Source organism: Actinoplanes sp. NPDC026623, from assembly GCF_040638275.1.
Lineage (GTDB): Bacteria > Actinomycetota > Actinomycetes > Mycobacteriales > Micromonosporaceae > Actinoplanes.
On the sequence record NZ_JBEZXZ010000057.1, the window covers coordinates 1 to 44,047 of the forward strand.

At 69.3% G+C, this 44,047-nt stretch carries 43 protein-coding genes; 17 read left to right on the forward strand and 26 right to left on the reverse strand.

The window, feature by feature from the left end; translation table 11 throughout:
- A partial coding sequence (locus AB0F10_RS18780) for a hypothetical protein (RefSeq protein ID WP_360626067.1) occupies nt 1-465 on the reverse strand: 465 nt, incomplete at its 3' end.
- A 77-nt stretch (nt 466-542) separates the two neighbouring features.
- On the reverse strand, nt 543-3,077 hold the full coding sequence (locus AB0F10_RS18785; RefSeq protein WP_360626070.1) for a PKD domain-containing protein: 2,535 nt from the start codon (nt 3,075-3,077) through the stop codon (nt 543-545).
- Nucleotides 3,078-3,776: 699 nt separating this feature from the next.
- Here AB0F10_RS18785 and AB0F10_RS18790 point away from each other — a divergent pair.
- Nucleotides 3,777-4,217: a hypothetical protein gene (locus tag AB0F10_RS18790; protein WP_360626073.1), complete on the forward strand. Its 441-nt coding sequence runs from the start codon at nt 3,777-3,779 to the stop codon at nt 4,215-4,217.
- 178 nt (nt 4,218-4,395) lie between these two features.
- Here the strand turns inward: AB0F10_RS18790 and AB0F10_RS18795 are convergent, their stop codons facing one another.
- The gene (locus AB0F10_RS18795) at nt 4,396-5,331 is read right to left on the reverse strand and encodes a LysR substrate-binding domain-containing protein (RefSeq protein WP_360626076.1); all 936 of its coding nucleotides are present in this window, start codon (nt 5,329-5,331) and stop codon (nt 4,396-4,398) included.
- Nucleotides 5,332-5,358: 27 nt separating this feature from the next.
- Here AB0F10_RS18795 and AB0F10_RS18800 point away from each other — a divergent pair, with 27 nt between their 5' ends.
- The 3 genes from AB0F10_RS18800 to AB0F10_RS18810 all read left to right on the forward strand — a co-directional run bounded on the left by AB0F10_RS18800 (nt 5,359) and on the right by AB0F10_RS18810 (nt 8,524).
- Nucleotides 5,359-6,234, forward strand: coding sequence for an NAD(P)-dependent oxidoreductase (locus AB0F10_RS18800; RefSeq protein WP_360626079.1), 876 nt, complete (start codon nt 5,359-5,361; stop codon nt 6,232-6,234).
- Nucleotides 6,231-6,659, forward strand: a complete 429-nt coding sequence (locus AB0F10_RS18805) for a RidA family protein (RefSeq protein WP_360626082.1) — start codon at nt 6,231-6,233, stop codon at nt 6,657-6,659. The genes AB0F10_RS18800 and AB0F10_RS18805 overlap by 4 nt, the downstream gene beginning before the upstream one ends.
- A 509-nt stretch (nt 6,660-7,168) precedes the next feature.
- Nucleotides 7,169-8,524, forward strand: a complete 1,356-nt coding sequence (locus tag AB0F10_RS18810) for a ricin-type beta-trefoil lectin domain protein (RefSeq protein WP_360626184.1) — start codon at nt 7,169-7,171, stop codon at nt 8,522-8,524.
- A gap of 172 nt (nt 8,525-8,696) precedes the next feature.
- Here AB0F10_RS18810 and AB0F10_RS18815 read toward each other — a convergent pair whose 3' ends face one another.
- The 6 genes from AB0F10_RS18815 to AB0F10_RS18840 all read right to left on the reverse strand — a co-directional run bounded on the left by AB0F10_RS18815 (nt 8,697) and on the right by AB0F10_RS18840 (nt 13,589).
- Nucleotides 8,697-9,044, reverse strand: coding sequence for a TraR/DksA C4-type zinc finger protein (locus tag AB0F10_RS18815; protein ID WP_360626085.1), 348 nt, complete (start codon nt 9,042-9,044; stop codon nt 8,697-8,699).
- Between the two features lie 57 nt (nt 9,045-9,101).
- Nucleotides 9,102-9,431: a TraR/DksA C4-type zinc finger protein gene (locus AB0F10_RS18820; protein WP_360626088.1), complete on the reverse strand. Its 330-nt coding sequence runs from the start codon at nt 9,429-9,431 to the stop codon at nt 9,102-9,104.
- A gap of 205 nt (nt 9,432-9,636) precedes the next feature.
- Nucleotides 9,637-10,389: a CBS domain-containing protein gene (locus tag AB0F10_RS18825; protein ID WP_360626091.1), complete on the reverse strand. Its 753-nt coding sequence runs from the start codon at nt 10,387-10,389 to the stop codon at nt 9,637-9,639.
- A 207-nt stretch (nt 10,390-10,596) separates the two neighbouring features.
- On the reverse strand, nt 10,597-11,373 hold the full coding sequence (locus AB0F10_RS18830) for a CBS domain-containing protein (RefSeq protein WP_360626094.1): 777 nt from the start codon (nt 11,371-11,373) through the stop codon (nt 10,597-10,599).
- Nucleotides 11,370-11,591: a hypothetical protein gene (locus AB0F10_RS18835; RefSeq protein WP_360626097.1), complete on the reverse strand. Its 222-nt coding sequence runs from the start codon at nt 11,589-11,591 to the stop codon at nt 11,370-11,372. Before AB0F10_RS18835 ends, AB0F10_RS18830 begins: the two co-directional genes overlap by 4 nt.
- Before the next feature lie 285 nt (nt 11,592-11,876).
- A complete protein-coding gene (locus AB0F10_RS18840; protein WP_360626100.1) occupies nt 11,877-13,589 on the reverse strand; it encodes a 2Fe-2S iron-sulfur cluster-binding protein in 1,713 nt (570 codons plus the stop codon).
- Between the two features lie 492 nt (nt 13,590-14,081).
- Between AB0F10_RS18840 and AB0F10_RS18845 the strand changes: the two genes are divergently transcribed.
- Nucleotides 14,082-14,702 carry a TetR/AcrR family transcriptional regulator gene (locus AB0F10_RS18845; RefSeq protein ID WP_360626103.1) on the forward strand — a complete coding sequence of 207 codons (621 nt, stop codon included), beginning with the start codon at nt 14,082-14,084 and terminating at the stop codon, nt 14,700-14,702.
- Between the two features lie 28 nt (nt 14,703-14,730).
- On the opposite strand, the gene AB0F10_RS18850 is transcribed toward AB0F10_RS18845, so the two are convergent.
- Nucleotides 14,731-15,612, reverse strand: a complete 882-nt coding sequence (locus tag AB0F10_RS18850) for a LysR family transcriptional regulator (RefSeq protein WP_360626187.1) — start codon at nt 15,610-15,612, stop codon at nt 14,731-14,733.
- A 59-nt stretch (nt 15,613-15,671) separates the two neighbouring features.
- Between AB0F10_RS18850 and AB0F10_RS18855 the strand changes: the two genes are divergently transcribed.
- Entirely contained in the window at nt 15,672-16,181 is a 510-nt protein-coding gene (locus AB0F10_RS18855; RefSeq protein ID WP_360626106.1) for a nuclear transport factor 2 family protein, read from the forward strand.
- Between the two features lie 221 nt (nt 16,182-16,402).
- Here AB0F10_RS18855 and AB0F10_RS18860 read toward each other — a convergent pair whose 3' ends face one another.
- The 8 genes from AB0F10_RS18860 to AB0F10_RS18895 all read right to left on the reverse strand — a co-directional run bounded on the left by AB0F10_RS18860 (nt 16,403) and on the right by AB0F10_RS18895 (nt 25,098).
- A complete protein-coding gene (locus AB0F10_RS18860; protein ID WP_360626109.1) occupies nt 16,403-17,371 on the reverse strand; it encodes a transketolase C-terminal domain-containing protein in 969 nt (322 codons plus the stop codon).
- Between the two features lie 11 nt (nt 17,372-17,382).
- Entirely contained in the window at nt 17,383-18,285 is a 903-nt protein-coding gene (locus AB0F10_RS18865; RefSeq protein WP_360626112.1) for a transketolase, read from the reverse strand.
- A gap of 112 nt (nt 18,286-18,397) precedes the next feature.
- Nucleotides 18,398-19,165, reverse strand: coding sequence for an SDR family oxidoreductase (locus AB0F10_RS18870; RefSeq protein WP_360626115.1), 768 nt, complete (start codon nt 19,163-19,165; stop codon nt 18,398-18,400).
- A 30-nt stretch (nt 19,166-19,195) separates the two neighbouring features.
- The gene (locus tag AB0F10_RS18875) at nt 19,196-20,695 is read right to left on the reverse strand and encodes a sugar ABC transporter ATP-binding protein (RefSeq protein WP_360626118.1); all 1,500 of its coding nucleotides are present in this window, start codon (nt 20,693-20,695) and stop codon (nt 19,196-19,198) included.
- Nucleotides 20,696-20,740: 45 nt separating this feature from the next.
- The gene (locus tag AB0F10_RS18880; RefSeq protein WP_360626121.1) at nt 20,741-21,712 is read right to left on the reverse strand and encodes a substrate-binding domain-containing protein; all 972 of its coding nucleotides are present in this window, start codon (nt 21,710-21,712) and stop codon (nt 20,741-20,743) included.
- A 44-nt stretch (nt 21,713-21,756) separates the two neighbouring features.
- Nucleotides 21,757-22,758, reverse strand: a complete 1,002-nt coding sequence (locus tag AB0F10_RS18885; RefSeq protein ID WP_360626124.1) for an ABC transporter permease — start codon at nt 22,756-22,758, stop codon at nt 21,757-21,759.
- 49 nt (nt 22,759-22,807) lie between these two features.
- Nucleotides 22,808-23,602 (reverse strand): SDR family oxidoreductase, encoded by a 795-nt coding sequence (locus AB0F10_RS18890; protein ID WP_360626127.1) that lies wholly within the window; start codon nt 23,600-23,602, stop codon nt 22,808-22,810.
- Complete coding sequence (locus AB0F10_RS18895; RefSeq protein ID WP_360626130.1) at nt 23,599-25,098, reverse strand: FGGY family carbohydrate kinase; 1,500 nt, start codon at nt 25,096-25,098, stop codon at nt 23,599-23,601. Before AB0F10_RS18895 ends, AB0F10_RS18890 begins: the two co-directional genes overlap by 4 nt.
- A 93-nt stretch (nt 25,099-25,191) precedes the next feature.
- Between AB0F10_RS18895 and AB0F10_RS18900 the strand changes: the two genes are divergently transcribed.
- From AB0F10_RS18900 to AB0F10_RS18910, 3 genes are all read left to right on the forward strand, one after another.
- Nucleotides 25,192-26,181 carry a sugar-binding transcriptional regulator gene (locus tag AB0F10_RS18900; protein WP_360626133.1) on the forward strand — a complete coding sequence of 330 codons (990 nt, stop codon included), beginning with the start codon at nt 25,192-25,194 and terminating at the stop codon, nt 26,179-26,181.
- Between the two features lie 163 nt (nt 26,182-26,344).
- Nucleotides 26,345-28,597, forward strand: coding sequence for a molybdopterin oxidoreductase family protein (locus AB0F10_RS18905; RefSeq protein ID WP_360626136.1), 2,253 nt, complete (start codon nt 26,345-26,347; stop codon nt 28,595-28,597).
- A gap of 188 nt (nt 28,598-28,785) precedes the next feature.
- The gene (locus tag AB0F10_RS18910) at nt 28,786-30,168 is read left to right on the forward strand and encodes an LmeA family phospholipid-binding protein (protein ID WP_360626139.1); all 1,383 of its coding nucleotides are present in this window, start codon (nt 28,786-28,788) and stop codon (nt 30,166-30,168) included.
- Nucleotides 30,169-30,344: 176 nt separating this feature from the next.
- On the opposite strand, the gene AB0F10_RS18915 is transcribed toward AB0F10_RS18910, so the two are convergent.
- From AB0F10_RS18915 to AB0F10_RS18925, 3 genes are all read right to left on the reverse strand, one after another.
- Complete coding sequence (locus AB0F10_RS18915; RefSeq protein WP_360626142.1) at nt 30,345-32,576, reverse strand: bifunctional diguanylate cyclase/phosphodiesterase; 2,232 nt, start codon at nt 32,574-32,576, stop codon at nt 30,345-30,347.
- A gap of 327 nt (nt 32,577-32,903) precedes the next feature.
- Nucleotides 32,904-34,079: a zinc-dependent alcohol dehydrogenase gene (locus AB0F10_RS18920; protein ID WP_360626145.1), complete on the reverse strand. Its 1,176-nt coding sequence runs from the start codon at nt 34,077-34,079 to the stop codon at nt 32,904-32,906.
- The gene (locus AB0F10_RS18925) at nt 34,076-34,654 is read right to left on the reverse strand and encodes an SRPBCC family protein (RefSeq protein ID WP_360626148.1); all 579 of its coding nucleotides are present in this window, start codon (nt 34,652-34,654) and stop codon (nt 34,076-34,078) included. Before AB0F10_RS18925 ends, AB0F10_RS18920 begins: the two co-directional genes overlap by 4 nt.
- Before the next feature lie 611 nt (nt 34,655-35,265).
- On the opposite strand from AB0F10_RS18925, the gene AB0F10_RS18930 reads away from it, so the two are divergent.
- The 3 genes from AB0F10_RS18930 (at nt 35,266) to AB0F10_RS18940 (ending at nt 37,620) form a co-directional block, all read left to right on the forward strand.
- Nucleotides 35,266-35,898 (forward strand): hypothetical protein, encoded by a 633-nt coding sequence (locus AB0F10_RS18930; protein ID WP_360626151.1) that lies wholly within the window; start codon nt 35,266-35,268, stop codon nt 35,896-35,898.
- A 140-nt stretch (nt 35,899-36,038) separates the two neighbouring features.
- Entirely contained in the window at nt 36,039-36,449 is a 411-nt protein-coding gene (locus AB0F10_RS18935; RefSeq protein WP_360626154.1) for a GNAT family N-acetyltransferase, read from the forward strand.
- Nucleotides 36,442-37,620, forward strand: a complete 1,179-nt coding sequence (locus AB0F10_RS18940) for a low temperature requirement protein A (protein ID WP_360626157.1) — start codon at nt 36,442-36,444, stop codon at nt 37,618-37,620. The genes AB0F10_RS18935 and AB0F10_RS18940 overlap by 8 nt, the downstream gene beginning before the upstream one ends.
- A 177-nt stretch (nt 37,621-37,797) precedes the next feature.
- On the opposite strand, the gene infA is transcribed toward AB0F10_RS18940, so the two are convergent.
- The 3 genes from infA to AB0F10_RS18955 form a co-directional block, all read right to left on the reverse strand.
- Nucleotides 37,798-38,022 carry a translation initiation factor IF-1 gene (infA, locus tag AB0F10_RS18945; RefSeq protein WP_360626190.1) on the reverse strand — a complete coding sequence of 75 codons (225 nt, stop codon included), beginning with the start codon at nt 38,020-38,022 and terminating at the stop codon, nt 37,798-37,800.
- The gene (locus AB0F10_RS18950) at nt 38,022-38,756 is read right to left on the reverse strand and encodes a GNAT family N-acetyltransferase (protein ID WP_360626160.1); all 735 of its coding nucleotides are present in this window, start codon (nt 38,754-38,756) and stop codon (nt 38,022-38,024) included. The genes infA and AB0F10_RS18950 overlap by 1 nt, the downstream gene beginning before the upstream one ends.
- A gap of 409 nt (nt 38,757-39,165) precedes the next feature.
- Nucleotides 39,166-39,603 (reverse strand): hypothetical protein, encoded by a 438-nt coding sequence (locus AB0F10_RS18955; protein WP_360626163.1) that lies wholly within the window; start codon nt 39,601-39,603, stop codon nt 39,166-39,168.
- A gap of 204 nt (nt 39,604-39,807) precedes the next feature.
- Here AB0F10_RS18955 and AB0F10_RS18960 point away from each other — a divergent pair, with 204 nt between their 5' ends.
- Nucleotides 39,808-40,140, forward strand: coding sequence for a hypothetical protein (locus AB0F10_RS18960; RefSeq protein ID WP_360626166.1), 333 nt, complete (start codon nt 39,808-39,810; stop codon nt 40,138-40,140).
- Between the two features lie 97 nt (nt 40,141-40,237).
- Nucleotides 40,238-40,642, forward strand: a complete 405-nt coding sequence (locus AB0F10_RS18965; protein WP_360626169.1) for a VOC family protein — start codon at nt 40,238-40,240, stop codon at nt 40,640-40,642.
- Between the two features lie 326 nt (nt 40,643-40,968).
- Here the strand turns inward: AB0F10_RS18965 and AB0F10_RS18970 are convergent, their stop codons facing one another.
- Nucleotides 40,969-41,940: a YafY family protein gene (locus AB0F10_RS18970; RefSeq protein WP_360626193.1), complete on the reverse strand. Its 972-nt coding sequence runs from the start codon at nt 41,938-41,940 to the stop codon at nt 40,969-40,971.
- A 97-nt stretch (nt 41,941-42,037) separates the two neighbouring features.
- On the opposite strand from AB0F10_RS18970, the gene AB0F10_RS18975 reads away from it, so the two are divergent.
- The 3 genes from AB0F10_RS18975 to AB0F10_RS18985 all read left to right on the forward strand — a co-directional run bounded on the left by AB0F10_RS18975 (nt 42,038) and on the right by AB0F10_RS18985 (nt 43,556).
- The gene (locus AB0F10_RS18975; protein ID WP_360626172.1) at nt 42,038-42,436 is read left to right on the forward strand and encodes a VOC family protein; all 399 of its coding nucleotides are present in this window, start codon (nt 42,038-42,040) and stop codon (nt 42,434-42,436) included.
- Between the two features lie 336 nt (nt 42,437-42,772).
- On the forward strand, nt 42,773-43,111 hold the full coding sequence (locus tag AB0F10_RS18980) for a DUF6223 family protein (RefSeq protein ID WP_360626175.1): 339 nt from the start codon (nt 42,773-42,775) through the stop codon (nt 43,109-43,111).
- 94 nt (nt 43,112-43,205) lie between these two features.
- Nucleotides 43,206-43,556 (forward strand): DoxX family protein, encoded by a 351-nt coding sequence (locus AB0F10_RS18985; protein WP_360626178.1) that lies wholly within the window; start codon nt 43,206-43,208, stop codon nt 43,554-43,556.
- Between the two features lie 64 nt (nt 43,557-43,620).
- On the opposite strand, the gene AB0F10_RS18990 is transcribed toward AB0F10_RS18985, so the two are convergent.
- Nucleotides 43,621-44,047, reverse strand: a 427-nt coding sequence (locus tag AB0F10_RS18990) for a DUF4129 domain-containing protein (protein ID WP_360626181.1), incomplete at its 5' end; no start/stop codon positions are given.

Consider the following 44,047-nt stretch of genomic DNA (forward strand, 5'->3'; position numbering starts at 1 on the left):
CGAGGCGCCGTACCCGTCGGAGACACGGTAGATCCGTTCCGGCGCGGCCGGCGCCGGCCAGGCCATGATCAGGTATTCCTCCTCCGGCTCGCGCGTCACGCCGTCGACCGCGGTGTCCCGGCCTCTGGCATGCACCCGCAGCCGGTGATCGCCCGCGGCGGCGGTCAACGGCGGGAGGGACGGCCCGTCGGCCATCGGCGGCACCGCCCGCAGCCGGCCTGCCGGTACGGTCAGGCTGACCTCGACCACCTCGTCCCAGCCGTCCGGCTCCACCGTGGCGGGCGCCGCGTCCCGGGCATCGACGGTGAGACCGACCACGCCGGTGTGGATGCCGGTGTAGATCACCGCCGTGCCCGGTGCGCCCAGCAGCACCAGGCCGTTGCCGGGCGCGCCGGACGGGCGGGGTAGGCGGTCGTCGTCGATAAGCCAGAACTGGTGGTGGCTGACCGGCATCGCAGCGCGCATTGTGCTCACCTTGCCCATGCTAGGTCTCGTACGTGACCGGCCCGGCCCCCGCGAACGGGTGCCGGGCCGGATCTCTCTCAGGGACGCTGGATCAGGACCTGTCCCGTCCGCAGCGTGGTCGGTTCGGCCACGTCGACGTCGTATCCGGCGCTGGGCCGGTTGTCGTAGACCGTCCCGGCGCCCGGGTTGGCGCCGGCCGAGAGCGGCCACACCACGGCGCGGAACTTGTCGGTCCCGGGCTGGCAGGCGCCCGCTGTCCCGCCGGTCGTACAGCCGTCATAGCCGTAGAACACGAACCCGTATCGGCCGCTGTGCCCGGCCAGGGTGCCGCTGCCCTTGGCGGCGACCTTGCCGTCCGGGGTCACGACCAGCCAGTCCAGGGTGGACCCGTCCGTGTCGAACCGGTAGTCGGTGCCGGGTATCCAGGATCGGGCGGAGCCCTGCGGTCGTAGCAGGTCGTTCTGCGGGTAGTACCGGCCGGCGAGGTGGAACCACCCCTCGCCCGTGGTGTTCGGCGACGAGGTCAGCGCACCGGCCGGCGAGTCGTACGAGCCGTCGGTGTTGGCCCAGCCCCCGTACGGGTCGTAGACGACCACCATGACGGATGCCTTCTCGGAGACCCCGCCGTCATCGTCGGTGATGCCGGGTTGGATGGTGTACATCCCGGCGTGCGTGTAGACGTGGGTGCCGCCGCAGGCGCTGCCGGCCACCGTGCCGGACGAACTGGTGCCGTCGTCCCACTGGATGTTGCACGTCTGGGTGTCGTTGGTGCCCGGGTCCTCGAAGTTGGTGGTCAGGGTGACCCGGTCACCGACGCGGAACAGCTGCCACGGCTGCGGCGAGACGATCCCGAGGGCGGGCTGGTCGGCCGCCTTCTGCGCCGCCAGCCGCAGGCGTCGCAGCTGCGGCGGGACGTTGGCCAGGTGGACGATGGCCGAGTCGGTGCTCGCCTCGTCGTGGATGCCGTCCGAGCCGCTGATCGTGACGGTGTACGTGCCGTCGTCGTTGCACCGGAGCGTGGTGACGGCAGACGCGTCGTTGCCGAACGAGCAGTGCGCGCCGGGGTCCACGTCCGGCCCGGGCTGGTAGCTCCAATGCACCTGCGGCGGTCCGTCGTCGTCGGTCGCGCTGCCGTTCAGTTCGACGTCGAAGCCCTCGTCGCCGCTGACATCCGGTCCGGCGCTCACGACCGGCGGGTAGTTGGGCGGATTCGGGTTGGGGCCGCCACCGGAGCCGGTGATCCAGACGTAGAACGGGTCGCCGTCGATGACCCGCTCGGTGCGGTAGAACGTGCCGAGGTCACTGCCGCCGCTGCTGTTCTGCACCGCGTCGATCATGCACACGCTGTAGCCCACCGGGCCGGTGGTGCCGATCGGCTCGTTGATCTGACACCAGTCGAAGGTGCGGGCCGGGCCCTTGGGCGTGGCAGTTTCGGCGCCCTGCGTCGACGATGCGAACGGGTACTCGTCGCAGCTCTTGGTCTCCGGCCGCGGGTAGCCGCCCCGGTCGGAGCGCGGGCAGGCCCGGTCGCGGTTGTTGCCGACCTTGCCCGAGTCGGTGAGCCGGTTCAGCGTCGGGCCGTCCGGGTAGGCGCCGGGAAGGCCGGATGCCTGGGCTTCGCCGATGTGCCGGGCCAACTCCGGGAACGATCCGTTCCGGGCGTACTGCTCGACCGGCACGTAGTCGGGGAAGACGCAGCCGACCTGTGCGGACCCCGGAAGCGCGTTGTCGCAGCGCACCCGTGGCGGCGACACGGTCCCCGGACTGACCGGGACCCAGGCCGGGTTGGTGAAGGAGTACGTGAACGTGGTGAACGAGAACGCCTTGTCGCCCGGCACCGACACGACCGTGTCGAAGAACGCCTGGCCGGCCGCGTCGGCGTTGTCCACCAGCGGCTGGGGCGGGAACGTGCTGATCGGGGTGACGCAGGCGTTCGCGCACACCGCGAAGCCCTCGGCCGTAGTGCCTGGCAGCAGCCCGACGCCGGTGCCGCCGAACTTTCGCAGCTCGATCTGCTGGGCCCAGGTAGCGATGCTCGACGAGGTGTACGAGAAGTTGAGCTCCAGGTACTCGATGGTGCCGGCGACTCCGCCATCCTGGTCGTAGATCGTCGCGGTGCGCGAGGCGATGGAGCACGCCTGCGTGCGGTACCAGAACCAGCCGCGGAACGCGTTGTCAATGCAGAACTGCGGCAGCGGGAGCACCTCGACCGCCGCCGCGGCGGCCGCTTTGCCGTTCACCCGGGCCGGACTGCCAGCGGCGATCTTTGGATGGGTACGGCCGGGGCCGATGCAGACGGTGTACTTCTTACCGCTGGTCGGGCGCTTCTTGGCGCAGTCTTCGAGCCCTTTCGGATCGGCCTCCGGTGAGGAGGCGGGCGCCGGGACCTCGAGCTGGGCCGCGCCGTCGCGGCCGGGCGTGGCCGCCGCGTCGCCCTCGGCCTGAGCGGCCGCCTTCAACTGCCGCTCGCCGTGGTCGTCCGGACCGACCGCCGGCACGCCACTGACGCCGGTGACGCCGCCAACTCCGGTCACGCCGGCCTGAGCCGCGGCCGCGGGTGTGACCGCGAGCGCGAGAGTCAGGGCGGCGACGATTCCGAATCGTCGTCTCATATGGAGTTTTCCCCCCGTGTGGCGGCACGGCATGACCGCGCCGCCGGCTGTGCGCCAGCCCCAAACCGGTGAAGATCACCTTTGATCCGTGCGGCAGGCTCGCCCCCGATTTCGGCCCGTGCGCGATGGAATGCGATCGACGCCAGTCCCAACAAAAATCGAGGTCAACCGATATGTTTGTTAACGAATGATGAACTCGTTGAGCAGGATTGGATTGATCGGATCTCGGTCGCTGTCGCGGATCGAAACGATCAACGTGGCGGTTCACTGGATTCCGGTACCCTCGGCGGCCCTTGTCGAGTCCGCGGAGATGCCTGCACTGGAAGCGTCTGGCGGAACTCGTCGCCCGGGAGTAAGCCGCGCTCGGCGACCGTGACGGAGCATCGGCTATCCGCATCCCGGTCGCGGCGGCGCCGTAGGGCCAGTCGGTATCCCCGTTGAGCGACAACCGCTGCAGGTCGGACGAGTCGACGCGGAAGCCTCAAGTTAAGGCAGTTGCGCCGTACTTACCGGCAGCGCAACATCGCATCCGTGTTTCGTCGCCTCATCACACGGCTCTCGAGGCTGGCATGTGGCCCGGCGCGTCATGATGCCTTCCGGACGCCGATGGCTGGCAAGTGCCCGTAGCCGGGCAGGGGCGGCTCTGTTCCGGCGGAACGGCCTGTCAGCGAGCCGGGTGTTCAGCCGCAGTGGGTGATCGTGGCGAACGTCGTGGACGAACGGCCGGCCGGGCCGGGTGGCGAGGAGACGAAGCGCGGGCTGAGGATCTTCCGGCCTGATGCGAAGGTTTACGTGGTCGACGGTTTCGGTGGGATGGGTTGGGAAACGGTGACGGTCGTCGGTCAAGCCCGGAAGTCGGCCCGCTGGGTCACCGCCCACGTGCAGGCCAAGAATCTTCACAATTTCCGGGTGAAGTTGGTGTACACACCCGCGTCCCTGCGGAGGATCACGCAACTGCGTCGTCCGAAGCCGGACGACCCTGACCGGTGTTTCGGAGGGTTCTGGCTGGGCTGGGTCGACGATTGCGGCAACGAGGCCTATCGCCGACCGGCTGGATGGCGGCGCCAACGGCCCGCTGGGCGACGAATGCGTTCCGAGCCGGCACGACACGGTGGTCGGCTGCGAACGCTGAACCCGTAGCGATCGACGATCAGCTGTCCCTCTCCGCATGGCGAACCTTGCGGGCCACGCCGAGTGGTTCCGGCAGTTACCCGTCGTCCGTCCTGAGTGGCGCCATCCGCTCCGCCCTCATGGTGACAGGCGGAACATCAAGCATCAGGAAGCCGCCGGCGGTGGATGGGCGGGTATGTGGTCAGACTTACCTAGCCGAATCGGTGGATCCTGGTCGGTCAGGGCTTTGGCCGACGCCGAGGGCGGCCTCGTCGAGGTGGGTGAGGAACCGAGCCACCGCAGGTGGCCTGGCCCGTCCAGCGATGGTGGCGGCGAAGATGCGGCGGATTGACTCGTCGTCGGTGTGCAGGCGCAGCAGCGCGATATCGGCGGGCGTGCCACGCACGGCCAGGGCCGGGACGAGCGCGACGCCGAGCCCCGCCGCGACGCAGCCGAGCTTGCCGGTCCACTCGGCGGCGACGATGTCGATTCTCGGTTGGAAGCCACTGGGCAGGCTGGCGCGCAGCAGGGTCTCTTCGGCGTTCGCCGAGCCGACGATGAAAGCATCGTCAGCCAGCTCCGCCAGCCGCACCGTGCGTCGCCGGGCCAGCCGATGCTCATGCGACACCGCCACGAGCAGCCGCTCGTCGAGCAGGTGATGCAGGTCGACGCCGGCCGGGTCGATCGGACCAGTCGGTGACGAACTGACCACCACCACATCGGCGTCCCCCGCGGTGAGGCGCTCCAGCAGCCCGGGCGTCAGCCCTTCGACCAGCGACAGAGCCAGATCCGGGTACGCGCAGCGAAACGATGCGAGTGCCCGCGGGACGAGTGCCGCGACGGCGGTAGGGAACGCGCCGACACGCAGCCGGCCGCCGGCGAGGCGGTGCAGGTCGTCGAGATTGTGCTGGGCGGCGGTGAGCCGGTCGAGGACGGCCTGCGCATGCGGCAACAGGATGCGTCCTTCCTCGGTGAGCGCTACGCCCCGCGGCAGTCTGTCGAAGACCCGTGCCCCGACCTCGGCCTCGAGCGCCGCTATCTGCCGTGACACAGCCGACTGAGTGAAGCGCAGGCGGCGGGCGGCGGCGGTGATCGAGCCGTAACGCGCGACGGTCCGGAACACCTCCAGGAGCTGGGTTTCCACACGCCATGCTAACCACGCATCGCATCCATGCCCGACATTCGTTGGTCGCATGCCGATGCCGCTTTTACCGTTGTGGCCGTGACGAGCATCGCGGTTCTGGGAACCGGACACATGGGAACAGCGATCGTGCGCCGGCTACTGGCGACCGGTCACCGGGTGACGGTGTGGAATCGCACGCCGGCCAACGCCGTACCGTTGGCCGCGCTGCGCGCTGGAATCGCCGCAACGCCTGCTGAGGCAGTGGCCGGGGCTGACCTGGTGATCACGATGCTGACCGACGGCGCCGCGGTCGAGACCGCGCTGTTCGGCGCCGGCGACTCCGGCTCCGCGGTGGCAGCTGCGCGGCCGGGCGCGGTCGTGGTGCAGATGTCGACGATCGGGCCGGACGAGGTACGCGGGATCGCCGCACGCCTGCCCGGGACGGTGTCGTTGCTCGACGCTCCCGTCGGCGGCAGCGTCGCCGCGGCCGAGGCGGGCACGCTCACGATCTTCGCCGCGGGCTCATACACCGACCTGGATCTCGCCGAACCTGTGCTCCGGGACCTCGGCACGATCCGCCGCTGCGGTCCTCTCGGTGCCGGGGCGGCGCTGAAGCTCGTGGTCAACACGGCGATGGTCACCGCGCTCGGTGCGTTGCACGACACCCTCGCTGTCGCCGACGCGGTCGACATCGACCGGGCGGTCGCGCTCGATGCCCTCGCGGCCGGGCCGCTGGCCGGCGCGGTCCGGCGGGCGACCGCAACCGGTGCGTCGTTCGCGATCTCACTGGCCGCCAAGGACACGCGACTCGCCCTCCGCGATGCGCAGACCGCCCCGGTCGCGGCTGCCGCACTGCAACTCCTGCACGCAGCCGCCGACCCGGCGGCGGACGTGGCATCCCTCGTCAACCTGGAGACCCGATGAACCTGGCCCTGGACAACCCGCCGGCGGTCGCCGCGCCATTCGGCGACCGGTTCGCCCACGTCGCTCGTCTGGACCTCGACGGCGGCGCGCTGCTCATGCTCGCCGGACAGGTCGCCGTGGACGACGCCGGCGAGGTCGTCGCACCAGGCGACGCCGCCGCCCAGGCGGAACGCATCTTCGAGATCATCCGCGGAATCCTCGCAGCGCACGGAGCCACCTTCGCCGACGTGATGCACATCCGGACCTTCATGACCAGCCTCAAGGACCTGCCCGCCTACGGCGCGGTGCGCCGCAGCGTGTTCCCGGCCGCACCAGCCGCCAACCCGCCGGCCAGCACGACCGTCGAGGTCAACCGGCTGTTCCTGCCCGGAGCGGTACTGGAGGTAGAGGTCACCGCGGCAGTCCGGCATCGGATCGCAGCCTGACTCTGACACTCGGCACCGGCCTGCGCCCGGTCGCGGTCGCAATGCCCGGCGCCGGCAAGAGCGCCTCGCTGACCAACGCGGCAGAGGTCTGCGCGGCGGCGGTGTGGATGCAGTACTCCGCCACCGACCGGCAGCCCTCGATGTGGATCGCACACCTGGTCGCCGGTGACCGGCGCGACTTGACCCGGGCACCTTCGCCGCGGACGTGGCCACCCACGCCCTGCGTGCTCCCCGATGGCGGTAGGAGGCCCGCGTCGACCGGCGCCCCACCGGTGAGCCGGTCCGCACCGAGGTCCGAGCGGTAACGGACCGTGGCGTCCGCCTTACCGGGCGTAGATGCGGCAAACCGGCGCTAACCGCCCAGGCCTTCCCCCGGTTCGGTCTGCGAGCACCGCCCCATCGCATCGACAGTTGGAAATATTTACGTAATAATGTTTACAGAAACGCGTCTCATGTCGCCCGTCGCAGTAGATCGAACCACTCCGTACGAGAGGACGTTCTCCGTGACAATGAATGCAGGTTTCGCGCAACGAGCGCCGTCACGCAACCGCCGGCGCCTCATGGTCTTCCTCACCGCGGCCGTCACTGCGCTCGTCGGCAGCGCTGTTGTCCAGCAGCAGCCCGCACACGCCGCGTGGAACCTCGTGTGGGCCGACGAGTTCAACGGGTCCGGCGCGCCCAGCAGCGCCAACTGGAACTACAACGTCGGCAACGGCCTCAACCCCGGCCTCAATGCCTTCGACGGCTGGGGCAACGGCGAGTGGGAGTGGTACCGCCCCGAGAACTGCACGCAGTCCGGCGGCAACCTCGTGATGCGCGCCAACTGGCTCACGACGCCCATCACGGTCAACGGCCGCAACTTCTACCAGACGTCGTGTCGCATGACGACGGACACGAAGAAGTCCTTCCAGTACGGCCGCATCGAGGCGCGCATGGCGCTCCCGACCGCCACCGGCTCGTGGCCGGCCTTCTGGACGCTCGGTGACTCGTGCGACGAGACGTCCACGAGCGCCTACAACCCGGCGCAGACCTATTACGACCGCCTGCCCACCAACTGGGCCAGTTGCGGCGAGGTCGACATCATGGAACACGCGAACGCGAACGCGACCGTGACGAACAACATCTTCTGGGATCTCCGGACCGGCGTGTTCCCGTGGACAGCGGGTCAGAACGCCAACTACGTCGCCAACCCCGCCGTCAACAACGCCGCTGCCTTCCACGTCTATGCGATCGAGTGGACGGCCGCGCAGATCCGCTGGTACATCGACGGTGTGCAAACGCACGTGATCGACACGACGCCGGCGACCTTGGAGGAGTTCCGCAAGCCGTTCCACGTCATCTTCAACCTGGCGCTGGGTGGCACGTACCCCGGACAGAACCCCGTGCAGAGCCAGTTCCCGCTCACCGCGTCGATCGACTACGTGCGCTACTACCAGGACGGCGGGGGCACGACGCCGCCTCCTTCCACGGGCGGACCCGCGACGCAGATCAACGGGCCGGGCGGCAAGTGCGTGGACGTGGCCGGAAACGACACGGGCGGCAATGGCGCGGCCGTGCAGCTGTGGACGTGCCAGGGGTCATCTCTTTCGAAGGACCAGCAGTGGAGCTGGGACGGCCAGACCCTGCGGACGTTGGGCCGGTGCCTCGACGTCGCCAACGCGGGTACGGCCAACGGCACGAAGGTGCAGCTCTGGGACTGCAACGGCAGCGGCGCACAGAACTGGGTCCAGGAAGGTAACCGGTTGCGCAACCCGAACTCCAACAAATGCCTGGACTCCCCGGACGGCTCGACAGCGGACGGCGCGCGACTGCAGATCTGGGACTGCAACGGATCGGCCGCACAGTCCTTCGTGAAGGCCGCGTGAAGGCCGGCCGAGGGGCACGCTGACGGTCAGGGCGCGGACAGGCTCCGCGCCCCGTGCCGTGGCGTGTTCCTCGAGGCGGGCGGCCGGGTCGAGGGTGATCGGCTGCCAGCGCGGCGTCTCGCCTTTCTCCTGCAGGAGGACCAGCCGTGGACGGAGGTCCATCGGCCCCGGTTCACCAGGTCTCCGGGCGGCGTCGCTCGCAGAGGGCGCAGTTGGTGGCCTGGGGAGCGGCCCGGAGCCGGCCCAGCGGTATCGGCCTGTAGCAGTCTCCGCAGACACCGTAGGTGCCTTCGGACATGCGTTTGAGTGCCTGCGCGGTCTCGGCGATCCGCTGACGGGAAGCCGCGGCGAGCGCATCCAGGGTGCGCGGGCCGTAGCCCGCATGGCGTGGCAGGCGGGCGTACACCATCAGCTGGTTCAGCCGCGCGGTGTGGACGGCGACCTGCTCCTCCAGCATGGTGCGGAGCAACTCCATCGGCTCCGCGGACGGATGGGTCGCATCGTGCACTGCGGTGGTCATGATGCCTCCAAGAAGCACGAGTCTCACGAAGAAAGGTCAGGGGTCGCCTCGGTACGCCTACCCGTCGTGTCGCTGCTGGCAGGGCACACAGCGCTGGGCGTGGGGAAGCAGTTGCAGGCGCTCGGCCGGGATCGAGGTGCCGCACTTTTCGCAGCGCCCATAGGTGCCCTCGGCGATCCGGTTCAGCGCGCCGGTGATCTGCTCCAACGCGCGGCGGGTGACGGCCAGCAATGCCGCCCGCTGGTACGCCTCGCCGGGGTCACCGGTGTCGGCGTCGAGCTGCGTGAACTCTGTCAGCCGTGCCGTGTGCATGGCGAACTCCGCACTCAGCGACGCGCGCATCTGCGCGAAGTGGCCGTGGTCGGGGACGTTGGTTTCAACACTCATGACTCATCCTGTGATCGCAGAATCCGGACAGCGAAGGGGCCGAAGCCGAATGGCTTCGCCTGGCACATCAGGGGTGGCCTCGTCGGCCCGGAGCCGGTCGTGGTGACCACAACCCGGCCGGACCGGCGTACGCGGCTCGTCCCGGAGCGCGGGACGAGCCGATCGTGAATTCAGGTAACGAGCCTGGTCTCTGATGCCGCGGGGCTCAGGCGTCCTGGCGCTGTCTGCGCCTGCTGCCGCCGGTGCGCCGGATGCGGCGGCGTTGCTTGTCGGGATGGAAGGGTTCGGCGCTGAACGGGTGGGTGCGGCCGACGGTGGAGCGCACCAGTTCGGCGTCGTCGAAGTCGTACCGGATGTGGTTGTCCACCTTGGCGACGCCTGGCACCGCCGCCACCACCCGGGTGACGATGTCGGCGGTGGAGTGCCGGCCTACCGTGCCGATCAGGGTCGCCGTGCCGTCGTGGACATGCACCTCGACCTGTTCCGGATGGATCCACAGCCGCTGGCGCAACACCGCCTCGACCTCGCGCCGGATCGCCGCGTCGTCCCGCGCGTACGGGCGCAGCAGGTCGCCGCGGGACACCACGCCGAGCAGTCGCCCCTGCGGACCCGTGACCAGCAACTGACGGACATTGCTGTCCTGCATGGTCCTGGCGGCCCGGGTCAGCGAGGTGTCAGCATCGATGGACACGGCCGGGGTGGTCATCAGGTCTCCGCCTCGCACAGCCGTGGCCCTTCCCTTGGGCCGGCCCCCTCGCGGGTTGTCCCGCTCGCCGTCGGCGACGCCGACGAGCAGGTCGGCCTGGGAGATCACACCGAGTACGTCACCGGTCGGGGTCGTCACCGGTACGGCGCTGATGCCCTCACGCTCGAGCAGGCTCGCGATCTGACCGACCGGGGTATCCGCTCCCACGGTGATCACCTCGCGCGTCATCACGTCATCGACCTGCCACTGCATCTCGACACCTCTCCCGGACTGTCCGCGGCAGGGTCGGCGCCCGTACGGCAGTCCTGACTCGACAAATTATTTGCTACGTCAATTATCTCCGCGTGGCTGCGGGCCGACCACGGTCGGCGTCGGCCACGTATCCCGTAGTTGCTTGCCGGCCGTCGGCAACGGGCCGGTGCGCGGCCCGATGTCCGCGCTCGCCGGCCCGTACGGGGGTTACGCCCCGGTGGTGACCGGCGGCCGATCCGCCGGCTGTGAGTGCACACGCTGAGCCGGCGGGCGGGCCGTCCGCAGACCGCGGAACGGGCGAGGCCCGGGCGCACGGGGTGTGGCCGTGATCGTGTCGTCGACGTCGAACCTCAGCAGGTCGACGACGTCGGTGACGCCCGGGACCGTCGCGGTCAGCCTCGCGACGGCGACGGCGGTCGTCTTGCGGTCGGTGTGCCCGGTGAGGGTGACCATGCCGTCGTCGACGCCCACCTGGATCGTCCCGGGCGCAATCTGCGGCGTGCGGCCGACCACCTGCCGCAACACGTCCTCCCGGATGACGGCGTCCAGCCGGGCGTGGACCTTCAGGAGGTCTGATCTGGTGACGATGCCCCGCAGCCTGCGGTCGCGGTCGACGACCAGCAGCCTGCCGACGCCGCGCCGGTGCATCACCCTGGCGGCGGCCGGCAACGACGCGTCGGCTCCGATGGTCAGCGCCGGAGCGCTCATCACCTCCGCGGCGATGCCCTGCGGCCATTGCACCGACGGCTGTACCCGTTGGCGCCACCGACCGACGGAGGATCCGGCGTCCGGTGCGGCGACGGTGATCTTTCTCCGCAGATCGGTCCAGGAGACCACGCCGAGCACCACGTCGAACCTGTCGACCACGGGCACGGCCGTGATCCGCCTTTCGGTGAGCAGTGCGACGATCTCCGCCACGGACGCGTCAACGGGTGCGGTGATCACCTCGGTGGTCATCACATCCTGTACTCGCCAGGTGGTCATGCCGCTCCTTCCCGGCCGCCGACTGTGGTGCGGGCCGCGGGCCGGCGCAGCCCGGGTGGAGGTGCCTCTCGTTGGCGTGACGTGGCCGGGTCGTCGGCGCGGCGGTAGATCGTTTGAGCGCGGGCGTAGCGACGCAGCAGGTACATACCGGTTAGCACCGCGACGACAGCGATCATCAACAACGCGTCGACGAGACCGCGTGCCACGAGCATCGTCACGGCGAGGACGAGAACGGCCGTGATGGCGGCGGCCGGTACGAGAGGGAACCTGCGAACCTGCATGGTGTCTTCTTCTCCTTCCATGCGGAACCACCGGCCTGTGGTCGCCGGGTAGTTCCGTCGAGGCCCGCGTGCCACGCGTTCATATCCTGAGCGCGAGTGGCTCAGCTGCGGGTTGACCTCCATCGTCGCTGCGGCGGACCGGGTCTCGGCAGGGCTATGGTCCACAGATCGGGCGGGTTTAGATTGCCGATGGTCGGCAATAAGGGCCGACCTTGCTCCACGTCACAGACATTCCGGTCCCGGTTCGGTGATGTCCAGGGTGACCTTGGAAAGTGGGCTGCCTACGCACGCCAGCACGTAGCCGGCGGCCCGCCGAAGCGGGGTCAGGCAGTTGGGCTCGTTCTGCGCGACGTCGCCGTCGCGCAGCCGTACCATGCAGTCGCCGCAGCTACCGACGGTGCAGGAGTACGGCATCGGCAGGCCGGCCGCGAGGCCCGCGTCGAGCAAGGTCTGCCCGGGATCGACCACCACCGTGCCGAGAGGTCGTCCGTCCCGTTCAACGGTCATCCGCTGTGGCACGGTCGCCGCCCTCCCGCCGTTCGCCGCGCTGATGTATCGCTCTCGGTGCACCCGGTCGCCGGGCACGCCGAACTCGGTCAGCACCGCGTGGACCACCTCCATCAGCGGTTCCGGTCCGCAGAGGTAGTAGTTGGTGCGGTCATCCGGGACGAGGTGGTCGAGCCAGCGACGTACGCCCTCCGCGCCGAGCCGCCCGTCCCGCTCCGCCAGCACGTGGGTCACGGACAGCCGGCCGGGGTTCTCGCGCTCCAGCCGGCTCAGCTCGCTTGCGAAGATGATGTCCTCGGCGCGGCGACTGCTGTAGAGCAGGTCGATCCGGCCGCCCTCGGCACGGTCGGCGAGCCGTGTGCGGACCATGCTCATCATCGGGGTGACGCCGCTCCCCGCGGCGACCAGCACGAGCGGGTGCGGTCCGGCGTGGAACGATCCGGACGGTCCGCGTACGGCGATCCGGTCACCGGCTCGCAGGTCGTGATGCACGTGGCCGGAGAATTGTCCGCCGTCGATGTGCTTGACGGTGACCTCCAGGCAAGGTGAGCCGGGAGCCGACGAGGCCGAGTAGGCCCTCCGCACCGGCCGGCCATCGATGTCGGCGATGAGGGTGAAGAACTGGCCCGGCTGGAAGTCGAAGGAGCCCGGCGTCGGGCCGGCGTCCGCCAGCACGAGAGTGACCGTGCTCGGTGTCTCCCGACGCACCTCGACCACGCGTACCGGTCGCTCGGGAAGGCCGCCCGCGGCCGGTTCGTGGCCGCCCGGCTCGATGTCCTCGTAGCCTTCCTTGCCCAGCCAGGACCGGTAGGCCCGATTCATCGCCCGCCGCAGCAGGCGGCTCATCCCGGGAATCACCTTGATGGCCTTGACCAGGCGGCCGGCGGCGGCCGATTCGCCGGCGAGGTGCGCGCCGGCGATCGCCACCACATCGGGAGCGGTGTCCCGGTCGAGGTGGGTGCCGGGCGACCACAGTCGCGCGCGGGCCACGGCGTCGCTGCCGCTCACCTCGGCGTGCTCGACGTCGATCACCAGCGCCAGGTGTGGTGGCATCCCGCGCAGCGCCATTGTCGCCAGCAACGCGGCGTCGTCGGTGATCGCCGCGCGACCGCGGACGTGCAGCACCCCGCTGCGCCCCGGCACGAGGGCGGCGAACGACAGCCGGTCGTCGTGCATCAGGTTGTGCAGCGTGTCGGCGCGTTTGTTGCCCTTACGGTCGGCGATGACCAGGGTCCGGCCGTCCAGGATGCGCGCCACCGCGGGTTGGTCGCCGCGCGGGCTGGTGTCGCTGCCGCCGGCGGAATCCCAGGTGGACAGGGCGAGGAACGGCGCCGCGGCCAGGAACTCGCCGACCCCTGGCCCGTGCAGCGGACCGTCGTCGCCGGCGAGTGCCGCCGGCCGGGGCCGGGCGGAGGCGACGGTTGCCACAGCCGCGCCCGCATGATGGCTTGCGCGCAGTGCACGTAGGCCTGCTCGACGCCAACGGTGACGCGCGTGCCTTTGCGTCCGGCTATCGTGCCGTTGACCCGCAGGACCTCGCCGACCCCCGGCAAGAGAAAGAAGAACGACACCGGACCTTCAGGCTTGCCTGGCTCGGGCAGGAAGAACGAGATCCGGGTGGCGGAGAGGACCCGGACGAATCCTGGCGCGCCGCCGACGAACGTGGTGCGGCTCGTGCCGCCGACGTCGCGGTAGCCGAAGGCCGCAGCCGGGCACCGGTCCAGGAGCACCCGGCACCCCGCATCGAGGGCGCTGACCTCCTTCCGCACGATCATCGGTGCCGGCCGCCCCACGACGGCCTCCACCTCGGCCGCCGTCGACAGTCGGTTCAGAGTGTTGTATTCCCAGTTCACGACACTATTGTGAGCAATAGCTCAACTCTGTGGCTACTCGCTTTTCGCGTCCCGGAAGGATCACCACATGCCGCCGGCCGACCGCCGTCTACAGCCACGTCGCAAGCCCCGCCAGGTGCGCGCCGCGCTGACCCGGCAACGCATCCTGACCGCCGCTGCTCACGTTTTCGTCGAGCACGGCTACGCCGCCGGCACCACCAACCGCATCGCCGAGCGGGCCCGGATCTCGATCGGCTCGCTTTATCAGTACTTCCCCAACAAGGACGCAATCCTGGCCGCGCTGCTGGTGCGGCACATCGACCGCGGCGATTGGGGCGAGGCCGACGAGGTGGACCTGTCTCCTGGCTCGCTGCCCGCGGCGATCCGTGCGCTGGTCCGCGACGCAATCGACAACCACAGCGATGACCCGGCCCTGTTGCGCATGATGATCGAGGAGGCCCGGGTCTCGCCGGATCTCGTCGAGGCGATGGAACGCCACGGCCGGAGGCGGGTCGCCCAGGTACGCGACCTGTTGGCCCGCCACCCCGACGTCTCGGTGACCGACCTGGACACCGCGGCCGAGCTGATCGTGACCACGGTGGAGCTGAACACCCATAAGCTGATGGCCGCGCCGCAGGCCATCCCGGAGGAGGTCTTCGCCGCCGAACTGGTCGACATGGTGACCCGCTACCTGCACGGTGACCGGTGAGCTGCGGCCCGAGCGGGAGGCCGGGTCGTCATGCCGGGGCGGCGGACTTGACTGCGGCGGCTACAAATGCCCGGACCCGCGCCGTTTCCCGGGCGGTCGGCCATACCGGGCCCCAGTGCAGCGGCGGCGCGTCTCGGAACGGGACGTAAACCACGTCGGGACGGACGTAGAAGCGGGCAACGTGCTCACCCACAACAAACGTTCCCAGACCCGCACCGACGAGCGTCAGCACCTCCTGGAACGTTTCGGCGACAGGGCCGTTACCGCCGACAGGCCGGGCGGGGCCCACCGCGGGCAGGGAGCACGGCGCCACGACGAGACGGACGCGGGCGAGATCCTCGACCGACACGGACGCAATCCCCGCGAACGGATGACCGGCCGGGACAGCAAGCATCCGCGGCTCGCTCAGCAGAACGGGGCCGACGGCCAGACCCGGCCCGTAGAGCGGGAAGCAGCCGACAAGCACGTCGATCTCGTCCGCGTTCATGCGCTCGACGGCGCCGCCGGTCTGGACCTCGCGGGCCTCCACCACGCAGTCCGGGTGGCCGCGCCGGAACCGGATCGCCGCTGCCATCACGAGCCGGCCGGCCGCCGCGCCGACGTAGCCGACCCGCAGCGTGCCGGCGAGCCCGCGGCCGTGCGCGACGGCCCGCGCCACCGCCGCGAGGACCTGCTCATACGCCGGTTTGAGGTCCTTGTGCAGCTCACGGCCGGTCGGGGTGAGCGTCACCCGCCGGCTGGTCCGCTCGAACAACGGCACACCGACGCGCCGTTCGAGCGCGCGGACGACCTGGCTCACACGCGTGGTCGTGACGCCGAGTCGCTGACCGGCGCGGCCAAAGTGCAGTTCCTCGGCCAGGGCGAGGAACACCTCGATCTCGTGCCGTTCCAGGGTACCCAGCTCCTCCATCGTCAAGCTGTGCTTCACGATCGTTGCATGGGTCGGCGTTGTTCCGAGCCCTCCGGACCATGATCGTGGAGACCATGTACGTCACAGACGACCGTGCCCTGTCAGCGGGCGCCACCCAAGCCGACCTGCGTGACCGTATCGAAATCATCGACGCCCTGTACCGTTTCGGCCTCGGACAGGACCTCGCTGACCGCGACCTCTTCGCCTCCGCGTTCGTCGAATCCGCCGAACTGGACTTCCGTCCCGCCGCGAGTCGTTGGGGCGCTGACGTGCCGGTGATGACCGGACGCGACGCCATCGTCGACACGATCCTTGCCATGTTCGCCGGCCGGGTGGACACGACGCACGTCGTCACGAATCCGCGGGTGCGCATCGACGGCGACCGCGCCTGTCTGACCGCAATCGTTGAGGCCCAGCATCTGCTCACCGCGGACCACACCGTCCACGTGCTGCTGAAGAACCGGTATGACGTCGCCCTCGTCCGCGACCGGGAGCGCTGGGCCGTCCAGCGGATCATCATCGAGAACGTCTGGTACACCGGCGATCCGGCCGCCATATTCGGCGGGTAACGCCCGGACGGGCGGGCCGCCGACGTTTGCCGGTCCTCGTTGGGACCGTGCCAGGAGTGGTCCGCCCGGGACGGTGGCGGGCTTCGCGTCTGCCGGCGGGGGCAGCGCCACCGAGCGCCGAGATGATGCAGCGACCCTGTCGGGGCCGCTGCATCCTGTCATCAGGCGCCATGAACGTTTCCTGATGATGACTGAGTGCTATGTCAGGCGAGGCAGGGACCTCAGTTCTGGCGGACCAAGACGCGTGCGTTGTCGGCGATGCCCTCGGGCGACATGCCGTACCGGTCGAGGAGGAACGCGGCCGAGCCGGTGGGTGCGAACTCGGGTACGCCGAGTATCTGGACGCGGGTGGGGTGGTGCTTCACGACCGTCTCGGCGACCGCTCCACCGAGTCCGCCGACGACGGTGGCCTCCTCGGCGGTGACGATTCCGGCCGTTTCCCGGGCGGCGGCGATGACGGCGTCGACGTCGAGGGGCTTGACGGTGGGCATGGACAGCACGCGGGCGTTGATGCCGTCTTCGGCGAGTTGTTCGGCGGCTGCCAGGGCGCGCCACAGGACGGTGCCGTTGCTGATGATGGTGATGTCGTTGCCGTCGCGGACCGTGATGGCTTTGCCGGGTACGAACTCGTAGTCCTCGGGGTAGATCTCCGGAACGCTCATCCGGCTGACCCGGATGAAGGCGGGCCCTTCGGTAGCGGCGGCCCAGCGCATGGCGGCGGCGGTCTCGACCGGAGAGGCCGGCACGATGATGGTCATGTTGTCGATGGCGCGCAGCCAGGCGACGTCTTCGATGGAGTGGTGGGTGGGGCCCAGTTCTCCGTAGGCCATGCCGGGGCTCATGCCGCAGAGTTTGACGTTGCGGTTGGAGTAGGCGATGTCGGCCTTGATCTGTTCGAGGGCGCGTGCGGTGAGGAAGCAGGAGGCGGCGGACACGAAGGGGATGCGGCCGCCGTTGGCGAGCCCAGCGGCGACGCCGACCATGTCTTGTTCGGCGATGCCGACGTTGATGAGCCTGTCGGGGAAGGCCTTCTTGAAGGCGTCGAGCTTGCTGGAGCCGATGGAGTCGTTGACGACGCCGACGATGCGGTGGTCTTCCTGCGCCAGGTCGGCGAGGGCCTTGACGTAGGCGTTGCGGCAGTCGAACCGAGGCCGGTCGACGATCGATCCCTGGGTGGAGGTGGCGGGCACGGTGGTTCTCCTCAGTTGCCGGTGGTGGTGGGGGTGGACCTGAGCTCGTCGAGAGCCTGCTGGTACTCGTCGGCCGAGGGCACCCGGTGGTGCCAGGCCACGTTGTTGCTCATGTACGAGATGGGGTGGCCTTTGTGGGTGTGGGCGATGACGAAGGTGGGCTTGCCGGGCCGGAACGGAACTGACGACAGCACGTCGTAGAGCTCACCGTGGTCGTGGCCGTTGACTTCTACGACGGCGAATCCGAACGCCGCTGCCTTCGCGTCGAGGGGGTCCAGATCGTTGGTCTGGCGGACCGTGGCGCCCTGTTGCAGGCGGTTGCGGTCGACGATGACGGTGAGCCGGTCGAGTTCGTACTGGGAGGCCGCCATCATGGCTTCCCAGTTGCTGCCTTCCTGCAGTTCACCGTCGCCGGTCAGGACGTAGGTGCGCCGGCGGGACACGTCGAGTTGGGCGGAAAGGGCGAGCCCGACGGCGATCGGCAGGCCGTGCCCGAGCGGTCCGGTGTTGGCCTCGATCCCTTTGACCTTGTTTCGGTTGGGGTGTCCGTTGAGGGCTGACAGGGGTTTGAGGAAGGTGGCGAGCTCCTCCACCGGGAGGAACCCGAAGGCGGCCAAGGTGGTGTAGTACGCGCCGGCGACGTGTCCCTTGGACAGGATGAACCTGTCCCGGTCGGGGTCGTCGACCGTTTCGGGGCTGATGTTGAGCACTGCGCCGTAGAGGGTTGCCAGGATGTCGATGGCGGAGAAGTCCCCGCCGATGTGTCCGGCGCCGGAGTGGTGGACGAGCTTGAGGTCCTGAATGCGGATCTGGCGGGCCGCTTCGGCGATGTGCGCGATCTGCCGGTCCCGGCTGCTGTGGGGCGGCAGCTGCTCGAAAACCGGCAGCGTGGCGTGTTCCTTGGTGAGTGGCATGGTTCTGTGTCCTTCTGTCGAGGTCAGAAATGCTGTTCAGGTAGCGGGCCGGGCGGATCGCCAGAGCACGGCGAGTTCGCCGCTCGCGTCGTTCGGAGTGCCGGGCGAGCCGTCACCAGCAGGTGAAGCCGCCGTCGACCAGCAGGTCGACACCGGTGCAGAAGCTGGCGGCGTCGCTGAGCAGGAAGACCGCCGGTCCGACGAGTTCGTCGACGGTGGCCATCCGGCCCAGCGGCGTGTCGGATTCGAACTGGCGGACCTGTTCGGCGACCTCGGGGCGGGTGTTCATCGGTGTCGCGGTGTAACCGGGGCTGATCGCGTTGACGCGGATGCCGCCGGTGCACCACTCCATGGCCAGGCTGCGGCTGAGGTGGATGACGGCGGCCTTGGAGGCGTTGTAGTGTGCCTGCAGGAGCCCGCGGTTGACGATGGTGCCGGACATCGAGGCGATGTTGACGATCGAGCCGCCGCCGTTGGCCAGCATGGCTTGTGCCTCGGCCTGGCAGGACAGGAAGACCCCGGTGACGTTGATGTCGATCACCCGTTGCCACTGTTGCTGCGGCATGGTCTCGGCGGGGGCGGCGTTGGCCACGCCGGCGCTGTTGACCGCCAGGGTGAGCGCGCCGAGTGTGCTCTGTGTCTGCTCGACCGCCGCGATGAGGCTGCTCGCGTCGGTAACGTCACCGGCGACCGGGACCGCTTTGACGCCGACGGCTTGAATCTGGGCGCAGACTTCGTCGAGCCCGGGTCCGGGCAGGTCGAAGCAGGCGACGTTGGCGCCGGATTCGGCGATGCCGACGGCGATCGCACGGCCGATGCCGCTGGCGGCCCCGGTGACGAGAGCGGTGTGTTCATCGAGGCGGAAGTTGGGGACAGTCATGTGCTTCGCCTTTCGGATTGAGCTGGCCGGTCAGCCGACAGCGAGGTGCATCACGGTGACGTCGCTGGCCTCGCCGCGATCGAGGATTCCTTTTTGTTCCCCGCGGGCCAGGACCAGGACGTGGTGGGACAGCCCGAGTACCTCCTCGAGTTCGGAGCTGACCATGATGACGGCCATGCCCTGTTTGGCCAGGTCGACGATGACGTCATAGATCGCGGCGCGGGCGCCCACATCGATACCGCGGGTGGGTTCGTCGAGGATGACGACCTTCGGCCTACGCTCTAGCCACTTGGCGATGACCACCTTCTGCTGGTTGCCGCCGGACAGGGTTCCGGCCGGCTGCTCCGGGCGTCCCTTGACCTGCATGATGCGGCATGCTTCGAGGGCTACGTCGCGGACGCGGCGGGTGCTGATGAAGCCGCCGGGTCCGGCGATCCGGTCGAGGTTGGCGATGGCGACGTTGTCCGCGATGGGCAGGTCCAGCACGACACCTTGGGTTTTGCGGTCCTCGGGGACGAGCACGACGCCGGCCATGATGGCGTCGCGGATGACACCGGGCCGCAGTTGCCTGCCGCTGACGTGTACGGTGCCGGCCGCCACGGGGTCAGCTCCGGCGATGGCGCGGACCAATTCGGTGCGGCCGGCGCCGACGATGCCGGCGATGCCGAGGATCTCACCTTCGTGCACGGCGAAGGAGACGTCGGTGAAGGCGCCCTCCGCGGAGGTGAGGCCCTTGACCGAGATGACCTCCCGGCCGGTGGGTGGATCGAGGTGGGGGAACACGTTCTCGATGCTGCGGCCGACCATGTCCTCGACGAGCTGGTTCACGGGTACCTGGGCGGTCTCGTGGGAGGCGACGTACTGGCCGTCGCGCAGAACCACGATCCGGTCGCAGATGCGGGCGATCTCCTCCAGCCGGTGACTGACGTAGATGAACGAGACGCCTTCCTTGCGCAGGGCGTCCACTTGGGCGAACAGGTGATCGGTCTCTTCCTCGCCCAACGCTGCGGTGGGCTCGTCGAGGATGAGCAGCCGCGCGTTCAGGGTCAGGGCCTTGGCGATCTCGACCTGCTGCTGCGCGGCGACCCGCAGGCTGCTGACGAGGCGTTTGGGTGAGACGTCGAGGCCGAGCCGGCGGATCTGCTCCTGCGCCCGCCGGTCCATCTCCTTGCGGTCGACGCGGCCACCGCTCATCAGCTGCCGGCCGACGAAGACGTTCTCGGAGATCGACAGTTCAGGCAGGAGTCGCATCTCCTGGTGGATCAAGCCGATTCCGGCATCGAGGGCGTCTGCTGGGGCCGACGGTGCGTACGGCCGGCCGTTCCACCACATCTCGCCGGTGTCGGACTGGATATCTCCGGCGATGATCTTGGAGATCGTGGACTTCCCCGCACCGTTCTCGCCGAGAAGGGCGACGCACTCTCCGGGCCGGACGTCCAAATCGACGCTGTGCAGTGCTTGAGTGGCACCGAACCGCTTGGATACACCGCGGACGGTCAGGCCGTTGTGTTCGGTGTTCGTGGATGTCATGACAAGGGCTCCTCTAAGGCAGGGCTGGGAAGTCGCGTCGGTGGGTCAGGGGTGCTTCGCGATGAATTCCTCGGCCTTGGCGGTGTCCTTGTCGGTCAGCAAGGTCGCCGTCTGCAACTGCTGAGCCGGCACGCTCTCGCCGTGCACGATGTCGATGGCGGAGTCGACGGCCAGGCGGCCCATCAGCTGGGTCTGCTGCACCATCGTGGCGTTGACCTTGCCGTCGCGTACGGCCTGCAGGCCCGCCTTGTCGCCGTCGAACCCGACGACCAGCGGCTTCGGGTTCATGTTGGCGTTCGCCGCGGCCTGTGCGGCGCCGAGGGCCATGGCGTCGGCCTGTCCCCAGAAGACGGTGATGTCCGGGTGGGCCTGGATCATGTCCTGGGCGTTGGCGAAGCCTTTCTCCTGTGACCAGTCGTCGGTCGGCCGCTCGGCCACGATCTTCAAGTTCGGGGCGGCCTGCAGCGCCTGCCGGAAGCCCTTCTCTCGGTCCACCTGGGGTGTGGTGCCGATCTGGCCCTGAATGATGCCGACGTTGCCCGCGCCGTTCGTCTGCTTGATCACCCAGTCGCCGAGTTGCTTGGCCGCGGCCACACTGTCGGTCGCGATGAACGTCTTGCCCGGCGCGTCCGGCGCGTTACGGTCGACGTTGATCACGGGGATCTTGGCGTGTTCAGCCGCCTTCACCGGGACTCCGGCCGCGGTGGCGCCGGCGGGGATGTAGATGATGGCCTGCACCTGGCGGCTGATGAAGTCCTGGATCTGGCTGACCTGGCGGGCGGAGTCGCCGCCGGCGTCGGAGACCACGACCTTGGCGCCCTTGGCGGCGGCTTCGGCCGTGACGGACTGCTTGATCTGGTTGAAGAAGTCGGCCTGCAGGTTCGCCACTGCCAGGCCGATGGTGATCTGGTTGGCGTCGCTGCCGCCGGTGTCGGAGCTGCTGCCGCGGTTGCAGGCGGCCAGAGAGATGGTGGTCAGGGCGGCGACGGAGAAGGCGAGCGCTTTGCGGGAATTCATGGTGTCCCTCCGGGACGGGCAAGGGGTGAGTGCGGGACAGGTGTTCACGCGGAGCGGCGGCGCAGGACGTCGACCATCACCGCGAGGGCGATGACGACGCCGATGACCACCTGCTGGATGAACGGTGAGACAGACAGCAGGTTCAGCCCGTTGCGCAAGACGCCGATGATCAGGACGCCGACGATCGTTCCGGGGATCTTGCCGACGCCGCCGCTGAGGCTGGCGCCGCCGATGACCACGGCCGCGATGACGTCAAGCTCGAGGCCGACGGCCGAGCTGGGCTGGGAGGAGTCGAGTCGGGCGGCGAGAGCCACGCCGGCGACACCCGCGAGCAGGCCGGTGACGACGTAGACGCCGGTCGTGGCCTTCTTGACCCTGATGCCGGCCAGCCGGGCGACTTCCTGGCTACCGCCGATGGCATAGAGGGCGCGGCCACCGGGCCGGTACCGCAGAAATGCCCACCCGGCGACAAGCAGCAGGATCAATACGAGCGTCGTGACGGTCAGGAAGCCGAAATAGCGTTGGGTGGACAGCGCCGTGAACCAGTCGGGATAGCCGACGATCTGCTGGCCGTCGGTGATCACGTTGGCCAGCCCGCGTGCGATCGACAACATGGCGAGGGTGGCGATGAACGGTGGCAGCTTCGTCAGCGTGATGCCGAGGCCGCTGGCCAGACCGCACAGGCCGCCGACGACAACCGCCGCGATCATGCTCAGCCACAGCGGCCAGCCTCCGTTGTGAGATGTCCAGCCCAGGATCATTGTGCCCAGCGCAAGGACGGAGCCGACCGACAGGTCGATGCCGCCGGTGACGATGACCAGGGTCATGCCGACGGCCAGGATGCCCAGGATGGTCACCTGGTCCAGGATGTTGAGCAGGTTGTTGACCGTCAGGAAGAACGGCGTAGCGATGAACAGGGCGACGCACAGAACGACAAGACCGATGAACGGTCCGCCCGTTCCGCTGCCGATCCGGCGTAGGCGATCTCTGAGTTCATGGGAGTCTCTCGGCTGCGCTTCGGGCGCGGCCGCGGTGGTCGTACTCATGGCTTCTCCTGAGTGAGGGGATGTGTTGCCCGTGAGGGAGTCGGACCGTTCAGTTCATGAACATCCCCCCGTCGACGTTGATGGCCTGGCCGGTGATGTAGCCGGCTTCGTCGGAGGCGAGGAACAGCAGCAGATTCGCGACGTCGTCGTTGGTGCCGGCGCGACCCAGGGGGATGTCTTCGATCCATGTGGCCATCAACTCGCCCGGGGCGTAGTCGCCCAGCAGCCGGCCCCATTCGCGGTCGTTGTAGGCCCACATGTCGGAGCCGACGATGCCGGGGCAGTAGGCGTTGACGGTGATGCCGTCCTTGGCGAGTTCCTTGGCCAGACTCTGCGTCAGGCCGATCACGCCGAACTTGCTGGCCGCGTAGTGCGGTGTGTAGATGAACCCCTGGCGGGCCTGCCCGGACGCGGCGTTGAGGATGCGGCCGCTGGCGCTGGTTCTGCGGATCAGCGGGGCGGCGGCCTTGGCGCAGAGGAACGCTCCGGTGGTGTTGACCGCCAGGACGCGGTTCCACGCCTCCAAACTGAGGTCCTGCAGTGGTGCGATGGTGATGGTTCCGGCGTTGTTGATCAGTACGTCGAGGCGCCCGAACCGGTCCTCGGTGGCGGTGATCAGGGCACTGACGTCGGCCTCGCTGGTGACGTCGCACGTCACGCCGAGTGTCTGGTTACCGGACGTCCTGGCGGTCTCCGCTGCGGTCTGGTGCACGCTGTCCTCGCGGTCGGCCAGGACGACGGCAGCTCCCTCAGCGGCGAACCGGTCGGCTATACCGCGGCCGATGCCGGCGGCCGCACCGGTGACGGCGACGACCTTGTTCTCCATGCGCCGGGTGCTGGTCATGGCTGGTTCCTTGCCTGTCGGGGGAGTTCGCGGGCGGCGGTGACCGCGGTGTGCCAGTCGTGCAGCCGTTCGTGGCGGGAGGTGTCGGCGGGGTTCGGCCGGTAGTCGGCCCCGGTTCGGCTGACGCGATCGAGGTCGGCGATCGACCACAGACCGGCGCCGAGCCCGGCGACGTGGGCAGCGCCGAGCGCGGACAGCTCGGCCGCCGGTGATGTCCGGACGTGTCGGCCGGAGGTGTCCGCCTGCAGTTGCATCAACGTGGCATTGGTGGAGGGACCACCGTCGGCGAGGATCATCCGGACCGACCCGCCGGCGTGTTCGACGGCCGCGACGACGTCCTCGACCTGGAAGGCGATGGACTCGAGGGCTGCGCGGGCCAGCTGCTCGCGGCTCGTGCTGTCGGTCAGTCCGACAATCACCGCCCGGGCTCGGTCGTCCCACCACGGCGCGCCGAGGCCGGTGAAGGCCGGAACGATGAAGACACCCTGGCTGTCGGATGCGGCAGCGCCCGCCAGTTCGCCGGGTGTCGAATTCAACAGGCGGGCCAGCCAGACGAGCGTCGCGCCGCTCGAGCGGATATTGCCCTCCAGCGCATAGGTCGGCTCGCCGAGCTGCCAGGCGATGGTGCGCGCAACGCCGGCGGCCTGCTTCACCTCGGTGGTTGTCACGCCCATGACCGACGAGCCGGTCCCGTACGTGACCTTGACCCGCCCGCCGGTCCAGCCGGCATGCGCGAACAGGGCGGCGTGAGAGTCGCCGAGGACACCGGTGACCGGCACCTCCCGCAGGCTCGGGTGCAGGTCACGACAGGTCGTGAACGGCCCGGTGGACGACGTCACCTGCGGCAGCGCCGGTAACGGGACGTTGAACACGTCGAGCAGCCACGGGTCCCAGCGGCAGGTGGAGATGTCGAGCAATTGCGTACGGGCGGCGTTCCCGGTCTCGATGAGGTGCCGGCCGTCCAGCTGCCACAGCAGCCACGAATCGATGGTGCCCAGGCACAGCTCGCCCCTGGAGCTGCGCGAGCGGTCCGGGTCGTGACGGTCCAACAGGGCCGCCGCCTTCGACGCCGAGAACATCGCATCGAGGGGGAGGCCGGTGGTCTCCCGGATCCGGTCGGCGTGGCCGTCGGTGCGCAGCTTGGCGCAGAGACCGGCCCCGCGCGTGTCCTGCCAGCCGAGCAACGGGCCGAGGGGCTGCCCGGTGTTGCGGTCCCACAGAAGTGTGGACTCGCGTTGGGTGCTGAGGCCGACCGCGAGGACCCGGCGTGGGTGAGCCTCGCTCAGCACGTCAGCGACGGCTCGCTGGACGGACCGCCAGATCTCCATTGGATCCTGCTCGGCCCAGCCCGGCTGCGGGTAGCTCTGGTGAATCGGCACAGTCGCCCGGTGGCTGATCTCGCCGCGATCGGTCACGACGACTGCCTTGGTGGCGCTCGTGCCTTGGTCAATGGCGAGGACGACGTCACCGCCCGCAACGCGCTCGTCAGATGCCATCTGCATCTCCATTCAATGTCGAATAGATACCCACGAGGTTGCGCCCACGTGAATGGACTGTCAATCGCTGAATATCTATGCAACAATGCGATCATGTCCGCCGAAGCCTCACCGCCGGCCCCGCGAGACCGGCAAGTCGATCAACTGCGCCTGCTGGCCAAGATCGCCCGCATGTACCACGAGCAGGGCGTCCGTCAGCCCCAGATCGCGGCTGACCTGAATATTTCTCAGTCGCGAGTTTCCCGGCTGCTGCGCCAGGCCGCCGACATCGGCATCGTTCGAACCGTCGTCACCCTGCCGGATGGCGTCTATACGGACATCGAGCAGGAACTGGAGGGAAGGTTCGGACTGCTCGACTCGGTCGTCGTGGACACCGGATCAACCGCCGGCGACGTCATGCAGGTGCTCGGCGCCGCGGCCGCGAGCTACCTCGGGGAGACCCTGGCCAACGGGGACGCCATCGGCATCTCATCCTGGAGCGCAACCCTGCTGGCCACGGTCGAAGCGATGCGACCCAGGAACGGATTGGCCGTCGACGTCGTCACCCAGCTCGTCGGGGGCATCGGCGACGCACATGTCCAGATGAACGCCACCCGGCTGCTCGACCGGTTCGCCACGCTCACCGGCGCGCGTCCCCTGTTTCTCCCCACACCCGGCCTGGTCAAGAATCCTTCCGTACGGCGCGCCTTGCTCGAGGACCCGACCGTCGCCGGCGTGGGTGCCGTGTGGAAACGGTTGTCCGTCGCCATCGTCGGCATCGGCAGCGTTCAACCATCGCCCCTCCTGCAGCAGAGCGGAAACGCCATCGGGCCCGAGCAGCAACAGGAGCTGATGGAGCTGGGCGCAGTCGGCGACGTGTGCTATCGGTTCTTCGACCAGCGCGGCAAGCTGATCAACTCGCCGTTCAACGACCGAGTTCTGGGGATAGACCCGAAGGACCTGCGACAGGTCCCTCGCCGGATCGGCGTGGCCGGAGGACGGTCCAAATTCGCCGCCATCGCCGCCGCCATCGCGGGAGGGTGGATCAACACCCTCGTCACCGACCTCGACACGGCGGACCACCTGCTGAAGAGCCGAGCCTGACACCGAGTGCCCAACGCCCGCTCTTCAGGACAACGTCAGGATTCCGTCCCCGGGTGGCCCCTCGACGCGGCCCGTCGCACGGGCGATACTGGCGGGTAACAACCGAGGGTCGCGGCGTTGCGGCCGGAAGGCTGGTGACTCCGTGGCTGTTGAGGCGACGCGTGTGGCGTATCGGACATGTCCCCTGTGCGAGGCGGCCTGCGGGCTGGAACTCACGGTGACCGGTGACCGGGTCGTCGCGGCGCGCGGGGATCGGGACCACGTGTTCAGCCACGGTTTCGTCTGTCCGAAGGGCGCCGCCTTCGGGCAGCTCACCGCCGATCCCGACCGGTTGCGCCGCCCGCTGCTCCGGCGCGGCGACCGTCATGAAGAGGTTGGCTGGGACGAGGCGTACGCGGTGATCGAGGCGGGCCTGCGGCCGATCCTCGAGCGCCACGGCCCCGACGCGGTCGCCCTGTACCTGGGCAACCCCAACGTCCACACCATGGCGGGCGCCCTCTACCTGGCGCCGCTGCTGCGGGCGGTGGGCACCCGCAACATCTTCTCGGCCAGCACCGTCGACCAGATGCCGAAGCACGTGTCTTGCGGCTACCTCTATGGCAGCCCGCTGGCCATTCCGGTGCCGGACGTCGACCGTACGGACTTCCTCCTGATACTGGGCGCCAACCCCTGGGAATCCAACGGCAGCCTCGCCACCGCGGCGGACTTTCCCGGCCGGCTCAAGGCCGTTCAGGCCCGTGGCGGCCGGTTCGTGGTGGTCGACCCTCGCCGCACCCGGACCGCCGAACACGCCGACGAGCACCTGTTCATCCGGCCCGGCACCGACGCGTACCTGTTGTTCGGGATCGTCCACACGCTGTTCGAGGAGGACCTGGTCGACCTCGGCGCGTGCGCCGGCCACGTGACGGGTGTCGATGAGGTCCGTGAGCTGGCCCGTGCGTTCTCCCCGGAGACGGTTAGCGGCGCGTGCGGCGTACCGGTGGAAAGGATTCGCGGGCTCGCGCGCGAGCTGGCGGCAGCCCCGACGGCCGCGGTGTACGGACGGATCGGCACCTGCACCGTCGAGTTCGGCACTCTGACCAGCTGGCTCGTCGACGTCGTCAACGTGCTGACCGGCAACCTCGACCGGCCGGGCGGCGTCATGTTCCCGATGGCCGCGCACCTGCGCCCGCAGACCCGTCCCGGCGGCAAGGGCTTCCGGGTGGGGCGGTGGCACAGCCGGGTCCGGGGCCTGCCTGAGGTCAAGGGCGAGCTGCCGGTGGCCACCCTCGCTGACGAGATCGAGACCCCCGGCGAGGGGCAGGTCCGCGCGTTCATCACCGTGGCCGGCAACCCGGTGCTGTCGACGCCGAACAGCGGCCGGCTGGACCGGGCCCTGGGCGGGCTCGATTTCATGGTCAGCGTCGACCCGTACCTCAACGAGACCACCCGGCACGCGAACGTCGTCCTGCCGCCCACCGACCCGACCCGCAAGGGCCATTACGACTTCTCGTTCCTGGCGCTCGCGGTGCGCAACTTCGCGGCGTACTCCCCGCCGGTGTTGCCGCCGGACCCGGCCGGCATGGACGAGTGCGACATCCTCGCGAGGCTCACCCTCGTCGTCACCGGCCAGGGCGCAGGCGCCGACCCGACCCTGCTGCACGACCGGATGCTGGACGAGGCTCTGCAGCGGGTCTCCCCTGCGACCGGCCGCCCCGCCGCCGACCTGCGGGCCCTGGTGAGCGGCGAACAGCCGGCCGAGCGACTGCTCGACATCGCGCTGCGTACCGGTGCCTATGGGGATGCCTTCGGAGCGCGCCCCGGCGGTCTGTCCCTGGACGAGCTTCTCGCGAACCCGCACGGTGTCGATCTCGGGCCGCTGCAGCCCCGCATTCCGTCGGTCCTGCGGACGCCGAGCGGGACCGTCGAGCTCTGCGCCCCGCCGATCGTGTCCGATGTGGACCGCCTGCGCGCCGCCCTCGACCGGGAGCGGGACGAGCTCGTCCTGGTGGGCCGCCGGCATCTGCGTTCCAACAACAGCTGGATGCACAACGTCCCGGCCCTTATCAAGGGCCGGGACCGTTGCACGCTGCAGGTCAACCCGGTGGACGCGGAGCGGCTCGCTCTCACCGACGGCGACGACGCCTCGGTGACGTCCCGGGTGGGTTCGCTCTCGGCCCGGGTGGAGGTCACCGACGGGGTGATGCCGGGCGTGGTCAGCCTGCCGCACGGCTGGGGTCACGACCTGCCGGGCACCCGGCTCTCGGTCGCGGCGACCCGGCCGGGGGTGAACAGCAACGTGTTGACCGACGAGTTCGCGACCGATGCGCTGTCGGGCAACAGCGTTCTGAACGGCATCCCGGTGGCCGTGAAGGCCGCCGGAACGCGTGCGTCCGATCACGTCTCAGCGCGAGCAGGCGACGTTCTTCAGGGGTGAGGAGCTCACCGCGATGAGGATCCGGCTCCGGCAACGGGCCTCAAGCCGCGGTTCTGATGAATTCATCGGAAGTGTGGAAGTCTAGAAAATCATGGTCCATATCATTTGGTATGCGCCTAATACGGCTGAATAGGTCCACGTCGGTCCTGCACCGCAAGGGCGGCCGGTGGCGACGGCCCGCTCTTGCGGTGCTGCTGTTGCTGCCGGGGGTGGCCCTGTTGCTGCCCAGCCCCTACCTGGACGGGCCGCTCGGCAGACTGATCGCCGGCCGGGTGGCTAACCAGGTGAGCTGCCCCGACGACAGCGGTCCGGCACCTCAGATCACCATCAGGGGCAGCCACCTCGTGCGGCAGGCGCTGCGCCGGCGGCTGACCGAGGTGGGCCTGGTGCAGCCGGACACCACAGTCGGCGGCGTGTCACACGCCACCGTTGTCGCGACGATGCGCGACGTCACCCAGCCCGCCCCGGACACGGTGCACGTGGGTGGCATCGAAGCCACCATCACGACACCCTTCGCGAACATGTCGGCGCCGCCGGACGGTTCGAGACCCACGTTCGGCCGGGCCTCGAACGGACTGCTGACGGTCCAGGTCACCGCGCCGGCGAAGGCGGTCAGGAACGTCAGGTCCACCCTGTTCTTCAAGCTCAACGTGACCGGCGAGACTCTCCACGCCACCCCGCGGCAGCTACAGGTCTTCGGGAAGACCATTTCGGCCGACCAGGTGGCGAGCGTGACCGGCGGAGTGCGCTCACAGAAGCTGCCCGCACTGCCAGACGGGATGAACTACAAGTCGGTCACGCCCCGCTCCGATGGACTGCACGTGGCGCTGGGCGGCGTCGCCACAACGGCCTTCGCCAAGCTGCCCGCCAGGGTGGACGGGCAGCACGTCACCTACTCGGCCAAGCGCGGCCGGTTGGCCATCTCCACGGCCAAGGACATCCCGCTGCTCGGCGCGGTCCCGCTGACGATCTTCACCGCGCCAACCGTCGAAGGGAACACCCTGAAACTCGTACCCCGGAAGGTGCGTGTGCTCGGCGGCGACTACTCACCACACGGCCTGATCGGCGGTACCGTGCTGTCTCTGATGAAGCGGGCCAGCCTGAGCCGGGCGCTGCCCGCACTGCCGAGCGGAGTGCGGTACCGCGGGGCATCCGTGGACGCGGGTGGGCTCAAGGTGTCGCTGGGTGGGGTGACCGTCAAGCCGTACTCCGAGCTGCCCGCCACCGACGAGGAAGGGCGCGCCACCAGGTACGGCGCCAGGAGCGGCCTGATGACCGTCACCGTCCGCGGCAACTCCCGCCCGGCACCGATCGTCCTCTACGCCAAGCCCGCCATCACCGGCAGCACCCTCGACCTGGTGCCCCGGCAGATCCGGATGTTCGGCGTCCTCTTCCCCGCCCGGAACGTGTTGGCCCAGGTGACGGCCGGCGCCACCACATACCCGCTGCCACCGCTGCCGGCCGGGCTCGCGTACGGGGCGGTCGACGTCCAACCCGATGGCCTGCGCCTGCACCTCAGCGGCGAAGACGCCACGCTGTCAAAAGGCATGCTCGGATGGGCCGGATGCTAAATCGATGATCCGGCACACCCGGTCGGCGGGCCATGACCGGCCTCGGCTGGCCGGCGTCCAGGCGCGACGTCGGCGAGGATCTCGACCTCCGGGCCTCGCGGGGTGGCGCTGGCGCTGCCACGGGCCGGCTCCGACGGCCCGCCGGTGTTGCCGGCGATCGTGGGGTGGCCGGCAGGTCAGCGGCGTCCTGCGACGAGTTCGGGCGCCGCGAAGGACGGCTGGGCCGTCGGCCGGCCGAAGTGGTAGCCCTGTGCGTAGCGGTAGCCGAGGCGGTACAGCTCCGCGGCTTGTTCGGCGGTCTCGACGCCTTCGGCGACGGCGGTCAGGCCGAGGCCGTTGCTGACCTGGATGAGGGCGGTCGCGATGACGGCGTGCTGGCCGGCCATGGTGATGTTGTCGACGAAGGACTTGTCGACCTTGAGGATGTCCACGGGCACGGTCCGCAGCAGGCCCAGCGACGAGTGGCCGGTGCCGAAGTCGTCGAGGGCGATGTGCACGCCAAGCTCGTGCAGGTCCTGAAGGGCCTGCACCGACCGGCCTCCGCCGAACACCGCGGTCTCGGTCACCTCGACGGTCAGCTGGGCGGCGCTCAGCCCGGTCTCGGTCAGGATCGCGGCGACCACCGCGCCGAACTCGGGCTCGGCGAGCTGACGGGCTGAGACGTTGACGCTCATGCGTTGCGGAGCCAGGTCGCCGTGCCGGTTGCGCCACGACATCGCCTGGGTGCAGGCGGTACGCATGATCCATTCGCCGAGTTCGACGATCAGGCCGTTGCGTTCCGCGGCGGGGATGAACTGGTCCGGCGCGATCATTCCGCGTACCGGGTGCTCCCAGCGGACCAGGGCCTCGACCGCCTCGGTGCGCCCGGACGGCAGCGCCACGATCGGCTGGTACACGAGCCGGAACTGACCGGTGTCCAGGGCGACGCGCAGGTCGGCGCCGAGCCGGGCCTGCTCATCGGTGTGCTCGTCGAGCTCCGGCACGTAGCGGCGGGGCCCGTCGTGGGCGGCCTTGGCGGCGTACATGGCGACGTCGGCGCGGCGCAGCACCTCGTACGGATCGCCGGTGCCGGACCCGTCGGTGACGCCGACGCTGGCGCCGACGAGCAGCTCGTGGCTGCCCGCGGTGATCGGTGCCCGCAGCGCGTCTACGAGCCGCCGCACGATCGCGTCGCCCGCGGCGTTCGTCGCGCCCGGCACCAGGATGGCGAATTCGTCGCCGCCCATGCGGGCGACCAGGACGTCAGGGCGCAGCGAGGTACGCAGCCGCTGTGCGACGACGGTCAGCAGGTGATCCCCGACGCCGTGGCCGAGCCGGTCGTTGACGCCCTTGAAGTCGTCGAGGTCGAGCAGCGCCACCTGGGTGGGCCCGGCCTGCAGGCAGGCCCGCAGCGCCTGCTCGAAGCGGCGGCGGTTCGCCAGCCCGGTGAGTTCGTCGGTCATGGCGAGGTCCTCGAGCTGGTCGGCCTGATCCTGGACCTGGCCGACGAAGCCGGACATACGGGTCACGACGAGCAGGAACAGCACGCCGGCGCCGACGGCGATGACGGTCCGGTCGACGGCGTTCTCGCTGATGCCGGGGATGAGCAGCAGCCCGGGTGCGAGCAGCGAGCAGACGCCCAGCAGCACCAGCCGAGCGCGACCCACCCGGGCGTCGCGGGGCTGCTTCTCGACGGCGCCCGCGCCGCGCATCGACGGGTGCAGGGCGGCGGCCGCCCAGCAGGCGTACGACAACAGGAAGAACGCGTCCAGCATGTCGACGTCGAGGTCGGAGTACAGCGACAGCAGCGAGTAGCCGACGTCGGCGATGAACAGCAGCAGCGCGGCGCCGCCGAGCAGGCGGATGCCCGCGGTGCGCCGGCCGACGCCGGTGTAGAAGCGCGCCAGCATGGCCAGCAGCAGCACGTCGGCGGCCGGATACGCCACGCCGATGGCCCGCTCGAGGGTAGAGGCGCTGGAGTCGGTGGCGATCGGGTGCATCACGAAGACCCAGAAGACCAGTCCCAGGCCGACGGCGACGACGGCCGCGTCGATCAATGCCGCGACGTCGATGCCGGCCCGGCCCCTGCCGCGCATCAGCATGAGCATCCCGACCACGATCAGCGGGTACGCGCTGAGGAAGAAGTAGTCAGCCGGTGACGGATACGGCTCCTGATGCAGGACGTACTTGTAGTACTCGTACACCAGGTCGCCCATCACGGAGGTGAGGATCCCGGCGGCGAACCAGTACCACATCGCGGGGCGCCGGGCGCGGTGCAGGCGCACCCCGACCACGATCAGGACGGCGGAGAGCACCCCGATGGTGTTGTAGGCGAGGGCGGAGGGCAGGCCCTTGGGCAGCAGGTAGTCGGCGGCCGTGAGTAGCGAAGCCGCTGTCAGCCACCACCACCAGAGCCTGTCGTATCTCACTGGGTGCCCTTCGGACGAACAACCATCCGACTGAGCCACGGCCGGCCCACCGAGACGCCCGTCACATCGCTCCGGCCGACCTCGCGCACCCGAGACACCGCGCCACAGGAGGATCGCGGTGCTCGCTCGGACAGCACCCTGCCCGCGGCTGCGGTGCCAAATAGGGGGCATTCGTGGCGCGTAGCCACCCACCCGGTTATCTGATCATCCGGAGCCACGGGTGGCGCTTGCCGTAGCGGAGACAGGGCGGGTTACCCCTGAGGCTCGGTGAACAGGTGCCTTCTCCGGCCGCCGTGCTCGTCGCGGTGGCCGGAGAAGGGATAGCGGTCACGGTTTGAGGACGACCTTTTCGCAGTTGTCCTGCTTGTTCTTGAAGATGTCGAAGCCGTGTTCCGCGTCGTCGAGCGGCAGGGTGTGGGTGATGATCCGGGTCGGGTCGATCTCGCCGCGTTCGATGCGCTGCAGCAGCGGTTTCATGTAGCGCTGGACGTGGCATTGGCCGGTGCGCAGGGTCAGCGACCGGTTCATCCACGCGCCGGCGGGGAACTTGTCGAGCAGGCCGCCGTAGACGCCGATCACGGAGACCACGCCGCCGCTACGGCACGACAGGATCGCTTGGCGCAGGGCGTGCGGGCGGTCGGTTTCCGAGCGTACGGCCTGCTTGAGGTGGTCGTAGGCGGCGATGTGCGCGCTGCCGTGGGTGGCTTCCAGGCCGACCGCGTCGATGCACTTGTCCGGTCCCCGCCCGCCGGTCAGTTCCAGCAGCGTCGACCGGACGTCGACCTCGTCGAAGTTGACCGGGGTGTGGCCTGCTTGTTCGGCCATCTCCAGCCGATAGGGCTCCTTGTCGATGGCGATGACCTTTGCGGCGCCGAGGACCCGGGCGCTGTCCATGGCGAACTGGCCGACCGGGCCGGCGCCCCACACCGCCACCACGTCGCTGGGCTGGATGTCGCACATCTCGGCGCCCATGTAGCCGGTGGGCAGGATGTCGGAGAGGAACAGCACCTGTTCGTCGCTCAGATCGGACTCGATCTTGAGTGGGCCGACGTCGGCGAACGGCACCCGCGCGTACTGGGCCTGGCCGCCGGCGAACCCGCCGGTCAGATGCGAGTAGCCGAAGATCCCGGCGACCGGGTGGCCGAACATCTTCTCCGCGATCCCGGCGTTGGGATTGGAGTTCTCGCAGCAGGAGTACAGCTCGGCGGCGCAGGCGGCACACGCGCCGCAGGCGATCGGGAACGGCACGACGACTCGGTCCCCGACCCGCAGCCGACCGGGATCGATGCCGGAGCCGACCTCGATCACCTCGCCCATGAACTCGTGACCCATGACGTCGCCGTCCTGCATCGTGGGTACGTAGCCGTTGACCAGGTGCAGGTCGGAGCCGCAGATCGCGGTGGAGGTGATCCGGACGATGGCGTCGCGGTTGTTCAGGATCTTGGGGTCCGGCACGTCACGGACTTCGACCTTGTTTCGGCCCGCCCAGGTGTTCGCCCTCATGCGTCCGCTCCCTTCGCCAGTTCGTCGTCCGACAGCGGTTGCGCCGGACGCTGCGGGAACTCCTTGCGTGCCCGTTTGCCCCACGGGGCACCGTCGGACCGGACCACCTCGCCGGTTTCCAGCACCTGCTTGAGCCGGCGCAGGTCATCGTCGAGTTGCTGGTGCGGTTCCTCGCCGAAGTACCTGGCGACTGCCTTGCCGATCGTGCCGCCCGGAATGTCGTACACCAGGACGACGTGTATCTCGGTGCCCACACCGTCAGGGGCCGGCTGGAGACGGACGTTGCCGGCGTTGGGTACGTCGGCGTTGCCGGTGGAGCGCCACGCGATCCTCTCGCCGGGCACCTCCTCGAGGATTTCCGCGTCCCACCCGACGTTCTTGCCGAACGGAGCGCCGGCCGTCCAATGACTCGTTCGTTCACCGGTGGCGCGGACCTCCTCCAGGTGCGTCATGAACCTCGGCAGGTTCTCCAGATCGCGCCAGAACGCGTACACCTCCGACGCGGGTTTGCGAATGGTTGTCGTGGCTGTCAGTTCCATGGATCCTCCTTTGTGTGCGCCCCGCAGCGCCGGCATGAGGCCGATGTCCTTCCGTCGGCTGGCCTGTACGGCGGCCAGCCCGTCGATCGCGGTAGTCCCGGCGATAGCGCCGGTCACGGCGAGGCCCTCCGCGGTGGGCGCGGGCCATCCCAGCGCGGTTCAGGTCCATCGCGTCGCCCACCACACGGGTCCACGCCCAGACATTTGTCCGATGCCGCCAGCTCTGCCAGGCCCAGAGCGAGACTCATCCAGCCGAGTCCGCGGCCGAGCCGCCGCGACTGGTCCGACCGGTGCTTCCCGCTTCTCGGGTTACCGGCGAGTCACGGGCAGCCTCCGTATCCAATAGCCCGCCCGTCTGCAGACCGGTATACCCCTGAAAAACCACCTAAACCCGCCAGCCCGACGACTGTGTGGAGAGGGCACCGGCCGCCGTGCGTGGTGCTGAGCACCCGCGGTCACCGCCGGCCTCGTCACGATCGTGACCAGCGCGACGGTCAGCGCCCGCGGTACCGGCGGCCCGCACAACCGGCGCACCGTCGAAACTCCGTCGCCATTCGTGCCGGGTCCGGTGACAATGCGGGTCGAGCCGGCGAACGTCCGAGGGGTGTGCTGGAGTGGGTCAACTGGTGGGTGGACGGAAATGGCCGGTGATGGTCAGCACCGTCCAGCTCGGCCGCCATCAGTACCGGGTCGTCCGCCCGGCCACGGCGCCGAGGTTCGCCGGTCTCTACGAGGGCCGCCTCGGGGCTCAGTTCTGCCTCGACAAGAGGACCGCGATGATGTTCGCGCAGGCTTGGGGCCTGGCCGCCCGGTCGCCGTACACGATCGTCTACCTCCCGCTACGCCGCGCGGAGCTCTCAGCGCATCACCTGTGTGGGCGCCCGCTCGACCTGGTGCTGCTGCACCACCGTCTCGCGTTCCCGCCGTCCCGGTGGAAGCAGGTCCGCGCACGGTTGGGCACCGGCAGGCCGCACACCGTCGTCCTGCCCGGTGACGCGTTGCCGTTGCGACCCATCGTTGATCACCGGCGGACCAGGCATCGGGAGTTCCGGGATCATCTTCGCTGGGCCATCGCCGCCGACACGTTGGTGCTCACCGGCAGCCGTGAGGCGTTCGAGCTGGAGGCCGACCAGGTTCGCGGCTTGGCCGAGGAGTGCCCGGCTCATCGCGCCCGCACACCGGGAACGCACTGCTGCGCCGAGATCGGCATGGGCAGAAGCTGGCACTACCCTGATCGGCGCCGGCCATATGCCGAGCTGCATGTCGAATACGCACGGTAGCCCCGACCCTGCCCTTCGCCCAGTTCCTTCGACGCGCAGGCGACCTCACGACTGCGATCGGCAGCATGCGATCAACGGAGTGGATCGTCACCCATCGCAGCATGACCGCCCTGTGACCAACGGCCCCTAAAGTGCTCGGCATGCGCATCGAACGGATCTTGAGCGGTGCCGCCGTGTTCGCCGTGGCGCCACTCTTTGATGAGCCGCCGATCGAGGCGGCCACCGGGCGATTCCTCGCGCAGCCGGGGCATCACCTGCTTTTCGCATACGACGATGGCGGCCGGCCGGTCGGGATGACCCACCCGGACCCTGGCACCGAGATGTTCCTCCACGAGCTCGGCGTCGTGCCGGCCGCCCGCCTGCGAGACATCGGCGCACGGCTGGTAGCCGAGCTCGCGGTGATCGCCCGGCGCAACGGCTGTTACGGCAGGTGGGCCGGTACCGAAGTGGACAACGACGCCGCGCCGGTCACCTACCGCCGGGCCGGCGCCGCCGAGGAAGCGTGCACCCTGCTCAGCTGGAATTTGATCGACGGCCTGGCCGATGTCTGAGCCGAGGCGCCGGTTCCTCGCGCCGATGGTGGGCCGCTCCTCCGACGAGCGATTCCGCGTCTCCACCCCGCTCGAGCTCTTCTTCGACCTGTGCTTCGTTGTGGCCGTGTCGCAGGCCGCCGCCCCGCTGCACCACAGCATCGCCGAGCACCAGGTGGGGCATGGCCTCGGCGGCTACCTGGTGGTCTTCTTCGCCATCTGGTGGGCCTGGATGAACTTCACCTGGTTCGCCTCGGCCTACGACACCGACGACGACGTCTACCGCATCACCACGTTCGTGCAGATCTCCGGTGCGCTGTTGCTGGCCGCCGGGGTGGACCAGGCGTTCGAGCACAACGACTTCCGCGTGATCACCATCGGGTACGTGATCATGCGGCTCGCGATGGTCGCCCAGTGGCTGCGCGCCGCGAAGTCCGATCCGCAGCGCCGGCCGACCGCCCTGCGCTACGCGATCGGCGTGTCCGCCGTCCAGATGCTGTGGCTGCTCCGGCTGGCCGTCCCCGAGTCCTGGTCGTTCCTGCCGATCTTCCATCTGCTGGTGGTGCTGGAGCTGGTGGTGCCGATCTGGGCCGAGCGCGCGCCCGGCGGCCCGACCAGCTATCACCCGCACCACATCGCCGAGCGGTACGGCCTGTTCACGCTGATCGTGCTGGGCGAGTCGGTGTCGGCGGCCACGATCGCCTTCCGCGGCGGGCTGGACGAGGGCAGCGAGCACACCGGCGCGCTGATCCGGCTGGCCGTGGCTGGGCTGGTGGTGGTCTTCGCGCTGTGGTGGCTGTATTTCGACCGGTCGGCGCACAACCTGCTGTCCTCGCTGCGGACCTCGATGATGTGGGGCTACGGCCACTACTTCGTCTTCGCCTCGGCGGCCGCGGTAGGCGCGGGCCTGGGCGTGGCGGTGGACAAGGCCACCGGGCACACCGAGATCTCCTCGGTGCTGGCCGGGTATGCGATCGCCGTGCCGGTGGCGGTCTACCTGTTCTTCGTCTGGCTGCTGCACATCCGGCCGCACCAGAGCGGGCCGATGAAAGTGGTGTTCCCGCTGGCCGCGGTGCTGGCGCTGGTCGCACCATTGGCCCCGGCGACGATGGAACTGCTGGCCGCCCTGCTGGTGGCGCTGGTGGTGATCAACGTGTCGGCCGGCCGCCGAGTCCCCGATCGCGTGACCTGAGAGCGCGACCACGGCCGTCCAGCCCGGCCGTCGAGTTCTCCTTGGAGCAGCGTCCTGCCGCCCACACACACCACCCGTTCAACGCCGCCACCGGGGCCGGGATCTCATCACCCACAACAAGAGGAACGGCGCCGGGAAACCGGCGCCGTTCCTCGTTCGAGACGCAGCAGCCAAGAACTAGTTGCGGTACCGGAAGAGGATCCGCCCCCGGGTCAGGTCGTACTGGCTGAGCTCCACGAGGACCCGGTCGAACGGCAGGATCTTGATGTAGTTCTTGCGGATCTTGCCGCTGATGTGGGCCAGGACGACGTGGCCATTGGTCAGCTCGACGCGGAAGTTGGCGTTGCGCAGGCACTCCACCACGGTGCCCTCGACCTGGATACCGTCGGTCGCCTTGACCATCACCGGATCACCAGTTCGAGGTTGCTGCCGTGCCGGCGCGCGCCGGCCGCTTCGACCAAGGCGATCGCCGCTGTGTTGGCCTCGTGGACCTCCGCCGAGACCGTCGCCACCCCGCGCTCGTGGGTCGCCCGCAGTACCTCCGCCAGCAGCGCCCGGCCGATGCCGCGGCGGCGATGGTCGGCCCGTACGGCGATGAGGCCGACCCGGGTGTGCCTCGGCAGCGGCGCCAGCCGGGCCAGGCCCACGTACGCGTCGGCCGCAGCGGCGACCACGTACCGGGCCGGATCGAGCGGCCGGGACAGTACCGCCGCCGGCATCTGATCCCAGCCGACGGAGGACTCGATCTCGGCGTGAATCGCGCGGTCGAGGCGGCGCAACGGGCGCAGCTCCGCGGTGCCGATGGGCAGCGTCGTCACGCCCCGCGGCGACGGGACGGGGACAGAGCCGGACGCCATGACGTACTCCCATTCCCGGCGCCGGGTGGTCAGACCGGCCTGCCGCCAGCGGGCGGTCAGGTGGAGGTCGGCCTCGTCCACGACCGTGTACAGCGGCCGGGGCAGCGCGGCCAGCATGACCGCGACGAGCCGCTCGAAGACCGAGTCGTGCCAGGCGTCGACGCTGAGGAAGAGGCGGCCGTCGGGCCGGGGCGACGTGTCGCCTCGGCCGACTACGAGGTCGTCGTCGAGGGCATGCCACTGCCGCTCGGCGACTCGCGTGATGACGAGTGTGTTCATCAGTGTCACCTTTCGGGAGATCCCATGGGGACGCTCCCGGGCGGCACCTAGCGCAGACGCCCGACCGTGACGGGGGTGGGGAGCACCCACTTCGCTACAACGTTCACGGTGCTCACCTCCTCGGGCCGGACCACGGTCGGGGAGCACGGTACCGCCACCGACGGCACCCGTCCACCGATTAACCGCGCGCCTCGGCCGGCGCTCCTGCGGCCCCTGACCCGGGACCGGGCCGTCGGCGCGCTACGTCGACGCCCGAGGTGGTCATGGCGTGGTACCGCGGTGCGGCGGGACACCGGCGGGTCGAGGCTGTGGCGGGCCGGCTGCAGCCGGCGGTTGAATCGCGACAGGCCGAGCGTGACGGCTTGCCAGCTGCCCGCCTGCTCGGCGGCATGACCGTACGTCGCGTCAGTCAGCCAGGCTGAATGTTGGGGATGGGCGTACCGAGTTCCCAGAACCTGTTGATCGCTTCCCAGTACTTCGCCGACAGCGGGCGGAGCCAAGGGCGGAACGCCTCGGGCTCAACGCCCCGCGAGGTGACGGTATGCATCTGCATGCCTTCGAGATAGCCGATCACGCCCAGCTCAGAGACGTACGCGTCGCCATGCAGGATCAGATGCTCGATGTAGTCGAAGGCGGCATCGAACTCGCTCGTGTCGCCGGCTGCGAGGCGGTCGGCGAGGTGGCCAACGACCCATGCCGCGTCCAGGTAGCCAAGACGACCACCGGGTGAACCCGGGTCGGCGTTGGCGTCAGCAACCTCGCCCCACTCCTCCGACAGTGACGCAAGCGCAGCGAGCAAGAGCGCAGGAACCTGCTCGGCGGTGACGTGTGCTCCGGTAGACCCCACGCACGCCAGCCTAATTGAGGCGTCCTTCGCCCTTCGGCACTGCGTCAACTATCGGCGCACACGTTGCCCTTGCAGCCGCGGTGGCGCGTGCATCTCGGCGCCACCGAGCCGACCGGCGAGGCCAAGGTGACGGCTGTCCCGTGCACTCCGCGGTAGGTGCGGTCGCTCTGGCGAGGCAAGCCGACGAGGTGCCATGATCGACTCATGTCGCTGTGGGAGGCCCTCTGGCGCTTCGGAGCGCCGGTCGTCTTCGTTGTCGGCGCCGCAGCCGCTGTTCTCGTCGCTCTCCGCGACCCGCCCAACAGATTCTCCCGGCCACGCGGCCGACAGTGGGCGTGGGTGGGGCTATGGCTGATGACGGCCGGCGATTCGGCGTTCGGCACTGACAGATCCTGGTTCGAACGTGCCTGGAAGGGCACCACCGCGCTGCTCTTCGCCGTAGCCGTCACCGCCGCTGCATGGCGCCACTACCGGTGGCGGAAGCACGTTCGGCTTACGGACGATTCACCTTCGCTCGACACCCGGCCGGACTCGTAGTTTCCCTGCTCTGCTTGGCGGCAGCCGCTGTGGCATCTTGACCTCAAGTCTGGGTGAGGTTGCATGGTGATCGTCGATCGAGGGAACGGAGTCTCGAATGATCGAACCAACGGCGGCGATCCGCATCGCCCGCCCCAGCACCGACCTGGCGGCCACCGAACGCTTCTACGCACAAGGGCTCGGATTGCAGGTGCTCTTCCGCGCGGAGGCCGAGTCGCCCGACGAGCATGACCTGGTCATCCTCGGCTGGCCACAGGCGTCGTGGCATCTCGAACTCGTCGGAGGACCGAACCTCAAGGCCTCACCATCACCGACGGCCGAAGACCTACTCGTGCTGTACCTGTCCGCACCGGTCGACGATTCCCTCGTCGCCAGGCTCGAGCGGGCCGGCGGTCGACGGGTCACCCAGGGCGCGTACTGGGACCGATGGGGTGTCACGGTGGAGGATCCCGACGGATATCGCCTGGTGTTGTCCAGCCGAGCCTGGTCCAACAGCACGTAGCCGACCGCGCCCGCTTCTGGGCCAGTAGCGGAGACGTGTGGGGCGGGGCCTACCCGGTAACGCGGGGGCCACCGTTGGTTCAGCGGGACCGGCTCCGGAGCGAGGTGCTCGCCGGCCAGTGCCCGCTCGGCGATCTCCTCGAAGCTGTACCCCCGGCGATGTCGCCCAGCTCGGCCGCTCGGGCTTGGATGGTTCGGAGCGCCCGGCGGGAGCCGAGGCTGCTCGTTGTTCTCAAGCATGGTGCAGCTCCCGGCGGGTAGGGCTCGCTGGGCAGGCCGAGGGTGTGCGGCGGCGGGGTCGCGCCGAGAGCAATGAGCCCAGGATGGCTACGACTGCGTCCGTGCCGAGGCCGCCAGCCGGTCGGCGAGCGCGATGACACGGTCGCGGAGCTCGTCCGGGCGTTCGATGACGAACGGCAGGTCCAGCGCCGCGAGCACGGCGGGCAGCCAGTCGAGACTTTCGGCCCGGATCTCCACGGACTGCCAGCCTTCGTTCTCGTCCCCTCGCACCTCGGCGACGCTGGCCGGTAGCCGTGTGCGGATCTGCTCGAGGGTTCCTTGTATCCGCAGCGTCACCGCGTGCCGGTACGGCGCCTGTGCCATCGAGGTGAGAAGGCGCCTTGCCGGATCGTTTCCGGCGGGCGGCGGCTCGAACGAGCCAGGAAGTGTTCTCGCGTCCGCGATGCGGTCGAGCCGGAAGGTCCGCTCCTCGCCGCCCTCCGGATCGGCCCCGGTGACGTACCACCGGCCGGCATGGTTGACCAGCCCGAACGGATACAGCACGCGAGCGCTCCGCCGGCCGTCACTCGAGGTGTATTGGAGCGAGATCGGCCGGTGATGGCGGACCGCGTCGGCGACGGTGAGCAATACACCTGTCTGCGGCGCAGGGAATTCGCCGGGTTCGGCGGTGAAAGCGAGGGATTCAAGTACGGTGTCCAGCCGATCCGCGATCCTCGGCGGCAGGACGCGACGAATCTTCGCGGCGGCCGTCTCGCCCGCCGTACCCGTTGCCGTCGCCAACCCGGCGCGTCGGCCGGCAACCAGGCCGAGCAGGACGGCCAGGGCTTCGTCGTCACTGAGCATCAGCGGCGGCAGACGATATCCGGCGGCGAGCCGATATCCGCCGTAGCGACCCCGCACCGATTCGACCGGCACCTCGAGGTCGACCAGATGACCCACGTAGCGCCGCACCGTACGCGGTTCGACGCCCAGGCGCCCGGCAAGTTCGGCCATCGTCCGGACGCCGCCGGACTGCAGGAGCTCCAGCAGCGTGAGGACCTGAGCTGTCGGTCGGGCCACGGCCCGAACTCTATTCGAATACTGGACCAGTTCTGTCCAGTATTCGGTCCAACATGGGTCTCGTCTCCAACACGACCGTACCGAGCAGGGAGAAGACATGGACTTCGTCTCGATCCGCATCATCACCGGCGACATCAACCGCCTGGTCGACTTCTACGAGAACATCACGGGCGTGCGGGCGGCCTGGGGCAACGAGGACTTCGCCGAGTTACGCACCACCCACGGCACGCTGGCGATCGGCAGCACCCGCACGGTCCCGCTGTTCGCACCCGGCTCGGCCCGCCCGGCCGACAACCACACCGTGATCATCGAGTTCCTCGTGGACGACGTGGACACGCTCTACGAGAAGCTGAGGAATGCGGTAGAGGACTTCGTGAACGAACCCACGACCATGCCCTGGGGTAACCGCGCCCTGCTCTTCCGCGACCCCGACGGCAACCTGGTCAACTTCTTCACCCCGGTGACCCCCGAGGCGATCGAGAAGTTCAGCCGCTGACCGGATCGGCGTAGCGTCGGTGCCGGCTCTCACCGACCGGCCGGGCGGAGGACACCGACTTCCGCGGCAACGTGACCGCGGTGCGGGTGCCGGTCTCCTTCTCCGGTCAGGGCAGACCCCTCCGTTCGCCGACGTGTGCGGATCCGGACGACTCGTACGAGCGAAGCAGCGGCGGCTACCGCGCATGCGGTAGATCTTCGGCGCGTACCCGCATCCGCAGTAGCGGGATCCCGCGCGTGCGGCAGCGTCGAGTGCCCACGCCGGGACGATGACCGGCGCGGACACACCGGACAGGATTGAGAACGGCAGCCGCCACGTGAGATGAGGAGAGACGACATGCCCGTTGACTACCTGTTCGCCGCGTCCACCGTCAGCGCGGGCACCCTGACGGTCGACCGAATCGTCGCCACCGCCGCCACGGTGGTGGCACTTGCCGCAGCGATCACCGGTGTACTGGCCTTGACCCGCTCCACCGGTCGCGGCGGAATACGCGCAACGACCGTCGCTCTGGTAGGCGGAGCGACCGGCATGGTCGTGGGTGGCCTGGTGGTCTCCACCGCCGACGGCGGCCCCGGTACCGGCAACGGCATCGTCGGCGGCTTCGCAGCGCTGGCGTTCGGGCTGATCGCCATCGTGCTCGGTGGACTGGCGCTCGTCCGCACCCGCCGAGCCTGAACGGCACACCGCCGCCTGTGGTGGGGCGTCGCAGCGACGTCACATTCCGCGGGGCGGGTTCGTCCGTACCGCAGACCACCACCATGGAGCGTTCATGTTCGCCGCTTACGTCACGATCACCATTCTCGCCTCGGTCTTCAACGGCATCGCCGCCGTCACTTACCTGATCGGCCACGACTATCCCAAGGCTCAGGCGGATATGAAGCGCGTGCCACGATCCTGGGTTCCGCTGCTGGGCGTGTTGCTGGCGGCAGGCTCGTTGGGTTTGCTGGCCGGGTTCGCCGTTCCCCTGCTGGGGACACTTGCTGCCGCCGGCCTCGTGTTGTACTTCCTCGGTGCGCTCGTCGCTCACCTGCGAGTCGGTTCCCGCCGGCTCGCGGGATGGGCCGTGTTCTTCTTCACCGCGGTGACCGTGCTGGCCGTGAACCTGAGCTACCACCGGTGATCCGTGCATCCGATCCCTGATGCGGTCTCACCCGCTTCTTGCGCCTCGACAAAGGCGGGTTGCCTCAGAGCCCGCGCAGGGTCGTCACTGCGCGCAAGCGGGCCTTGAGGGCGGGGTCGGCCAGGCCGAGTCGGATGCCGTAGACGGCCGACCAGGCCGCGCGGTGGTCGTCGGCCGAGGGCTCGGCGCCCGACCAAGCGGCCCGGTCGATCACCTCACCCAGCCGGCGCAGGTCGGTCGCCACCCGTGGGACTATCTCGGCGAGGTCACGCAGGGTCATCGCCCGGGTCACCGTCACGCCGTGGGCGCGCAAGCGGTCCCGGACCTCGCGCTCGGCATTGGTGACCGCCCCGCGCCGTCGTCGCCGGGCCCGCACGGCCCAGATCGCCGGCACCGCCACCGGCCACAGCAGAATTGCGGCGGGCAGGGCGAGCAACAGCGTCCAGGGCCGCCGGCGGGACGGCGGGCCCGCCGCGGACCGTGGCGGCGGG

Excerpts from the sequence above, each read along its gene's own strand:
- AB0F10_RS18920 (WP_360626145.1), bottom strand. The coding sequence starts at position 34,079 with ATGAGGGCGAACACCTGGGCGGGCCGAAACAAGGTCGAAGTCCGTGAC.
- AB0F10_RS18950 (WP_360626160.1), bottom strand. The coding sequence starts at position 38,756 with ATGAACACACTCGTCATCACGCGAGTCGCCGAGCGGCAGTGGCATGCC.
- AB0F10_RS18805 (WP_360626082.1), top strand. The coding sequence starts at position 6,231 with ATGAACCTGGCCCTGGACAACCCGCCGGCGGTCGCCGCGCCATTCGGC.
- AB0F10_RS18825 (WP_360626091.1), bottom strand. The coding sequence starts at position 10,389 with ATGCAGTGGCAGGTCGATGACGTGATGACGCGCGAGGTGATCACCGTG.
- AB0F10_RS18925 (WP_360626148.1), bottom strand. The coding sequence starts at position 34,654 with ATGCCGGCGCTGCGGGGCGCACACAAAGGAGGATCCATGGAACTGACA.
- AB0F10_RS18815 (WP_360626085.1), bottom strand. The coding sequence starts at position 9,044 with ATGACCACCGCAGTGCACGATGCGACCCATCCGTCCGCGGAGCCGATG.
- AB0F10_RS18985 (WP_360626178.1), top strand. The coding sequence starts at position 43,206 with ATGTTCGCCGCTTACGTCACGATCACCATTCTCGCCTCGGTCTTCAAC.
- AB0F10_RS18820 (WP_360626088.1), bottom strand. The coding sequence starts at position 9,431 with ATGAGTGTTGAAACCAACGTCCCCGACCACGGCCACTTCGCGCAGATG.
- AB0F10_RS18785 (WP_360626070.1), bottom strand. The coding sequence starts at position 3,077 with ATGAGACGACGATTCGGAATCGTCGCCGCCCTGACTCTCGCGCTCGCG.
- AB0F10_RS18865 (WP_360626112.1), bottom strand. The coding sequence starts at position 18,285 with ATGCCACTCACCAAGGAACACGCCACGCTGCCGGTTTTCGAGCAGCTG.
- AB0F10_RS18875 (WP_360626118.1), bottom strand. The coding sequence starts at position 20,695 with ATGACATCCACGAACACCGAACACAACGGCCTGACCGTCCGCGGTGTA.
- AB0F10_RS18895 (WP_360626130.1), bottom strand. The coding sequence starts at position 25,098 with ATGGCATCTGACGAGCGCGTTGCGGGCGGTGACGTCGTCCTCGCCATT.
- AB0F10_RS18935 (WP_360626154.1), top strand. The coding sequence starts at position 36,039 with ATGCGCATCGAACGGATCTTGAGCGGTGCCGCCGTGTTCGCCGTGGCG.
- AB0F10_RS18940 (WP_360626157.1), top strand. The coding sequence starts at position 36,442 with ATGTCTGAGCCGAGGCGCCGGTTCCTCGCGCCGATGGTGGGCCGCTCC.
- AB0F10_RS18960 (WP_360626166.1), top strand. The coding sequence starts at position 39,808 with ATGTCGCTGTGGGAGGCCCTCTGGCGCTTCGGAGCGCCGGTCGTCTTC.
- infA (WP_360626190.1), bottom strand. The coding sequence starts at position 38,022 with ATGGTCAAGGCGACCGACGGTATCCAGGTCGAGGGCACCGTGGTGGAG.
- AB0F10_RS18855 (WP_360626106.1), top strand. The coding sequence starts at position 15,672 with ATGATCGTGGAGACCATGTACGTCACAGACGACCGTGCCCTGTCAGCG.
- AB0F10_RS18880 (WP_360626121.1), bottom strand. The coding sequence starts at position 21,712 with ATGAATTCCCGCAAAGCGCTCGCCTTCTCCGTCGCCGCCCTGACCACC.
- AB0F10_RS18850 (WP_360626187.1), bottom strand. The coding sequence starts at position 15,612 with ATGGAGGAGCTGGGTACCCTGGAACGGCACGAGATCGAGGTGTTCCTC.
- AB0F10_RS18965 (WP_360626169.1), top strand. The coding sequence starts at position 40,238 with ATGATCGAACCAACGGCGGCGATCCGCATCGCCCGCCCCAGCACCGAC.
- AB0F10_RS18870 (WP_360626115.1), bottom strand. The coding sequence starts at position 19,165 with ATGACTGTCCCCAACTTCCGCCTCGATGAACACACCGCTCTCGTCACC.
- AB0F10_RS18980 (WP_360626175.1), top strand. The coding sequence starts at position 42,773 with ATGCCCGTTGACTACCTGTTCGCCGCGTCCACCGTCAGCGCGGGCACC.
- AB0F10_RS18830 (WP_360626094.1), bottom strand. The coding sequence starts at position 11,373 with ATGACCACCTGGCGAGTACAGGATGTGATGACCACCGAGGTGATCACC.
- AB0F10_RS18800 (WP_360626079.1), top strand. The coding sequence starts at position 5,359 with ATGCCCGACATTCGTTGGTCGCATGCCGATGCCGCTTTTACCGTTGTG.
- AB0F10_RS18885 (WP_360626124.1), bottom strand. The coding sequence starts at position 22,758 with ATGAGTACGACCACCGCGGCCGCGCCCGAAGCGCAGCCGAGAGACTCC.
- AB0F10_RS18890 (WP_360626127.1), bottom strand. The coding sequence starts at position 23,602 with ATGACCAGCACCCGGCGCATGGAGAACAAGGTCGTCGCCGTCACCGGT.
- AB0F10_RS18900 (WP_360626133.1), top strand. The coding sequence starts at position 25,192 with ATGTCCGCCGAAGCCTCACCGCCGGCCCCGCGAGACCGGCAAGTCGAT.
- AB0F10_RS18845 (WP_360626103.1), top strand. The coding sequence starts at position 14,082 with ATGCCGCCGGCCGACCGCCGTCTACAGCCACGTCGCAAGCCCCGCCAG.
- AB0F10_RS18975 (WP_360626172.1), top strand. The coding sequence starts at position 42,038 with ATGGACTTCGTCTCGATCCGCATCATCACCGGCGACATCAACCGCCTG.
- AB0F10_RS18810 (WP_360626184.1), top strand. The coding sequence starts at position 7,169 with ATGAATGCAGGTTTCGCGCAACGAGCGCCGTCACGCAACCGCCGGCGC.